The following is a 57,671-nucleotide window of genomic DNA, read 5'->3' as shown; positions in this document are numbered from 1 at the left end:
ATTTTTCTTCATACTTAATAGCTTCTTTTTCAGGTATTCCATTTTCAACCCAGTTCTTAGCAGAAAATATTTTATCACGAGCAATTGCTCTTAGTGGAATATCAGGGAATTCAGGTATGCTTTTAGTGTCTTCTCCATCTTGTACCCAATTTGCAAATTCTTCTGATATAACCTTGTAAAACTTTGGATTACTCCCAAACTCGATAGCATTCTCTACTTCTTTATTTGTCATATACTTCTGATACTTAGAAACACTATCTGTATTTTCGTTAGTAAGCTCTTCTTTCGATTTCAGTGAAAATTCATTACACAAATCTACCATCTTCTCTATTGAACATTTTGAGTTTATTATTGGTGTATCTGGATTATCTAATTGTTCTAAATTATATGAAGTTGAATCTAATAAAACTACAGCTTCGATTTCATTAGGATACATCTTTACATATTGCTGTACGCATAAGCCACCGAATGAATGTCCCAATAAAATAAACTTATCTTTAATTCCAATTCTTTTTAATAGTATATTTAATTCAGATGCTATATTTCTTGTTGTTCTAGATTGTGTAGGAAAATCACTCTTACCATAACCTAGTCTATGGTAAACAATTACGGTAAAACAATCCTTTATTTCTTCAATAAGTGGGTACCAATTATAAAATGAATTACCTATACCTGTCTCTATGACAAGTGTTGAATTCCCATTACCGATAATTTTATATTCAAAATTTATGTTATTCATTCTTCTCTCTCCAGTCTCCAATCTATGTATTAATAACCTCCCTGTAATCTAAGTGAATATGTCATCTAACTATTGCATTCCTGAACCTATGTTCGTTTTATGTGCTAAAGCAGATGAGTTCCGAACATAGGTTCGGGAATACCTGCTTATAGATGTAATTTCATTTTAACAATTTATCCAACGGACTTTTTATTTTATTAATATTTGCTTCAGTTACATGCGTATATATTTCCGTAGTCTTAGAACTTGCATGTCCTAATAATTCTTGGATATATCTAAGGCCAGTTCACCTTCTAATAAATGTGTTGCAAAATTGTATATCTATCCTTCCTGCTTTTTCCTTGTCTTATATGAATTAGCATCGTATCACTATCAATATCGTCTACTTTTAGCCTTATTACTTCGCTACCCCTAAGTCCTGCTGAATAAGTTAAGAATAATATTGATTTATGCTGAATGTTATTGACAGAACCTAATATTGCTATTACTTCATTTTGGCTCAAAATATTTGGCAATTTCTTTTCTTTTTTAGGCCTAGGTAAATCATATAATACCTTTCATTTTTTCAGTATATGCTCATAATAAAATTTTATTGCGCTCAATGCTTGATTTACAAAAGCATGTGAATTTTGCTGTACTTTTTTTAAATAGATTTAAAAATAGCTTAAACTTATTTACTATAATTCTACACAACTTAGTCATATCCTTTTGTTTTTTACAAATACTAACATATTTTTTAGCATTTTAAGCCATTAAATACATAAAAGCCAAGAATATCATATTCTTGGCTTTTGACTTATTGTACATATTATATTAACTAATTATAGTTATAGAATCCTTTACCTGTTTTTCTTCCTAATAATCCACCTCTAACCATTTTTCTTAATAGTGGATGTGGTCTATATTTTGAATCGCCAAATTCATTATATAGAACTTCCATTATAGCTAAGCATACATCATTTCCTATTAGATCTGCTAAAGCTAAAGGTCCTATTGGGTGATTTGCACCTAATTTCATAGCTTCATCTATATCTTCTGCTTTTGCAACGCCATCTGCTAGTATTCCTATTGCTTCATTTATCATTGGCACAAGTATTCTGTTAACTACAAAACCAGGAGCTTCTTCAACCTCTACTGGTGTTTTACCTAATGCCTTTGCAAGCTCTATAACCTTATCTTTTGTCTCTTCTGATGTTGCTATGCCTTTTATAACCTCAACTAGCTTCATCACAGGAACTGGGTTAAAGAAATGCATTCCTATAACCTTGTCAGGTCTATTTGTTGCACTTGCAATCTCAGTTATTGAAAGAGATGAAGTATTAGTAGCAAGTATAGTTTCTGCCCCACATATTTTATCTAACTCAGCAAATATCTTCTTCTTGATCTCCATATTTTCTATAGCAGCTTCTATGACAATATCAGCATCCTCAGCCATGTTTAAATCAGTAGTTCCTGTTATTCTCGCAAGAATCAGCTCTTTTTCCTCTTCAGTCATTTTCCCTTTTTGCACACTTCTATCAAGGTTTTTGTTTATGCCCTTAAGTCCTTTTTCTATGTATTTATCTTCTATATCTCTCATTATTACTTCGTATCCTGATTGAGCTAGAGTTTGTACAATACCTGATCCCATAGTACCTGCTCCTAAAACAAATGCCTTCATAAAACTCATCTCCTTTTTTTAAAATCCGACATTATTTATTTTTAAATTCTGCTGCTCTTTTTTCAATAAAAGCAGTCATGCCTTCTTTTTGATCTTCTGTTGCAAAGCATAAGCCAAATAGATCCTTTTCTATAGCCATTCCGGTTTCAATATCAGTCTCTATCCCTCTATTTATCGCAGTTTTTGCGTATCTCACTGCTATTTGACCCTTTGATACTATCCTGTTAGCCATGTTCATAGCTTCGTTCATAATTTCTTCTTGTGGTACAACTTTATTAACAAGCCCTATTTTCTCTGCCTCAGCTGCATTTATCATATCCGCAGTAAGAATAAGCTCTTTCGCTTTTGCAGAACCTACTAATCTAGGTAACCTTTGAGTTCCCGCAAATCCTGGAGTAATACCAAGCCCAACCTCAGGCTGTCCAAATTTTGCTTTTTCCCCTGCTATTCTTATGTCACAGCTCATAGCAAGTTCACAACCACCTCCAAGGGCAAAGCCATTAACAGCTGCTATGACAGGCTTCTCCATAAGCTCAATCTTTCTAAATGTCTCAATGCCTAGCTTTGCAAATATTCTAGCTTCTTCTGCATTCTTATCCTTCATTTCAACTATATCTGCTCCTGCGACAAACGCTTTCCCCTCTCCAGTTATAACCACTACATAAACTTCTTCATCCTTTTCAATTAAGTCTATTGCAGCATTTAATTCATTTAGTACATCTGTATTAAGTGCGTTGAGAGCTTTAGGTCTGTTAATACTTAATACACAAACCTTACCCTCTTTCTTAAGTAAAAGATTTTCGAATTCCATTATATCCCCTCCTTAATTTTGTGTTTAGAAAATAATAATTAAAGCATATTTATTTCTTTAGAACTGATTTAGCTTCTAATAAAGTATTATGCGATATATATCTTATTATGAAAAAACATTTAGATAGTTAAGTTTACTTGTCCTATATATAATTCTACCACATATTTCAAATATTTATATAATGATTTTTAGCATTTTTAAAATAATTAGTTTATTACATTTGTGTATATTTCAATCTTTATAGATGATTCTTCTGATGCTTATATTTTTTGATATTTTTTTAACAATATTCTTAAGTTTTCTTAACAAAGCAAAAAAAACTTATACTTCAAATGCGTCTACATTAATACGTCAAGTAATCCTAAGCTATTTCTTCAGACTCATGCTCTATATCTACTGTTGTAAGACTTTTAATTTCTTCTAATATCTCATCCCAGCTAAAAACTCTAGTGATTCCATCAATTAATGGAAATCTATTATAATTACAATCAATAAGCAGTACTCTTATTCCTTCATTCGCAAGCTGTACAGCATTCTCATACCTATCTTCAATGAATATATCACAACCTAGTTCTTTTGCCTTATCAACTTTATAATGACTACCTAACATATAAAGCTTATTTTTTGGTAGCTTATTTGCTTCAAACCACTTTTTTGTTGCATCTGTCATTCTATTATCTCTAGCTGTCACATAGAAAATGTTATGATTTCTATTGATTTGCTCAAGCACGTTTTCTACATTATCTCTTAATGGTGCATTTAAATGCATTTCCGGACCATGTGTTCCATAAAACTCACTAAAATCAGACTCAGATACTCCCATAACTTCATTTATCTCATATACTCTTATTTCTTCCACTTTAACATTTTTATTAAAATATCTATTGGCATAATCAAGCCAACAATATGGGTCAGTCATTGTTCCATCAATATCAACACAGATATTAAGTTTTTTCATGTAATCCCTCCATTTATGTCTTATACATTAATGATATCTTATTATGCTTAAACTGTCATTAAACTGATGTTAATTATTTAGAACATTATGGTATAATAATTTGTATGTGTTTCAATCAGAGTAGAGTATACATAAGGAGATGGACAATTGTTAATATTTTACAAAACGAAAAAGTACCTATTTGATATAATGCTGTTGTTTCTAATTATATTTTCAGGAAGTACAAGCTCTATGGCCGAAGATTTTGATGTAGATACCTTAAATCTAAGCAATGATTTAATGGACAATGATATATTTTTCTCCACAGATTATAGTTTTTTAGACTATGGAATAAAGGTTATGGCTGCTAATGAAAAATATTTATGGGCAGCTGGTAATGAAGATATGTCAACTCTATATAGGTCGTCTGACTACGGTGACACATGGGAGAAAGTACATACATTTGAAGCAACAATTCAAGGTATGCACATTACTCCAAGTGGTGTGTTTCTAGTATCCACTAGTAATAACAGATGGAAAAAAGAGTGCAAAGGCAAACTGTGGAGGTCAGAAGACAATGGACAAACCTTTAATCTGTCTCTTGAACTTAATGCTGGTGCTGCAATCAACTGGAATATTGCTAGTGATAGCGAAGGATTTGTTTTTGTTTCTGAGTACGGGTATAAAGACAAACCTAATAATGCAAGACACATATATCGTTCAAAAGATAGCGGCATAACTTGGGACATTGTTTATGCCCCTGAAGAAACAGAAGGATATCATAACCATGTTATAATTATAAATAAAAATGACTCCAATACTATATATCAAAGCATAGGAGATAATGTTAAAGGAGTAATAAAATCCACAGATAGAGGTCAAACATGGGAGAAAATAATGTCAGGTATACATCCAACAAGTGCTTTACAAATAGATAACAACATCTTTTGGGGTCTTGATAATTGGCCTAAATCTGGTATTTTAAAGTATAATCTTGACGATGAAAGTGTAAACTACTCATTTATTGCTCCTAAGCCGTTCAGTGGCTCCATATATGATATGATGTATGCTAATGGTGTAATTTATGCCGGACTATTGTCTTATGAATACAACGACTGGGATGGGTCAATATTTACGAGTAAAAACAAGGGTTTGACTTGGGAGCTATTTGCAAAATGTCCAAAGTATCAAAATACTGGGGTCGGATTCTACAAATTCACTACTTTAGGTGATTATGGGTTTGTTTGGGTTTCACTTCCTATAAAAACCAAAAATAATTTGCACAAGTATCAAGGTACTATAAGATTTAAACTAGTTGAGAGTGTAAATAGTTAAAAATGAAATCCTCTGCAGATAAAACATCTCCAGAGGATATTTTTTATTGCTAAAACTATTTGGCTTTTCTCATTGTCTTTCTACAAATCGTCTGACATACTTCATTCAACTATAACCCCTAATAGTCTTGACAGTAGGATTGCCTGAGCTGGAGATACAATTGCACCACTTAAATCTTCTATTCTTACTCCTATTCCTTCTATTTCATTGCTGCTTAAGTCAATTCCATCTAGCTTAGTTCCAGACATCTCAGACTTCTTTAAATTACAGTGTGAAAAATCAACCTTGGTAAAATTGGCTTTTTGAAAATCTGTATTATCTAGTATGCAGTTAGTAAATTTTATGCTCTTGAAACGGGAAAATCTAAAAAAAGCGTATCTTCCAATACAATTCTCAAATGCTACATTTTGCAGAGTTGATTCATTCAAATTAACACCTAGAATCTTACAGTTTACCATCTTCACTCTATGAATTATAGCACCACTTAAGTCAGTATTAGACAAATCACAATTTTCAAATATAACATCTGTTAAATCAATACCTCTAAATGAAATCTGTTTGAAAATAACATTCTTAAATATAACCTGGCTAAAGCTTACTCGTTCTGCAATTTGATTCTCAATAGTACAATCACAAATTATACCTAAACTGTAAGTATCCTCATCTTGAACAATATGGTTTAAGTCTATAAATCTATTTAGTTCCTTTGGTATCCTCGGTGCTAATATTTTATAGTTTGCTTTTCTGCTTTCCATCACTCTATCCTCCAAACATTTATCAGACATATCTTGGTAATCGTTTCTGTCTATTAGATATTAACTTTGAACTTATCAATTATATCATCTATGCTTACCTTACACTGTTCTCCAGTATACATATTTTTGAGTGTTAGTAGTTCACTATTAATCTCTTCTTCACCGATTATTATCACATATTCGATTCCTAGCTTGTTTGCATATGAGAGCTTTTTAGAGAACTTATTTTCTTCAACATATACTTCAGAATTAATGCCCTTTTTTCTTAACTTTTTTACTACTGATATTGCATAATTGTTACTATCATCCATAGGAATAACTAATATCTTAGTTAATGATGATGCTGAATTTTGTTTGAGCAGACCTACTTCTGTCAACTGATAGAATAATCTTGTTAAACCTATAGACATCCCTACCCCCTGTAGTTTTTGCTTGGTATAATATCCAGCTAAATCGTCATAGCGTCCACCTGAACATATTGATCCAATATTAGGATAATCATCTAGGATTGTCTCATATACAGTTCCAGTGTAATAATCTAAGCCTCGTGCTATCTTTAAATCTATCTTATAGTTGCTTTCTGGTACTCCAAAGCATTCCATATAGTACACAACCTCTGATAGCTCTTTTAGTCCTTTCTGAAACTCTTCATTATCTATATCTAATTTACCTAATGAATCCAATATTTCTTGATTCGTTCCATCTATGCTTATAAAATCTATTATCCTTTCAACAGTTGTATTGTTCAGCCCTTTGCTCTCTAGTTCCTCACGAACTGAATCAACTCCTATTTTTTCTAGTTTATCAATAGTTCTCAATACATCGGCACTATCAGAAATATTAAGTGAATTGAAAAGTCCATTTAATATTTTTCTGTTGTTAATGCGTATTTTAAAAGCATTTAATCCAATTTCTTTAAATATTGAGTACATTGTGCTTGGTATCTCTGCATCATTGATTATACTTAATTCACCATTTGTGATTATATCTATATCACATTGATAAAATTCACGATATCGTCCTTTTTGATTTCTTTCGCCTCTAAACACCTTACCTATTTGGTATCTACGAAAAGGAAATGTCAATTCTGGCATGTGTTGAGCAGCATATCTAGCAAAAGGGACTGTTAAATCAAATCTAAGAGATAAATCACTACTTCCTTTTGTAAATCTATATATTTGTTTATCAGTTTCTTCACTACCTTTAGCTAATAATATTTCAGTTTTTTCTATTATGGGTGTATCCATTGGTATAAATCCACTATTCTCATAATTTTTTCGAATGATATCCAAAATTCTATTAAATGCTATTTGATCAGTCGGTAATAGCTCCATAAAACCTGGTAATATTGATGGTTTAGTAATAATTTTCATTTCAATACCTCCTATAACATTTTTATTATAATACAAAAAAACCACTTAGGTATTGTACCTAAATGGCCGATATATACAAAGCTATTATCACCACAGATACAACTACCTACAAATTTAAGTAGACCTGTATCTACGGTTTTTTCCATGACACAAGCCTCTAGTTATGATAGTGATAATGTGATGATTTCAATATTACTATTAATCCTTTCATAACACTACTCCTTAACGAATGATTTTCTAGATTATAACATATGAAGCTTTTATATTCAAGGCAATTTTACATAATATGTTATTTAAGATAGGAAATCACTGCCGCCACTCCCACAGCATTTATTAAAAAATATATAAATACTATTATTACTGGAATTAAGCTTTGTGCATTTCTTTTAGGCTTTCTATTGTTTACAGCTACAGACTGCCCCGTTTTTTCAGAAAAATATATTTGTGTGTGCTGATTATCGTAGCCTTTTCGGCCTACATTACCAGCTCTTATAAATGCACTTGAATCATTCATAACCATATATGCAGCAACAGATAACGATAAAAATGCCCATATCATAAAAAACAGCTCTAGGTTTCTTACGTTAAACCAAAAATACGTTAGAATTTCTAAACCACCAAATATAATTGCTGTACGATATTTTTTCATAGCTTCCCCCTAGTAATTAATATTTACTCCTCTCGCAGCTTTAATTCCATTATAATCCATATATGGGTTATATTCAACATCTACTGGTATACGTTACTTAGTTCAAGAAAAGCAAAAAGATAAGACTACATCAGTCTTATCTTTTTATTCATATGCACCTATTTTTCTTATTTTGTCATATCTTTTATCTAATAGCTCATCTACATTAAGCTTCATCAGCTCTGACAGCTCTTTATCTATATATTTCTTTATATTATCAGCTACAAAATCAACATCTTTATGAGCTCCACCTAGTGGTTCTTCTATTATTTCATCTATCACATTTAGTGATAGTAAGTCTTGAGCAGTTAGCTTCATTATGTCGGCAGCTTTTTGAGCTAGACTTGCATCCTTCCAGAGTATACTTGATAGTCCTTCTGGTGATATAACAGAGTATATAGAATGCTGAAGCATACATACCTTATCTGCAACTCCAAGAGCTAAAGCTCCGCCGCTGCCTCCTTCACCTATCACAATCGCAACTATAGGTGTTCTTAGCCTACTCATCTCTATTAAGTTTAAAGCTATTGCTTCGCCCTGCCCTCTTTCTTCAGCAGCTAGTCCGCAATATGCTCCTGGAGTATCAATAAATGTGATAACTGGTCTGTTAAATTTCTCTGCTTGCTTCATAAGTCTTAATGCTTTTCTATATCCTTCTGGATGTGGCATACCAAAGTTTCTTTTAATATTTTCTTTTGTATCTTTGCCTTTTTGGTGTCCTATCACAGTTACAGGTATTCCATTCAAGGTTCCTATTCCTGCCACAATTGAACTGTCATCAGCAAAAATTCTATCTCCATGAAGCTCAATAAAGTCTGGTATTATTCTTTCTATATACTCTAATGTTGTCGGTCTTTCTTGAAGCCTTGCAAGCTTTACTTTTTGCCACGGAGAAAGATTTCCATACACTTCTTTCTTCATACTTTCTGCTTTGCTTTTTAATATCTGTATTTCACTTGATAAGTCTACGCTATTCTGTGATGCAAAGCTTTCAAGCTCTTTAATCTTATTTTCAAGCTCTATAATAGGCTTTTCAAAATCCATTACGCTATGCATTTCTTTCACCGCCTAATGTATGAATGTGTAATAGTTGTGACAGTATATTTTTCATGTCTTTTCTATGAACTATTTTATCAGCATATCCCTTTTCCTTTAAAAACTCTGATCTTTGAAACCCCTCTGGTAGCTTCTGCCTTATAGTCTGCTCTATAACTCGAGGACCTGCAAAGCCGATAAGTGCTCCCGGTTCCGCTAAAATGATATCCCCTAGCATTGCAAAGCTAGCAGTCACTCCACCTGTTGTAGGATCAGTTAATACAGAAATATATAGTAACCCTTCTTCAGATAATCTTCCCAAAGCTGCTGATGTTTTTGCCATCTGCATGAGTGATAATATACCTTCATGCATTCTTGCACCACCAGATGCACAGAAAATAATTACTGGAAGTCTCTTATCTATTGCATTTTCCACAGCTCTAGTTATCTTCTCTCCTACAACTGAGCCCATGCTCCCCATCATAAAGTCAGGATTCATTATACAGATAACACATGGTTCTCCGCTGATTTTTCCTTCTCCAGTTATTACAGCTTCATTACATCCTGAATTTTCTTTTGCTTTATTTATTTTATCTGTGTAGTCAGGAAAATCAAGCGGATTAGATGTTTTCAAGTCTTTATCATACTCTACAAAGCTTCCAACATCAGCTATTGCATGCAATCTTTCTTCTGCATTCATTCTGAAGTGATGAACACACGCCGTACATGTATTAAGATTTTCTTTCATATCTTTTTTTAATATTACTTCACCACATTTATCACATTTTATCCATAGTTGGTTATCTACAAACTCTTGTTTTTTTGTTTTTGGCTGTATTTCTATGTCTACTTGTGCATTTTCCTTTTTAACTGTTAGATCATCTATATACTCCATACTCTCTTTTTCATTTCTATACAATGTTATTGTTGCGTATTTTTTCTTGTGAAAGAGATCCTTAAGCATCTCATCTCTCCTCTCATCTATGACTATCTCCCGAATACTTCTCTTTCTATAAAGGATGTATCTATTTGATTTATCAAGAATTTCTCATTATTTAATATTTGTCTTTGAAAATCTATATTTGTTTTTATACCTGTAATAGTCATCTCATCAAGCGCTCTTTTCATTCTGTCTATGGCTTCGTTTCTGTTTTTCCCCCAAACTATAAGCTTTCCTATCATCGAATCATAGGTTGGCGGTATTTTATATCCACTATAGATATGGCTATCTACTCTTACCCCATACCCTCCAGGTACAAAGTAACCTTCTATTACCCCAGGATTGGGTCTGAAATTATTATCAGGATCTTCAGCATTGATTCTACACTCTATTGCATGTCCATTTATTTTTACATTCTGCTGTGTAATCTCAAGTTTTTCTCCATATCCAATTTTTATCTGCTCTTTGATTAAATCTACACCTGTTATCAATTCTGTTACCGGATGTTCAACCTGAATCCTAGTATTCATTTCGATAAAATAGAAGTTATTGTATTTATCTAATAAAAATTCTATTGTCCCAGCGCTTACATAGTTAACAGCTTTTGCTGCCCTAAGTGCCATTTCTCCCATCTTCTGTCTTAGGTCTTTTCCCATTATTGTACAGGGAGCCTCTTCTATTACTTTTTGATTTCTTCTCTGTAATGAACAGTCTCTTTCTCCAAGATGAATTACATTTCCATATTGGTCAGCTAATATTTGAAACTCTATATGTCTTGGCTGTTCAACAAACTTTTCTACATACATAGAATCGTCATTGAACGCTACAGTAGCTTCAGATTTAGCCATGTTAAATTTACTTATGAATTCATTCTGGCTATAGACTATTCTCATTCCTCTACCGCCACCACCGCTAGATGCCTTCACCATAACTGGAAAACCAATTTCTTTTGCTATTATCAAAGCTTCATCTGCATTATTGGTTGACTCCTCTGAACCTGGTACAACAGGAATACCTGCGTCTATCATAGTTTTTCTGGCTTCTGATTTATTCCCCATTTTCTCGATGTGTTCAGTATCTGGACCTATGAACTTTATTCCATGAAGCTTACATATCTCTACAAGCTGTGAATTCTCGGATAGAAATCCATAGCCTGGATGTATAGCTTCAGCTTTAGTTATTAGTGCTGCACTTATGATGCTTTTTATATTAAGGTAGCTATTAGCTGAACTCGCAGGTCCTACACATATAGCTTCATCTGCCATGTGTACATGAGCAGAGTCACTATCTACTTCAGAGTATATAGCTACAGTTTTTATTCCCATCTCCTTGCATGCTCTTATAATTCTAAGTGCTATTTCTCCTCTATTAGCAATAAGTATTTTATTAAACATATACTTACCTCCTAAGCTTCATTAAAGGCTGTCCGTACTCTACGATATCTTCATTTTCTACTAATATTTCTACAACCTTGCCTGAAACCTCACATTCTATTTCATTCATTATTTTCATAGCTTCAATTATACATAAAGGCTGTCCTTTTTCTACTGTATCACCTATATTCACAAAATTTGGTGAATCTGGACTAGGAGATGTATAGAACGTGCCTACAATTGGAGATTTTACAATATATATATCTTCTTCAGCAGAAACCTCTTCTGCTTCTAGTTCAGCTGTTCTGTTTTGTGCTTGAACAGATCTCTCTGCATATTGCTGATTTTCTCTTAAAGCATCTACGCCTCCAATACTATTCGCTTTTTTAGATATGCTTATCTTTATATTTCCCTCTTCTATATCAACTTTCTCTATACTAGTTTTATCTATAGTCAATATTAAGTCCTTTATATCTTTAATATCCAAAGTGAATTCCTCCCAAAATATTGTTATTTGGTTTTAGTACTTGGTACTAATAATTGTTACTATTGTAACACATTATTTGTCGTTTTTGCAAGAAAAAAGAGAGCTTTAACTAGCTCTCGTTTCATTATTCAATGAACCATCCACATAAACTGTCTAATGTGTGCTGACACTTACTTCATTTAAAAAACTTCGACTAGGCTCCCATGTCCTTTCAATCAATACTTCTACGATCTTTTCTTCATAATAATACACTTTTGGTACACGGTACGTAATCATAGACGGTATCTCTTGGGGGACACTTCCTATGTGGTCCGCAAGATTCTCAAGGGTAATCTCACTATTTCCTTGTTTACCAATTAACACTACATGAGTACCAATAGGATATCTTTTAGGTAGACGAATCATGAGTTGATCCATACAGATTTTGCCTATAATAGGGGCTTTCTGTCCATCTACTAGTACATGAAATCCTTGAAAACATCTAAACCACCCGTCTGCATATCCTGTTGGAATTGTTGCTATCCATTCATCTGACTTTGTTTCATAAGCCCCATCGTACCCTACAAAGCTTCCTTTTTTTAGCTTTTTAATGTAAAGAATTTTTGAACTAAAAGAAAGTGCAGACTCTAGTTTTACTGTTGATGTTTTCCTTATATCTTCTGATGGATATATGCCAAACATTGCAACACCTATTCGTACCATATCAAGAAAGCTATCTTTATATTTTAAAGTTGAAGCACTATTCGCACAATGGAAAATACATACATCTAATCCTTTAGATTTTACCCAATTAATTATCTCTAAAAATGCTTCAAATTGCTTTTTATAATAAGAAGAGTCTACTCTATTTGCAGTTGCAAAATGTGTATACATTCCTTCTACGATTACGTCATCTTTTTCTAGCATTGGCAGCATTGCTTCTAATTCTTCTTTTTGTCTTATTCCAATTCTTCCTAGTCCGGTGTCTATTTTCAAATGAATCTTAAGCGGTTTTTTCCCCACTTTATACAATCTCATTTCCTTCAACCAAGAAAGCTGAAAAACAGTGACAGACAAATCATATTCTACTGCAATATTTACATCACTAGGAAGTATAGGGGTAAGTACAAGAATAGGTGCCTTGATTCCATTTCTACGTAGGTGCAAGGCTTCGCTTAATATTGAAACAGCTAGAGCATCGGCACCTGCTTTTAGAGCTATCCTTGCAACTTGTAAGTCTCCATGTCCATAGGCATCTGCTTTCACTGCTGCCATAAACTTTACAGAAGAAGGTAGATATTGACGCATTTGCTTTATATTGTTCTCTATTTTATCTAGATGTATTTCTACCCATGTATCTCGATGAAGTATTGAAGTATCCATTATATTACCTCCTTTGTACGTAAAGTACCTTTGTTACTCAATTCATCTACTATTTCTTCTAATCTAAGTTCTCTGGATCCTTTGACTAAAATAATGCACTGATCCTTTATGATTTTTTTAAGCTTTCGAATTAATTGAGCTTTGGATGTACAAGAAAACACCCTGTTTTCTTGAAATCTTGTTCTTGCTGCTCTAGCTATGTAGCCCGCTAAGGGTCCTAATGTAAATAGATAGTCAATCTCAGTAGCATCTATATTTACTCCTATTTCTTCATGCATCTTAATCTCTCCCGCTCCAAGACCATTCATATCTCCTAGAATAACGATTTTTTGGCTATAATTCTTTATAGAATATAGTGTATCTAGTGCCGCTAAAACACTGGTAGGATTAGACTTGTATGAGTCATTTAGGATTGTATATTTCCCAGTATGGATTAACTCATTTCTCATCCCTGTAGCTTCTACCTTCAATAGTCCCTTTTGTATATTTTCAAAGGATATTCCAAAATGTCTAGCTACTGCAATTGCCGCTGTAGCATTATACATTTGATGCTTTCCAAGCATAGGTAAGAAAAAGCTAGGATAATCGTGCATTTTTAATCTAAATAAAATTCCCTTTTCTTCAACAGATTCTATTACTGGTTGATATGTATTGGAAAAATTATGACCAAAGGTTATTTCTCCGTAATCTATATCAATACTTTTTACTTTTCCGTCTAATAGTGGGTCATCACCGAAATAAACAAATAACCCATTAGATTTTAAACCTTTTAAAATTTCAAGCTTTGCTTTCACAATATTTTCTTTTGTTTTTAATTCTTCTAAGTGAGCCTCACCAATATTTGTAATAACGGCTGCATCAGGAGAAGCAATAGAAGTAAGCAGTTCGATTTCTCCCGTATTAGACATGCCCATTTCTATAACACCCATTTCGGTATTTTCTTCTAGCTCTAAAATTGTTAATGGAACTCCTAAATGATTATTAAGATTACCAAATGTTTTATGAGTTCTATATTGAGTCTGCAATAAACTGGCTAAAATGTCTTTTGTAGAAGTTTTGCCGTTACTTCCAGTGATACCTATTATTTTCACATTCAACTGCTGTCTATATGATTTTGCTAATTGCTGAATAGCTGTTAGAGTATCATCTACTAAGATAATAGGAATCTCGATATTAGGAATAGGCTCATTTTTATTCCATATAGTTGCAACTGCACCTCTTTTAATTGCTTCTTTCACAAACTTATGACCATTAAAACGCTCCCCTACAATAGGAACAAACAATTGACCTGCTTCTATCTGTCTAGAATCTATGCAAACACCTTTGATGCTAATATCAGCATTTTCTTTTTTCAAACCATAGCCTTCAACCATTGTTTCAACTTCTCTTAATGTACGTTGAATCATTTTTCCCACCTCATACTTAGAATAGAATTTTTCTGTTTATATCGTGAGAATCCGAGCCCGATTAGTATTTCAATTAACTCTGCATATGTAGTACCATCTGTTTTTTCCCACAGAGCCGGAAACATGCTGTATTTTGTGAAACCAGGCATAGTATTGATTTCATTCACATAAAACTCGTTTTTGTCATTAACAAAATAATCAACTCTTATAAGCCCTTTGCAGTTTAAGAGTTTGAACGCTTTAATAGCGATTTGTCTCATGGCTTCACTTATCTCATCAGGCAATCGTGCTGGTATAACAGGGACTAATTTTCCATCTAAATACTTAGCAGCATAATCCATAAATTGTCTCTCTTGAATATATTCACCTACAACAGAGCATTTAGGACAATCGTTACCTATAACTGCTATTTGCATTTCTCTTCCAATCATCTCTTCTTCTATAATTAATTTATGATCATATAGAAAAGCTTCTTTAATTGCTATTTTTAATTCGTCTTTATTCTGGCATCGATTGATACCAACACTCGATCCTAGCTTTGCAGGTTTTACAAAACAGGGATAACCAATGACTTCTTCAATTTGATTGAGAGCTTGCTGTTCATTTTCCATCCAATCATGAAGAAAAATAGAAGTATATTTAGCCTGCGGGATATTCCCTAATGAAAATAGATCCTTCATCATCACTTTATCTATTCCCACTGCTGATGATAATACCTCATTACCTACATAAGGAATATTTAATAGTTCAAGCAGTCCTTGAATATTTCCATCTTCTCCGTTTGTGCCATGTAAAACTGGAAAAACAATGCTTTTCTCATCTGTTCTTAAATGCTTAGATAAAAACTTCCCCAAAGAGCATGAGATTGTATCTGAACTATTGCATTGCATCTGTTTTATATCCTTTATTTCATTCTTGAGTATTCCTAAGCTACTCCATACGCCACCTCTTGTAATATATACTGGATGAACATTATATTTCTTTTTGTCTAACGAATTCATCACAGAAAAAGCACTTTGCAGCGATACGTCATGCTCAACCGATTTACCTCCGTAAATTACATAAATATTTGTTCTCATCTTTTCCTCCTAATATGTCCATTATTTATACTGATATTATACTGATAAAATTTTACAAAACACTGTCTACATTTCTTACAAATTTCTTAAAACATTCTTAATCAATTAAGAATTTTAGTGTTTCTAATGAAAAGATAATGGAATATCAAGTTGATATATAAATCTTTTTTTATATGAATCATATATACTTTTTTTCACGTGACAATCTATTCATTTTCTATATATTAGACTGGGTATACTTTAAAACGGTTTTTTAAAAAATTAAAAACTGTCCACAAGTATCTTTTATAATTTAGACTATAGTGCAAAACTCCAATATAGATTCTTATGAATATACTAAAAACATTGAAACTTAGGAAATATTATAGAAAAGAAATACAGGAAATAACATCTGAAGAACAAATTGATGATAAGTGCATTGTGTAATTAATTGTAATTTTTACAAATAAAAAAAGAGAGCTTTGATTAGCTCTCCTTATCTCCGTTTATCATTATTTTAACTTTATTTATCTTAACATCTTTTCCTGATCTTTTAACTGCTTCGTTTACAGCCATCACTATCCCATTACAACAAGGAACTTCCATGTGTGCCACAGTAACTCCTGTAATATCGTTATTTGTTATTATATTAGTTAGCTTTTCGATATAATACTGAACATTATCTAACTTTGGACATCCTATTACTACTGATTTTCCTTTTAGTAAGTCTAAATGATAGTTAGGATATGCAAATGGAACACAGTCAGCAGTAACTAATAGCTCTTTTCCATCAAAATATGCTGCTCTTTCTGGAACAAGCATTAATTGAACAGGCCATTGAGATAATTGGGGTTTGATACTTATTTCAACATCTTCTGAAGAAACTGCAGATGTTTTAGTCTCGTTCGCTAGCCTGTTTATCATCATAGCTCTGCTTCCCGGGCATCCGCCTCCATGATGTACAGGAGCTATAGGTTTATTTTCTATAATATTACTTAAATGCTTTTCTACTGCTTCTTCATCAAATTCATCTGCTTCTCTTTCTATTATTTCAATTGCATCTTGTGGACAATGCCCAAGACAGTTTCCTATTCCATCACATAGGTTATCTGCTATTAGCTTTGCTTTTCCATTTACTATTTTAATAGCACCCTCAGCACATCCTGGTACACATAGACCACAACCATTACACTTTTCTTCATCTATTTTAACTATTTTTCTAATTGCCATTTTATACACCCCTTGTATTTATTTTATAATCTAATTATAAACGATATACCTACTATACTATGTGATAACAAGCACAAAAAGCTGTGATATTCGTCACATAAAAAAACCTATCTGTCAAAGATAGGCTCATAATATTTAAGCTCACATTTTTCATCTATGATTTTCCCGGTATGATAGGATATGTTTGGGAAGAACTCTTTTAACTGGCTAATATTAATTTTATTCTCTAAAAACGCAATAAATGCATTTATCATATCAGTACTTTCCACAACAGCTTTATCATATAAATCATAGAAGCTGTGTGAATAGGTTTCGTCTTTATTACATGGATGGTTCCATATATTGCGAGAACTATTCATATAATCAATTTGACTATCTATCTTTCTAGGATATATAAGTGTTTTATAAGCTATGTCATCCTTACTTACTACATCAGCTACTGTAAGTAATCCTTTTTTTATACCAGAAGGATCATAAGAAAGCTTTAACACAGTAGTAAAGTCTTTGTATGAGTCATTTATATAATTTATTATTTTTTTAGGACTATAAACCTTCCCAATAGTATGTGCTAGATATCTTACTATGCTCTTAGGCAGACTCTTTCCCACATCTATTTCCTGATATACAGGGTATTTAAAACTTTCTGCATTCTCTCTTTCATTTAACAGTATAGTATCAATTATAAGCTCTAATCTTTTATGATATCCTGCAAATCTCCGTGTTTCAGTCTTGTTCGCGTCATGCGCTCCTGCATGATAGTGAATATATGGATGAGCATTTCTATCAAGACTAAAATGACAAATGAATCCAGATATATATGAGAATATTATTCTAAAATTATCCTTATCAATCTCTTCTTCATTAAGATATGAAATGCTCTCAATCAAAAAATCACCTGTTTTTTGAGTATGCATCATTCGACCATATTTTAATCCTCTTTTATCCTTTATACAAGGCCAGAAATCATTATATAAAAACATGTCTGGCCCCTGACATCCTAAATTAAAAATCTTTGGTTTTGAAGCAATTATTGATTTCCAACTACTATTTTCTAGACACTTTACTGTATCCTGCCCACATAATATATGGGTTAATATATCTGGCATACTATTTCCTCCTATAGCGTCATATCGTAACTATATATTTCATAGTATGCATTTTATTGAACTTATTTACTACACTATTACACATTAATAATACATACCTTATTCAAGCTTTAATCCATGAACATCAAATTCTTTATTAGCTAAATCAGATACATGCTTTGCAGGTTCTATTCTGAGTGTATCCTCAGTTAATTCAGCTTCTTTATACAAAAATATATTTATACCATCTACCTCATACATATCATATTTATCTCGAGCCTCCGGCTCATTAAGCCTTACAAATATTTCTGGCCTAGGACTTCAGCAGCTCCCTACTGCAGCTGTATAAATCGTCATCGATTTCCTTCCCATCATTCTGAGTCGTTCTTTTACTTTATCATCTAAAATAATATTCATCGTCACAGTCTCCTCCAAATCAATTTCATAATATTTATATTTCTAATATACCCACATACGGTATATTAAACTCTTATTCTATAATATTTTTGAGTATTTTATCAATAATATGCATGCTGATTATTTTAAAATAGAGTTTATTGTTTTAAAGATTAGCTATTATTGGTATATTATTTATAAGGAAGAGTATAGTATAGCTTAAAGGGAGGGTATAATTTGAATAATCTTGATTTCATTTACAAAAGACACAGTGTGCGTAAGTTTAAAGATGTAGAAATACCAATGGAAGATATACAAGAGGTAATTAAAGCTGCTACATATGCACCATCAGGTAAAAATCTTCAGAATTGGCATTTTGTTATACTTAGAAACAAAGAAAAAATAGAAGAAATGGTCGGAATTGTAGAAAATAAAAATGCTGAGCTATCATCATATACTTCTGATAAAGAAAAAAGTAACGCGTTTAAAAAGTATGTTAAATATCATACAGTATTTAGAAATGCACCAATTGTTATCTTGGTATATGCTGGTCCGTATCCTGCAACTGGAATTGAATTTCTTCAGGAAAAAGGAGTTTCAGATAGTATTATTCATGATTTTTTACGACCTTCTCCTGGTATACAAAATATTGGAGCAGCTATGGAAAACCTTCAGCTTGCAGCTGCCAGCATGGGCTATGGAACATGTTGGATGACAGGACCAAACTATGCTGCTAAAGAAATAGAAGAGTTTATTGGCTTTAAAAAACCAGGATATTTTCTTGCAGCAATGACTCCTTTTGGTGTTCCACAAGATATAGAATACGTTCATCCACCACGGAAGCCTGTAGAAGAGGTAATGACAGTAATAGATTAAAAGTCAGCAGTGTTCATCTGCTGATTTTTTCTATAACGAATAGGAAAGCTCTACTTTTACATTATTAATAACAAAAACTTTCCGTAGATGAGTTTCAAAAAAGGCAACATTATAATGCTTCTTTAGAAGCCTTTTTTATAAATATATTCAATCTATACATATTTTTATAGTTTTATATCAAACTATAACTAAATCTATCATTTTTTTAAGGAAAGTTCCTCAGTTATATATTCAAAACTAAATAGACATAAGAGATTTTCTATTTCTTAAGTATTAATATAAGGAGGTTTTTGTCGTGATTATTGCCAGAGCACAAGAAATAATTGACTCGCCTGAAAATATTGAAGTTCTTCATAATGGAAACCAGGTATGGATTGAAAATGTCAATACATCAAATGGTACTGCTCAAGTAAGAGTACTAGATAACAGTGAAAACATAGTAGTTCCTGTAAACGAATTAGATGAGACTGGAAGAGAATTAAAATAGACAAAAGAGCAAACATGCTCTTTTATCTATTTTTTAATCTATTTTAATATTCAAGCATAGTTTTATTACACTAAGTTCTTACTAGTTAACTCCTTCTTCAGCTTTTCGTATCCCGGTTTTCCTAATAGTGCAAACATGTTTCTTTTATAGCTTTCTACTCCTGGCTGGTCAAAGGGATTTACTCCTAGCAAATATCCGCTTATTCCACATGCTTTTTCGAAGAAATATATTAGCTTTCCAAAATAGTATTCATTCATTTCAGGTATATTAATCACTAAGTTAGGTACATTACCTTCTATATGCGCAAGCATAGTGCCTTCAAATGCCTTTTTATTTACATAATCCAAAGTCTTTTCCGAAAGATAATTTAGTCCGTCTATATTTTCTGAATCTCTTTTTATTATTATATCTTCCTTTGGATTTAAGACATTGATTACTGTCTCAAATAACTCTCTTCTTCCGTCCTGTATATATTGTCCCATAGAATGAAGATCCGTAGAAAAATTCACTGAGGCAGGAAATATTCCTTTTCCGTCCTTTCCTTCACTTTCTCCATATAATTGCTTCCACCATTCAGAAACGTAATTCATCGAAGGCTCATAGTTAGCAAGTATTTCAATATTTTTACCTTTTCTATATAGTACATTTCTTATAGCTGCATATTGATAACAATAGTTTTTATCTATATTTTCAGAACTATATTCCTCTGTTCCTGCTTTCGCACCATCCATTATCTTGTCTATATCTATCCCAGCTACTGCCATAGGAAGCAGGCCTACTGAAGTAAATATGGAAAATCTACCTCCAACATCGTCAGGTATTGTAAATGTTTCATAGCCTTCTTTATCTGCTAACTCTTTTAATGCTCCTTTTGCTTTATCTGTAGTTGCATATATTCTATTTCTAGCTTCATCTTTTCCATATTTGTTTTCTACATATTCCTTAAATATTCTAAAAGCAATAGCAGGCTCTGTTGTAGTTCCAGATTTTGATATAACATTTACGCTTAAATCTTTTCCATCAATTACGTCTAGTAAATGCTTTAAATATGTACTACTTAGATTATTTCCAACAAAAAATATCTCGGGTGTACTTCTTTTACTTCGTGAAAGTAAGTTATAGAATGAATGTCCTAACGCCTCAATTGCCGCTCTTGCTCCAAGATATGATCCACCTATTCCTATTACTATTAAGACTTGTGAATTGTCTTTGATTTTATCAGCAGCTTCCTTTATTCTTTCAAATTCATTCTTATCATAATTTACTGGATAATCCACCCAGCCTAAAAAATCCTTTCCTGCACCTGTTTTTTTATAGATCATGTTATGCGCGGAAATAACTTCTTCTCTTATATTGTCAATCTCTTTAATATCTATCATTGCATTTGAATAATCAAAGCTTATGTTGGTCATTTTATCCCCCCTGTATTTAAAACATTTATTCTAACTATATATATTCTACTTTATTACCACCGGTTATTTCAATTAAATAAAAAAGCAATACCTATTAAGTAAAGATATTGCTTTTTTACTAAAGCTCAGTTTAGGTGAAGTTTTGACTTCATCTAAACTCAAAGCCGTGTTATCCAGAAGCTATGCAATTGATGAAGAAGCTAAGTGACTTATAACAAATCGAAGATTTGTATAATCTACTCATCTTTATTTTTACTTAAAAAGTGAGAGTATTAGGATTGTAAGTTATCGGATAATATGTTTAAACTAATATCCAGTGCTTTTACAGAATGAGTTAATGCCCCTACAGAAATAATATCTACTCCTGTCTCAGCAACTTCTAGAATTCTACCTAAACTCATATTTCCTGAAGCCTCTATAATAGCTTTTTTATTATTTATCACAACTGCTTGTTTCATAGCTGCAGTATCCATATTATCTAACATTATTACGTCTGCATTTGCATCTAGAGCCTCTTTAAGCTGGTCAAGTGTTTCAACCTCTACTTCAATCTTCACTGTATGAGGTATTTTGCTCTTCACTATGTTTATAGCCTCAGTAATTCCACCAGCAGCCTTTATATGATTATCTTTTATTAGTATCGCATCTGATAGATTAAATCTATGATTAATTCCTCCACCCATTCTAACTGAATATTTATCAAGTATCCTAAGTCCTGGTACAGTTTTTCTAGTATCAACTATTTTAGCATTGTATTTCTTTATTCTCTCGGAGTACATAGCAGTTGTTGTTGCAATACCAGACATCCTTTGCAGTAAATTTAATGCAGTTCTTTCTCCTGATAAAATAGCTCTAGTTTTCCCAGTTATCCTAGCAATAATATCTCCTTTCTTTGTAACAAAGCCATCATCTATATATTTTTCAAAAATAATAGCATCATCAAGCAGTTCGAAAACCATTCTTGCAACATCAATTCCTGCAATTACGCCATCTTCTTTTGCTTTAATCTCTGCCACACTTAAGCTATCTTCATCTATCAGGCTATCTGTAGTTATATCTCCATTATTCATGTCTTCTAATAAAGCATTCTTAATTATATTTTCTAGATATAGCTTTTTCATTTAAACTCTCTCCCTCATCCAATATAAAATGACATCCTATGCTTTCCTTCCTTAATAGACATGCTTCAATTATTAACTTAGAAACTGTAGCCATATTTAAAACTTCATAATACTCCTTGCACTGAACTCTATTAAGCTTCAATCCTTCAAGTATCGTGTCTATTGCTTTTCTAGCAAGCTTAAGTCCCGAATCACATCTTACAATCCCTACATATTTTTCCATAGTTTCTTTTATGCTTTGTCTGTATTGCTCTATAATTTTATCAGCTATATTAAGTGAGACGTCAGTTATTTTGATATCCTCTAAAATAGTTAAACTTGATTCATCTTTTTTACTATTTATATCATCAGCAATTTTGCCTCCAAACACAGCACATTCTAAAAGAGAATTGCTAGCAAGTCTGTTTGCTCCATGCACACCTGTATTTGTACATTCACCACAAGCGTATAAGTTAGTAACATTTGTTTGACCACGTAGATTAACTTTTATTCCTCCAATAGAGTAATGTTCTACTGGAGTCACAGGGATATAATCCTTGGATATATCAATGCCATGCTCTAAACATTTATTGAATATAGTTGGAAACCTTTGTTTTAAAAAGGCTTTTTCTTTATGTGTTATATCAAGATGTACATAATCTGAGTCTGTTTCCTGCATTTCTTTATATATGCTTTGTGATACTATATCTCTTGGTGCAAGCTCAATATCCGAATGGTATTTCTGCATAAACCTTTCATTGTATTTATTTCTCAAAACAGCACCTTCTCCTCTAACTGCTTCGGATATGAGGAACTTCCTATCATTCCCATTAGAATAAAACGCTGTAGGATGAAATTGTATGAATTCCATATTAGCAACCTTACAGCCTGCCCTATAAGCCATAGCAATACCATCTCCAGTAGCTATACATGAATTTGTTGTGTTTTTATATACTTCACCAATACCTCCAGTTGATATGACTGTATTTTTAGATAAAACACTTATTACCTGATTATCCTTTAACACTTCAACCCCTATACATCTTTCATTATTTTTAATCAGGTCAATTGCCATAGTATTTTCCCATAGTACAATATTATCTCTTCTTCTCAACTCACATACTAGAGCTTCCATTATTTCTTTGCCTGTCGCATCTCCACCTGCATGAAGTATCCTTCTTCTGCTATGCCCACCCTCCATAGTTGTTTTTATGCTTCCATTTTCGTCTTTATCAAAGTTAACTCCTAGTTTAATCATTTCTGCAACTGCTAATGCCCCATTATTTACTAACACATCAACAGCCTTTACATCGTTCACTCGTGAACCTGCTTTTAGAGTATCTCTTACATGAAGGATAAAGCTATCGTCTTTTTTAGTACAGGCAGCTATTCCCCCTTGTGCTAAAGAACTATTATTTTCACTTATAAGCTCTTTAGATATGATTATGATTCGGAAATTTGAATCTAGTTCTAGAGCAGTATATACCCCTGCTAACCCTGCTCCAATTATTACCACATCAGCATAAAACTTTTCCATTAAACATCACCCCTAGCTGAACTTTAACATATCATCAAGCGACTTCAATGCTTTTCCTCTTATATTTTCATCTACAGTTATCTGATGTTTTTCATATTGTAAAGCAGATAGAACATCTTCTAGGCTTGTTTTTTTCATATTATAGCAAACAAGTGATGGAGAAATCATATAAAAGTTTTTATCTGGATTATCTTGTCTAAGTTTATGCAATACGCCCATTTCAGTTCCTATCCAAAAACTTTTGGATTTAGATTTATTAGCATATTCAATTATCTGAGATGTGCTGCCTACAAAATCTGCAAGACTTACTATCTCACTACTGCACTCTGGATGAACTAAAACCTCAGCATCTGGATGTGCTTTTTTGGCCTTAACCGCATCTTCAGTTCTTGTTCTCTGATGAGTTATGCAAAATCCTGGCCATAAATCAATGATTTTATCCTTTACCCTATCTCTTATATACCCTCCAAGATTTTTATCTGGAACAAATAGAATTCTATCCGTATCAATGCTTTGAACTATTTTTAGCGCATTTGATGATGTACAGCAAATATCGCTTTCAGCCTTAACCTCTGCTGATGAATTAACATAACACACTATTTTTGTATCAGGGTGTTTGATTTTATAGTTTCTTAAATCTTCTGCAGTTATCATGTCCGCCATAGGACATCCTGCATCTTTTACAGGAAGTAATACTATTTTGTCTGGTGAAAGTATTTTTGCACTTTCTGCCATAAAATGAACGCCGCAAAATACTATCATCTCACAGTATGTTTTTGCAGCTGCTCTACTTAATGCTAAAGAGTCACCAACTATATCTGCAATATCCTGAACTTCGGGAATCTGATAATTATGAGCAAGAACTATAGCATTTTTCTCTTTTTTAAGTGTATTTATTTCATCTATAATTTTATTTTTATCCATATCATTACCCCTTTGCATCAATGTGTTTACATCTGTCTTGTCACTTACATGTATACAGTATAGCACTTTATTATGTCCTAATCAATGTACGTTAAAATAGTATCAAAAAAGTAAAAAATACCAGCAATATATCTGCCGGTATCATAATGCTGATATTATATCAAATTAAGCTTCTTATCCAGTTCAAGCTCTTATATGCATTTTTTAAAAACTCGCTAGGCTTTTCTTCATGACTTCTTGAAACCGTCTCAAGCGTCATAAATCCTGTATAACTGACTTTAGGGAAATTATCACATACCTTTTTCCAATCAATATTTCCTTCGCCAGGCAGCCAATGTCTATCTTTAATCCCATCATTATCCGACAAATGAGTTGATACTAGCAGATGACCCCATTTTTTTAAAATCTCAACCTTATTCTTGCTGTACATCCAATCATGAGATGAATCATAGCAAAAACCAAGGTTTGGAGATTGTATTTCATTAAAAACAAAGTCAATATAATCAACACGATTTATGTTTTCAATAGCTAAGGTTACTCCTAATTCTTCTGCTCTTCTAACCATTTTATTTATACTTTCTATCCCGTACTTATTAGGTAAAGGTAATTTTTCTCCATCTGTTATGTGCATAACCATAACAGGTATATTATGCTTATAGCAATCTGATAACCAATCCAAGTGTTTGAATAAAGCTTCTTTGCGAGATGAATAGCTATCACTCCAGATATTATTGCATCCTTCATATGGTACATGAATATTCTCAAGCACTAATCCACTATCTCTGACTATTTTAGGCATGTCTTCTTTTTTAATTTTTTCTGTTCCAACTTCGTCTTCCCACCAAATTGTAGTAGCATCAAATTTTGCTTCCTTTATTAGTTTAAGTCTTTCAGGTAATGGAAGCACAAATCCAAACCACGAAAATATTCCCAATAAATATTTTTTTTCTTTTTCAATATCATGCATCATATTTTCACCCTACCCCATTATATAAAAAAAAGGACTGGTGTTCCAGTCCTTAAGATGCTCTTTTACCTCCCAAATCCGGACGTGTAGGTTGAGGCGGGCTAAAGTCAGACATAATATATTCATAAATCAATTTCTCTACAGATATTCCTTGATGTCTTAGCCCCTCATTCCCAAACAGTACATTAAATTCTAAAATGTAGTACCTATCTCCGACTACTACTACATCAAATCCAGCATGATTTATACCTAGTGTTTTAGCGATCTTATCAACTAGAATAATAGCTTCATTAGGAATATTTTCAAAGCTATAGCTTCCCCCTTTTGCAATATTATTATGAAAGCTTCCTTCTTGCGCTATTCTCCAATAGGCTGAAACCACTTTGTTTCCGACATATACCACTCTTAAGTCTCTATCAATAGGAAGTTTTTCTTGTATATATAAAGTATCATTGTTCTCTATATAGCTTCTTAATTCCTTTCGATTCTGAATAAGAAATACTCCTTGTCCCATTGAATTTTTTGATTCTTTAGCAACACATGGATATCCAAACTCTTCTTCAACTATATCTATAGTCGAGTCACCTGAACTCATTATCCTTGTGTATGGTACATTCTGAGGAAAAGAGGCCATTAATCCTCTAGTCATTTCTATTTTGTTATGACCAAGATGATATGTGTTGACATTTGGAAATATTCTTTTATTAAGACTATATACTAATAAATTTACTTGCCAGTACTCAGGAAACAGTATATAATCTGCATCTTTAATCTTGTCTATTTCTCTAAAAATATTTTCTGGCTTTATATATGTTGCTCCCGGTATTCCTATAGTTCTATACGCATTAAATGATACTATATTCACTATTTCACCTTCCCAAAAAAAGAATCAATGATAAAATATATTACATTTTTATACAGAAAGTGTCAAGAGTTTTTTTTATACTAAAAAAACCAGGCTTAAGCCTGGTTGTAATGCGTTATATTACCTTTATTTTGAGTAGCGCAAAGTCGTCATCAAGTTCTTGCTGATTAAATCTATCGACATTATTTTCAATCTCAGTAATTAAATTCTCTTCATCAGAATTCTTAACTATATCAACCAATCTGTTTAATCCAAAAAACTCTCCTTCTTCATTTCTGGCTTCTATGACTCCATCAGTATAGAATAGAATTGAATCACCCTTCCCTAATATAACACATTGTTCTTCATACTCAATGTTATTGAAAAGGTATGTTATAGGGTATCCTTTAGCTTCTAAAAGCTCAACCTTATTCTCTCGAAAATGTAATGGTATACAATTATGACCTCCATTGGTATATCTAAAGCTATTATCTCGATTATCAAAAACTCCATAGAATATTGTAAAATACTTATCGTCATCTAAATTTAAGTCAAGAAATCTTTTATGAAGCTCGCTTATAGCTTTACTAGGACTTAAGTATTCATATTTTATGGCTTTAATAGTTTGTCTTATAAACATAGTCATTATTGCTGCAGTTATACCATGTCCTACAACATCGCTTATATATATACCTGTATGGTTATCATCAATTCTATATATATCAAATATATCACCGCTTAGCATCTCTGATGGCTTATAGGAATAATCCACTCTGAAAGGCCCGAAATCACCTTTTTGTGGCAGTACTTTCTTTTGTATTGTTCTAGCAAAGAAAAGATCCTTGCTCATCTTTTCGTTCCTTTTTAAGATTTCTTTTTCTAGTTTTCTTTCTCTAGTCACATCTCTAAATACTTCAACGGCAGCATAAATGTTATCATTTAAATCTCTTACAGGGGAACTTTTCACCGAAAAAATTCTATCACCAATAATCTCTTCCTTTTCTGCTATCTGTCCTGTGCTTATAGTAGTTTCAGTAATACATCTTTTACATGCACAACTTTTGCCTAGGGCAGAGTAACACCTTGTGCCAACAATATCCTTTCCTAAAGCTTCTTCCATAGATTTATTGGCGTAGATTATTATACCATTGTTATCTATAACTCTAACCCAATCTACCATACCATCTAGGATGTCAAAAGTAAGCCTTCTATGACTTTTTATTTTTTCATGCAATAAAGTACTTCTACTCTCTTGTAGCATATTTTCCCCCTCTTTAAATTCTATTGTATTAAACGATACAAAATTGAATTTAAAATGCTTTACTGTATTATATCATAGAATATTTGTTTGTGTATTACATATTTTATATTTAGGACAAAAGTTGTAATTTCTTCCTACAATTTGTTGTTTTTGTGAATTTCATACTTTTGTCTAGCTAAAATTTTAGATATATTTTTATCTTCCAAAATATTATCTAAATTATGTAGCCCTAATCCTGTTAATATTTTTGTCACATTTACATTATCAAATGGGGTCATTATTAGTGAATCTTCACCCACATCATTAGCAATTTTAGTACCCTTTTCAACATCAATGTTTGTTCTTGGTCCCCCTACGCATCCACCCTTGCATCCCATACCTTCTATGAAGTTTGCATTAACCTTTTGGCTCGTAAGCTCATCTAATATATGCTTACATTCTGTCACACCATCTACTCTCTTTGGATTAAATTTTATAAGTCTTCTAGGTGCTATTCTATTAACTGCTGTTTTCACCGAGAAGCTTACTCCTCCAGTTCTTGCATATACTCTTCCTCCATAAGATGCTTGATCCTTATCATCACCTGGAAGATCTTCTAGCCTTATTTCCAGAGCATTAAAGACCTCTCTTAATTCTCTATATGTGAGAACAAAATCAATATCTTCCTTAAATTTATCTTCCTTTGCCTCAGCCTTTTTTGCTATACAAGGTCCTATAAATACAACTTTAGAACCAGGATATAATATTTTTAGTATTCTTCCAGCAGCAACCATTGGAGATATTGATGGAACCATACTATCCATTAGCTTGTGGTAATGCTTTTCAACCATGTTTACCCATACAGGACAACAGCAGCTAGTGATAAAAAAGTCATTTTCGCTTTTGACTAAATGGTTAAATTCATATGCTTCTTTAATAGTCAATATATCTGCAAATAATGCTACTTCTACCATATCCTCAAAACCAATTAGTTTAAGTGCAGTTCTTAATTGGCCCAAACTAATATTATCACCAAACTGTCCAGCTATAGAAGGGGCAGCTGCAGCGAATACTTTTTCTTCTTTATTTTTTAGAATATCTATTAGTGGTACAAATTCTATTTTGTCTGCTATGGCACCGAATGAACAGCTTGAAACGCATTGCCCGCAACTTAAGCATTTATTGTTTTCAATAACTGGTCCTTCACTTCTTCTATATATGTGAGCTTCATACAGACAGGATTCATAGCATTCATTATCCTCTATATTTTCATCACAGTATTGGCACGCACCATTTATTTTAGCTATAATTGGACCATCCACTGATTTTAAATTCTTTGTCAAATCTACCTCATCAGAGAACTCTACGTCTCCTCTTGTATTTAATCCCATTGCTAGCCTTATATGATCTCTAATAAATGGTCTATCTTCATCATTAAACCCATATTTGGCTTTTATGCGGTCTTCTAGTTTGTTTAAATCTATACTTTGCAAAGCATTCCAGCTTTGCTTGACAATTTCTTTAAATATATCCATTCTTTTATCTTGAAAGTCAGTAAATGCACTGTTCATTTATACACCCCTATAAGATATATTGACATAGCAAAAGTATGTTTATCATACTATTATAATGGTTTAAAAAATATTTTTTATTCAGATAGCTAGTGTTAGTATCCATTAAAGAATAAAGTATAAAGACTTAATTCCTATTGCTTAGCTTGATAAAAATATTATATAATTCCAATATAGAAGGAGGTGGAAAAATGGATAACTTAAATCAAACTTCATATGCTACTCCAGATAAAACTATACTTGAAACGCTTAGTAAATGGGCTGGTTTTGTTGGTATTATGACAATAATCTCAGGGGCACTAACATGCCTTTCAGCAATATTTACTTTAGGTATTTCACTTATTCCTGGAATCATAACTATTATCTTAGGAGTAAAACTTAGAAACACAAAAACTTCAGTAGATAAGTACTTAACGGGAGATGCAATGGAAGTGAATGGCATTTTCGAAAGTATGGGATCTTACCTAAAAATTCAAGGTATTCTAATAATCGTTAGCTTAGCTCTTGTTGTTTTAGGTATAGTACTTGGTAGTGTATTTATGGCTACATTTATGAATCAAATGGGTGGTTTCTATTAAATAAAATAGCAGGATATCCTGCTATTTTATTTTTTGCTAAATTCAACTTCTTCGAACCCTTCTTCTGTATATCTGGCTAAAGTATATATGAGGTCTGATAATCTATTTACATATTTTATTAGGTGTGAATTAACTTCAACATCCTTGGACAATGATATTATTCTTCTCTCTGCCCTCCTGCAAATTGTTCTAGCTACATGAAGAAAACCAGACGATTTTCCAGCTCCAGGTATTACAAAGTGATCAGGCTTTTTAAAAGCTGTCATGTATTTGTCTATCTTATTCTCTAGTAAAATAACATCTTCTTCAGTAATTGATATCGGCCTCTTATTTAGATCGCTTGTTGCAAGTTCAGCTCCAACATCAAATAACTTCCTCTGAATTGTATTAATTAGTTCATATACTTCCTTATCTTCAATATAATTTTTTGAAAGTCCTAAGAAAGAATTAAGTTCATCGACTGTTCCGTAGCTTTCAACTCTTAAGTCGTCTTTATCAACTCTTTTACTGTCAAATAAGCTAGTTTGACCTTTATCACCGGTTTTAGTATATATATTCACTTTTACTACCCCCTTGCTAAATCTTTACTAAAAATATACCCTATTTTTATAGGATAAAAATCTTTTTATTAAAACACATCTTATTTGAATAAAATATTAAAAATTCTCAAGATTCATTTCGCTAATGCATTTTCAAAAACATAATTAACGATATAGTTTTGCATAATTTTTTAATGAAAACAATTGCATATATGTTATAAAAAATAAATATAATATTTATTTGGATGTGATATTCATGAGAAAAATCAAAAAATTTGCTTTAATAACCTGTATCATATTTTTAACTGCTTTTATTTTTAGTAAAACTCCTTTATATTATTCTTTTAGAAGCTATGCCGTTATGTATCCATATAGTTATCTGCACAAGGTAAACAGCATACTTTATAAAAAAGACATTAATTTTTATATACCAGGTGGAAATAGTACTTCAAAGCCTGACTGGTATCCTTTTGTCATGACCTTTAATGATGATGAAGGCTTTTCTAACTTTACTAATCGAGATTTATCGTTTACTGTTTTATATAGTTTTGGTCACCTTGAAACATTAAAAGGCTGTTCAGCATACTATAACCCTAATTCTGAATATTACAGCAGCTTTTACGGGGGATATATAATTCACGATAATGAAAATCCAGACAATATGTATGGATTCAAAAGCAATGGAAAAATAGATACAGATATGCTAACCCTAGTACCTAAATATGATCAAACTGTACTAGTCTTACCTTCTATTGGATGTGCTAAAAACAAAATTGTTTTTGATACTCATATTGATAATATTGAAGAAAACATAAAATATATAGGGTTGGATGGTTGGACTAAGGTTGACTCGACAATTACGACCAATAGTCCTATGCATAAATATAATAATAAGTATAGTGGTTATATACAGTATGGGAAGCCAAATAAAGCATACTATCCTAAAGATGATTTTCCTGCTGTCACACTTAAAGGTAGAATCTATGCAAAATACATTGACAAATATAACTCTACCTTTGTGTTGTATGTTATGGCTCCAAGCAGTAAAATTGTAGAAGAATGCGACAGAGAATTTTTGTCAAAGTCTATTATAAAATAATGACTATTATTTTATATGTGATATAATATGTATGATTATATTTGTATTAAGGGAGGACTTTTATATGGTAGACTCGTTAGAACATAAGATAACGAGGTATCTAAATATTTATAACGATCTAAACAAAAAACTAAACTGGCATGCTCAAAGCCAAATACTGATGATGATACCTTTGGTATACATCTTAAATGATGTGGATTTTGATTTAGATGAGTTTATAGAAATGAGTGATTACATTAAGGACGAGTCAGGATTTTTTTCTCCTCTTCACTCGCACCAAAGGTTTCCAACAGCTGCAATTTTAATATGTAAGTTTAAAGATCCTAAATCAAGCTTTGGCAAACTAATGAAATATCAAGAAAGGCTTATAGATAAAGGATTTAAAGACTGTCCATATCTTGCAATCTCAGCTTTAGCACTCATGACTACTGATACTCACTCTGAATCTGAAGATTTAGAGTGTAGATTGGATAAGGCTATGGAGCTTTATAAAGGGATGAAAAGTAATCATTTCTTTCTTACATCTCACAGTGACTATCCAACAGCTATTCTACTTTCTCAGCATAGAGAACCTGTAGGTGAGCTAATGGAAGAAATAGAGTATTACTATGATAAGCTATCTGAGAGATGCTTTAAGAAAGGAAATGAATTACAGCTTTTATCTCATATATTAATGATGGCTAAAATGGAAAATAGGGATTTTATAATAGATAGATGCTGTGAGCTCTACAATAGCGTAACATCTCAAGGCTTAAAGGTAAAAAGACTTCACTATTCACAAATAGGACTTATGTCCGTAATAGATGCCGATTTAAGTGAAGAAATACAGCATATCAAAGAAGCTACAGAGATACTTTCTCAGCAAAAAGGTTTTAGATGGAACAAGCACCTTAATCTAATGATTTCAATAATCATTGTAATATCTGAAGTATTAGAAAATATGCACCATGATATCACTATTATAGAAACAGGTATAAGTACGTGTATGGAGACTTTAATAGAAGCCCAAAATGCTGCCTTAATCGCGGCTATAGCTTCTACATCTGCTGTTACAACTGCAAGTGGCGGTAATTAAGAACTGAAGACTTTTCTTCAGTTCTTTCTATTTTTTGTGATATATATCACATTTTACTTTGATATCAATCACAGTTTGTTTATTTATAATCATATATCATATACATATAACAAATAAGTCAATATGCACATTTTAATATTTACTTAATATAAAGGAGGAAAAATGATGAGTATGTTCTGTTATCAATGTCAAGAAACAGCTAAGGGCACTGGCTGTACAATGAGAGGAGTTTGTGGTAAAACTTCAGATGTAGCAAATCTTCAAGATTTACTAATTTACTCACTTAAAGGAATTTCATTCTACAATCTTAAAGCTAGAGAGTTAAATCTTAAAACTGAAAAAGCAGATAAATTTATTGTTGAAAGCTTATTCATGACTATCACAAATGCTAACTTTGACCGTGAGAGATTTACACAAAAGATTAAAGCTGCTTTATCATTACGTGATGAAATAAAAACGGCTGTAATAAATGCTGGAGGTAGTGTTGAGGATATAACACACGATTCTGCTTTATGGTATACAGATTCAATTGAAGTATTTGACGAAAAAGCAAAATATATTGGTATATTAGCTACAGAAAATGAAGATGTACGATCTCTAAGAGAACTTTTAACATATGGATTAAAGGGTATGGCAGCCTACGCTGAACATGCAATTAACCTTGGATATGAAAATCAAGACATTTATGCTTTCATGCAAAAAGGATTAGTTGCAACTACAGATAATAGCTTATCTGCAGACGAGTTGGTAGCTCTTGTTATGGAATGTGGAAAATATGGTGTTGAAGTAATGGCCCTTTTAGATAAAGCAAATACTTCAACATATGGACATCCAGAAATAACTAAGGTCAATATCGGAGTTAGAAATAATCCAGCTATACTAGTAAGTGGTCATGACCTAAAAGACTTCGAAGAATTATTAAAGCAAACTGAAGGTACTGGAGTAGATGTATATACTCACGGTGAAATGCTCCCAGCACACTATTACCCAGCATTCAAAAAATATGATCATTTTGTAGGTAACTATGGAAATGCATGGTGGAAGCAAGATAAGGAATTTGATAGCTTTAATGGTGTAGTATTTCTGACAACAAACTGTTTAGTTCCACCAAAAGATTCTTACAAAGATAGAGTATATACTACAGGTGCTGTAGGATTCGAAGGTCTAAAGCATATAACTGCAGGCCCAGACGGCAAAAAAGATTTCTCAGAGCTCATCGAGCATGCTAAAAAATGTTCACCTCCAGTAGAGATAGAAAAAGGCGAAATAATAGGTGGATTCGGACACAGTACTGTATTAGGATTAGCAGATAAGGTTGTGGATGCTGTTAAATCAGGAGCAATCAAAAGATTCTTCGTTATGGCAGGCTGTGATGGTAGAATGAAATCAAGAGATTACTATACTGAATTTGCTCAAGCATTGCCAAAAGATACTGTTATATTAACAGCAGGTTGTGCTAAATACAAATATAATAAGCTAGACTTAGGAGATATTGGTGGAATTCCAAGAGTACTAGATGCAGGACAATGTAATGACTCTTATTCATTAGCAGTAATAGCTCTAAAATTAAAAGAAGTATTTGAATTAAATGATATCAACGAACTTCCTATTTCATATAACATCGCATGGTATGAGCAAAAAGCAGTAATTGTATTATTAGCTTTACTATATCTAGGTGTAAAAAATATTCACTTAGGACCAACTCTACCAGCATTCCTTTCACCAAATGTAGCTAAAGTTCTTGTAGATACTTTTGGAATCGGCGGAATTACAAACGTAGAAGATGATATGAAAATGTTTATGGGCGCATAATAAATAATATAAAATTAAAGCTAGGTGATCTCACCTAGCTTTTACTTATGTCCTTCCTCTGGAACAATGCAAATGAACTCGAACACTTCATTTCCAATGTTTGAAAATTGATGTAGTTTGTCTGCAGGTACATATGCAAAAGAACCTGCCTCTACCTCAATATCTTTACCATCTAAATGAAGTCTACCTTTTCCGCTAACTATGTAGTTAATATGAGGCCATGGATGAACATGCTTTGGTGTATGACCATCTACTTCTAACTCAAATAGACGCATTACATGGCCTTCCCAACCTTCTTTGGGTGAGATAAGTACTTTCATAGTTGCATCTTTAATTTGTGGACCCTCAAGCTTAACTCCCTTAACATCATTTTTATGGGAAACTATCATACAAGACCCCTCCTATTTATAGACTTATTTAAATTATACACTATTATAACATTTTAAAACAGCTTATCCCAAGTACTATTTTTTCGGTGGTCTAGGTCCATAATATTGATAGTAATCAACTCTAATGTTTCCGCTGAAAAGTTTCCTTTTCTTGTCAGCCTTTTTACCATATAGTTTTTCGAAATCCTGATATGAGGTGATTACATAAGTTGACCAAGTATCAAGACTTCTAAATACCTTTCCCATATTCTTATATATTTCTTCTACCTGCTTCTTCTCTCCAAGTCTCTCACCATAAGGAGGATTACATATTATGACCCCATAGTCACTTCTCATGTTTACCCGCTTAAAATCTCTAACAGAAAATCTTATACAGTCATCTACTCCAGCCTTATATGCATTTTCTCTTGCTATTTCTATAGATTCTTCACTTATATCAGATGCGAATATATTGAGTTTTATATCTTGTCTTATAGACTTTAATGCTTCTACTCTTGCAGCCTTCCATAACTCTTTATTTACTATAGGCCATTCTTCTGATACAAAGCTTCGTTGCAAACCAGGTGCTATGTTCTTACCAATCATAGCCGCTTCAATGGGTATAGTACCAGATCCACAAAAAGGATCTAATAGCGTTCTTTCAGGATTCCAATAGCTTAAGTTTATTAAAGCTGATGCCATAGTTTCCTTTATAGGTGCTTGCACTGATTCTTCCCTATAGCCTCTTTTATGTAGTCCCTCTCCACTTGTATCTATAGTTAATGTAGCAATATCCTTTAATAACGAAACCTGTATAGTAAATTTTGCACCTGTTTCCTTAAACCACTCTGTATTATATTTTTGCTTAAGTTTTTCAACTACAGCCTTTTTTACGATTGCCTGAGAATCAGATATACTAAATAGTTTTGAGTTAACTGACTTACCGGTCACAGTAAATTGTCCATCCTCTGTTATCCATTCATCCCAAGGCAATGCTTTTGTTTTTTCAAAAAGCTCCTCAAAGGTTAGCGCTTTAAACTCTCCAACCTTAAGTAATACTCTATCAGCTGTTCTAAGCCAAATATTAGCTCTAGGTATTGCGCTTTCATCACATGAAAATATTACTTTTCCGTTTTCAACCATTATATCAGTATATCCTAAATTCTGTACTTCTCTTTTCACAACTGCTTCTAACCCAAAAGTAGATGTTGCTATTAGTTGTATTTTAGACATGTTTTATCTCTCTCCTAGTATCAATGTTTACATATATTCTAACAAAAAGTGAACACTTTTACTAAAATTTATTTTTCCTTTTTGTGTTATTTAATTTTGTTTGGGTATATAGATATTAAGAAAATATAATTGGAGGGAATAGAAATATGAAATCATTAGCACAATTCTTACAGTCTGGAGATTGGAAAGGTGAAAAACATGTTCCTGCAATTCATACACCTGACAAGGTGAAAGCAGGAGAAGAAGTAGAAATTAAGGTTTTAGTTGGAGAAGAGATAAAGCATCCAAATACACTTGAGCATCATATATCATGGATAAAGGTATTTTTCCATCCTCAAGATGCAAAATTCCCAGTTGAAATAGGAACCTATAACTTTACTGCTCATGGTGAAGCAGAATTATTAAATGAACCTATTGCAGTGACAAAAATTAAAGTAAACAAACCAGGAACTATATATGCTTTAAGCTATTGTAACATTCATGGACTATGGGAAGGAAACAAGAACATAGACGTTGAATAGCATATTTCACAAAATGAGAATTCTTGAACAAGAATTCTCATTTTATTTATTAAAACTATTCTACTATCGATTCTAAAGCTATTTCTATCATCTGATTAAAGGTTTCTTGACGCTCCTGAGCAGTAGTTTTTTCATGAGTGATTATATTATCACTAACCGTTAGTATTGCTAATGCATTGACATTGTATTTTGCAGCTACTGTATATAACTCTGCTGTCTCCATTTCTACAACTAATGCTCTATATTTTGCCCACATCTTCCATGAATCTGCATCATCTTCATAGAATAAATCACTAGTTAGTATATTACCTACCTTTACATCTATTCCTCTGCTTTTAGAAGTATTATATGCTTTATGTAATAATTCAAAGCTTGCTGTTGGAGCATAACTTAATCCATTGAATCTCATTCTATTTGCACCTGAGTTTGTTGATGCACTCATGGCTAATACTACATCTCTTATTTTTATATCCTCTTGTATCGAGCCACAAGTTCCAATTCTTATCAGATTTTTCGTATCGTATTCTGTAATCAGTTCATTAATATAGATAGATATAGAAGGTATCCCCATTCCTGTACCTTGTACAGATACTTTTTTATCTTTATAGTCCCCTGTAAATCCATACATTCCTCTTACTTCATTATAACAATTAACATTTTTTAAAAAATTCTCTGCTATATACTTTGCTCTAAGTGGATCACCAGGTAACAGTACCTTATCTGCTATTTCTCCTTTTTTTGCACCTATATGTATACTCATCTTAGTCCTCCTTCAATTTCTTTGTATCAAAAGTATATCATTAGTATATTTTTGAAATCAATAAAACACAATAATCTTTTAGCATATTATAGGAAATACTATATTTAAATTATTACTTATAGGAGGTTAAACTATGCAAAGTTTAGGTCAACTTTTACAAACAGGTGATTGGAAAGGTGAAAAACATGTCCCTATAATCCATCTTCCCAAAAAAATAAAGTCTGGAGAAGAGTTCGAAATAAAAATATCTGTTGGCGATGAGATAAAGCATCCAAACACTCTCGAGCACCATATCAAATGGCTAAAAGTATTCTCCTTCAGCGAAAATAGTAAATTTCCTGTTGAAATAGCATCCTTTGACTTTTCTTCCCATGGAGAAAATGGAGTATTCACTGAGCCTGTAGGCTTAACAAATGTGATTTTAGATAAGCCTGGTTTCATATATGCTCTTGTATACTGTAACATACATGGATTATGGGAAAACAAACAGGAAATAAGTTTTAATTAGAAAATTTGAAGCCTATTTAGCCATAAAAACACTTGACAAGTGATGATTACATATAATAATATGTATGTCAAATCATACAAATAGTAAAGACTATGAAGGAATTAGTAGTGCTTTATGGTTACAATATAGAGAGTAAGCTGGTTGGTGAAAAGCTTACAGTACTTAAAGCTACGAATTACACTCTGGAGTTTCGATGTAAAACATTGCGTATATCACACGTTACGTGAATTAAAGGCATCTGTTAGATGCGAATTAAGGTGGTACCACGGGTCTTCTCGTCCTTACAAGGATGATAGGCCCTTTTTTTATTTAAAAGCGCGTTTATTATTGAACTAAATAAATGAAAAGTAATATAAATATTAGGAGGTATTATTATGACAAATGTATTTGATGTATTACAAGAAAGAGGATATATTGCGCAAATGACTCATGAAGAAGAAATCAGAGAGCTTTTAGGTAAAGAACCTGTTACGTTCTATATAGGCTTCGACCCTACTGCAGATAGCTTACATGTAGGGCATTTTATTGCTATGATGTTTATGTCTCATATGCAAAGAGGTGGTCATAGACCTATCGCTTTAGTTGGTGGAGGAACTGCAATGATTGGTGATCCATCAGGAAGAACTGATATGAGACAAATGCTCACAACAGAAGATATAGAACATAATGTAAGCTGTATTAAAAAACAGTTAGAAAAATTAATTGATTTTAGTGACGATAAAGCATTATTAGTAAACAATGCGGATTGGCTGTTGGATTTAAACTATGTAGACTTTTTAAGAGAAGTAGGAAGTCATTTCTCAGTAAACAGAATGTTAACTGCAGAATGCTTTAAGCAAAGATTAGAAAAAGGACTATCTTTCTTAGAATTTAACTACATGTTAATGCAAGGATATGACTTTTTCGTGCTAAATGAAAAATACGGATGTACAATGCAATTAGGCGGAAATGACCAGTGGTCTAACATGATTGCAGGAATGGAACTAGTAAGAAGAAAAGCAGGAAAGCAATCATATGCTATGACATGTACTCTTCTTACAAATAGTGAAGGCAATAAAATGGGTAAAACTGCTAAAGGAGCATTATGGTTAGATCCTGAGAAAACTTCACCTTATGAGTTCTATCAATACTGGAGAAACGTTGATGATGCTGATGTTGATAAATGCTTAAGATTACTGACATTCATACCAATGGATGAGGTTAGAAGGCTTTCTGCTCTTGAAGGAGCTGAAATCAATGAAGCTAAAAAAGTATTAGCTTTTGAAGTAACTAAGCTTATCCATGGTGAAGAAGAAGCTAAAAAAGCAGAAGAGGCTTCACAAGCACTCTTTGGTAATGGTGGTGATCTAGACTCTATGCCTACAACTGAATTAGCAAAAGCTAAATTTGCAGAAGGAATAGGCATCTTAAATCTTTTAACTGAAGTTGGGCTTACAAAGTCAAACGGAGAAGCTAGAAGACTTATCACCCAAGGTGGAGTGCATGTTCAAAATAACCGTGTTGAAGACCCAAGTGCAGTTATCACTTTGAATGATTTTGATAATAATCAGCTAATCATAAAAAAAGGTAAAAAAGTTTATCATCTAGTGAAGTTAGTATAGATAAGGTTAACTAGATATTTTGAAAAAAGTAGCATATAATTATTTTAAGAAAAACATATAGATAATCAACATCGAAAATTGAAATTGATTATCTATATAAAAAAGCAAGGGTGGAAGTAATAGCTTCATTCCCTTGCTTTATCTGATAGCTTACAATTTCAATAATCCCTCCTCTACAGGTGGGAGTAAGAAATTGCATAGCTCCTAGATAACACGCCTTAGCATTCAGATAGCAGATGGAGTTATAAACTCCACCTGAATTTTAGTCTTAGTTAATCCTTGACTCTTTTTCTTGATGATTTGTACTTCTTGACAAGACTATAACCACCTATTATCACTATAAATGTACATATGATACAAAACACTATAGTTATATATGAATTATTTCTTTCCATTTTATATTGTGATGTGCTAAAACCACTTCCATAAGCATTGCCTCCTGAACCATTTGCTTGCTTATATTTCAGAAAATCTATAACTTGTTTTGAACTTTTAGGATTATTAGAGCTATTATTAGCACTTCTTGAATTATCGTTTTCCTCTACTTCAAAACAAAACTCATCATTATTAATTGTAGTTATAATATACGAATCAAAACCTGCTTTTACCAATACGGAAGGATTAGTATTTTCTTTTAGCTTTTTAAACTCTTCCGCTGCACTTAAGGTAGTATGTAAATCACTACAATCACCACCAAAACATGTTACACGATATTCACCATCTTCATAGCCAATAGTCAACAATATTTTGGGTGTATAATTAGAATAAGTAGTAAATTCCCATACATTAGGTTCATTAGTCAATGTTAGTAAATCTTCATTTTTTGATTTCATTAGTTTTTCTAAATCTACATAATAAACTTTCATTGCTTCTCCTAAAGTTAAGTTATTGACTTCTTCTATATTGTCAAACCCCCAAGCTTCTGGATTACTTGATATTCTTGTTTTAGCAAACTCAATTCCCTTTTCTGCAGCATCTAAAACTTCTTCGGGAACATTGTATTGAGATTGTCCATATGTATTGAAACAAAAGAATAAAACTAATAATATACTCAAAAAAACACTTGATTTCTTCACTTCTCCACCTCCTAATATTCGATGAATTTATAAATACCATCTTTCCAGATATGATCACTATTATAACTTCCCATAAATGATGTATAAATTTTCCAATAATATTTACCATTTTGAGGATCCATGTAAATGGTTAGGATGACCATTTACTGCCTTTGCTCATTTTTAGCTTGTTATTTTTTTATTGATTTTACCATAATTATAACATTTGCTAATAATATTGTTAATTATGTATATATATCTCTTTTTCACTATATAATATAATCCTGTTAATTTTAAACCCTTTATTTTTCTTAATAAGATATTTTTAATAAATTAAAAGTTAAAGAATCAAAATACTTCTTTAACTTTTTTGTAATATTATTATAAGCTATTGACTTTATCCTTAAAAATAGTTAGAATTCTAATAGTAAGAATTCTAACTATTTTTTTATAAGTAGGTGAATCTTTTTGAAAGAACAAAATCTAAAGCAAATAAACAATCTTTTTTTTGAATTCTTTCCCTTATTTCATCAAAAGCTTGGTCCTGTTTTTCATAAGCATAATGAAGATAACAAGTGTAATAAAAACCAGAATAAAGCAATAATGCTAATTGGCCGCCATAACAAGATAACACCATCTAAACTAGGTAAATATCTAGATTTGCGCAAAGGAAGCCTGACAACATTGATAGATTCCTTAGAGAAAATGAATCTAGTAGAAAGGGAAATTGATCCTAGTGACAGAAGAAAAACTTTATTGCATTTAACATCACAGGGTAAGGAATACTTGAAGTTAAGGAATCTAGAATTCGAACAAAACTTAATAAATCTTTTTGATAAATTATCTGAAAAAGAGATTGAAGATTTTGCTTATAGTTTAAAGCAAGTAGTAAATACTATGAAGAAGATATAGGAGGGAAATATGGATCGTTCAAAATTATTAGGTGAAGAAAGAGTCGGTAAACTACTACTTAAATTCTCTATACCTGCTATAGTAGGTATGATAGTAAACGCACTCTATAACATTGTAGATAGAATATTTATAGGCAACTTTGTTGATTCTTTAGGGATAGCAGGAATAACTGTTTCTTTCCCTATTATGATCATTTTAATGGCTTTTTCAATGCTTGTTGGTATAGGAGCAACATCCTTAATATCTATACGTTTAGGTGAAGGTAATAAGGATGAAGCAGAAGTCATATTGGCTAATGGTATGGTATTGCTTATTATCATTTCATTAGTTATTTCTGTATTAGGCTTGATCTTCTTAAATCCACTACTTAAGGTTTTTGGTGCAAGTCCTAATGTATTACCTTATTCAAGACAATACTTAAGTATTATTCTATTTGGTGCTGTTTTTCAAGCAGTAGGGTTTGGTATGAACAACTTTATTCGCGCTGAAGGTAATCCTAAGATTGCTATGACTACAATGTTAATAGGTGCAATACTTAATACAATATTAGACCCAATATTTATTATTGTATTTAAAATGGGAATTAAAGGGGCAGCTACTGCTACAATAATATCACAGGCAGTATCAGCTGTTTGGGTCTTACATTATTTCTTTGGTGGCAAAAGCTCTCTTAAGATTCATAAGAAGAACATTAAGTTACAGCCTCAGATAGTAGGTAAGATATTAGCAATTGGTTCTGCACCATTTGCGATGCAAGTTGCTGCTAGTGGTATAACTGCATTAATAAATAACAGTCTTCTTACATATGGAGGAGACTTAGCAATATCCGCTTATGGAATAATCAATAGCGTTACTATGATGATCCTTATGCCTTTATTTGGTATAAATCAAGGAGCTCAGCCAATCATTGGATATAACTACGGAGCTAAAAAGTATGATAGAGTGAAGAAAGCTCTAAAGCTTGCTATATTGGCTGCTACAACAATAGTACTAATTGGTTTTGTATTTACAAGAATATTCCCAGAACAGCTTGTTAGCTTGTTCAATAGAAAAGACAAAGAACTGATAGAACTAGGGGCTAATGGTATGCGAATTTTCTTAGTTATGCTTCCTATCATTGGTTTTCAAATAGTAAGCTCTAACTATTTCCAAGCTGTTGGAAAGCCGAAGCATGCAATGTTTCTAAGTTTATCAAGACAGGTATTAGTTTTAATTCCTGCCATATTAATTCTTCCAAGGTTCTTTGGATTAAATGGTGTATGGATGGCTGGCCCAACAGCGGATGTGATTTCATCAATAATAACAGGACTATTTCTTCTATATGAACTAAGACACCTAGAAATGAAACATAGGGAAACACAAGCTTAGTATAAAGTAAATGGATTTATAATTGATCAATTGTGTTTAAAGCCAGAATTCAATAAGAATTCTGGCTTTTGTTTTTTTATATTCTCTATTATTCATCAATAATTAATGTAAGACCGCAAGATGGACATTTCTTGTATGTGGGAGAAATCTTTTCATGACATGCCGGACATTCCTCTGTAAGGTCCTCTGGTAATACAATTTCTTCTTCATATGTATCTTGACTCTCTGTAGGTGTTTTTGAATATTGCATGCTCAATAATTTCCGTATTTCCTTTATATCCTTAGCAAGTTTTGAGTTATCTATAGCACCTTTAATTACCCAATATATGATATATAATGCAACTATGTAAAATAATATAACAAATAATAATTCCCCCATAACTACCTCCTTAAATATAAATTACCGAATCAATAATTCATCTTTTCTATTATTTATTCTATTCTCTACAAGTAAAATCTTTCTTTTATTTTGCATTACTTTTTAATATATCCACAAAATTCTTTATAAACCTTGCTGTTAATCCCCATATGATATGTTCATTGTATAAATAAAAAAATACAGGATTTTTAGCGCTTCTCCATTTATAATCTTTTCCGTCTGGTATTAAATGATATGGAAATTTATCATCTTCACTTACTTCTAAACTAACATGATAAAGTAATGGATCGTTATCCACAAAAAACTTTACTGGAACTGTGAATATGTGGGCAACTTCTTGTTTATTGAAGTTTATACTGTCCAAATCTATGTTTTCTAACATACCTACATATCCATATATCATCATATTGTATGGAGAAAATAAGTAATCTAGCTCGCCTATCGTTCTAACCTTATCAAGCTCTATATTTAATTCCTCATGTGTTTCTCGTATTGCTGCATCTCTAGGAACTTCCTGTTCTTCTACTGCACCTCCTGGAAATGATATCTCACCAGGCTGAGTATCTAGGGTATTAGCTCTTACCTCGAATAATATATGCCATTCACCATCTATAAGTACAAGTGGAAGAAGCACAGAATATGATTGCTTTATCCCCATAGGCTTGCCTTCTCTATCTTTAAATGTACTAAGTATATAGTCTATATTCAAAATATCACCTCATTGCATATAAGCTACTGTATTTGCATCCATAATACATTATATTAATTCCTATTATACACTAAATAATCCCAATATTTTTACATCAAGTGAATTTTACCATAAAAAATCGCCGTATCATAACGATACGGCGATTCCTACTTATACTATAATAAATCTTGACCTTCATTCCAATCAATTGGGCATAATCCGCCAGTTTTTAGTGCTTTAAGTACACGTAATGTCTCGTCTACACTTCTTCCTACATTAAGATCATGAACAACTGAGTATCTTACTACTCCTTCTGGATCTATAATGAACAATCCTCTTAGAGCAATTCCTTGATCTTCAACTAAAATGCCATAATCTTTAGCAACACTTTTTGTCATGTCAGAAGCTAATGGGAAATTTAATTTTCCTAAATCACCATTAATCCATGCTTTATGTGAGTGTTCACTATCTACACTTGCAGCAAATATCTCTGCACCTTCTGCTTTAAATTCTTCATATCTCTTACTATATGCAGTAATTTCTGTAGGACACACAAATGTAAAGTCTAATGGATAAAAGAACATTACTAACCATTTTCCTTTGAAATCATCTAAGCTTACTTTGCCAAAATCTTCTCCATTACCTAAAGCTGTATTCATAGTAAAATTCGGGGCCTTGTTTCCAACTAATCTTTCCATCTTAATTTCCTCCTTACATCAACGTATATATTTGAAAAAATTATTTTCTGTTATATATATTCCCTAAAATATATTTTTTAAACATGTTATAAAAAAAGCCACACTATTAAAGTGTGGTTTCAAACGTTCCTTTTATTTTAATTTCTTTATTTTGTATCATTACTTTGCCCATAGCTAACACAGTATCTATATTAAGACTACCTTTATCAAGCAATACTAAATCTGCATCATTTCCTGTCTTTATGTGTCCTTTTCCTTTTAGCTTATATATATTGGCAGGGTTTGATGTAATAACTCTTATGGCATCTTGTATTGGAACACTTTCATCTAGTATTGCTTTCCTAACCGTATTATACAAGGATGTTACTTTACCTAATCCTAAACCTACATAGTTACCCTTTTTATCAAAAACAGGAAGACTGCCTTGACCATCAGAAGTAAAAGTTATATTCCTAATACTTACACCTTCATCAAGCATAATTTTCAAAGCATTGCTACTCTTCAAATCCCTTTCTTCTACAAGGTTTTTGCTTGTACTTGTAGTAAAATCTACTAGTCCACCTTTTTGTGCATATTTTATAGCTTCTTCAAACAGCTTTGGATTTCTTCCTATATGAGTTGGAATAAACTGTGTTATAGGTATTTCTGTATTCTCAGCTATTTCCTCTAAGAAACTAAGTCCTCTGCTACCATCTCCCATATGTATATTTACAACTCCTGCCTTTCCAGATAATATACCTCCCACCCTTGCCTCAGCTGCAATTTTAGTGATATCTTCCACTGTAGGCTGTGATGATCTATGATCAGATAAAGCTATTTCTCCTACTCCTATTATTTTGTCTATAAGTATTATATCGTCCTGAATCCTGCCTGTAACAGTCTTCACAGGTATTTGATATGACCCAGTAAGCGTATAACATGTGATTCCTTCCTCTTCTAGAGCTCTTGCCTTCGCAAGAAGATTTGACATCGTTCTAGTAGTACCATCTGTTCCAAGCACTCCTATAACAGTGGTTACTCCACCAGTAGTTATGTCTGTAAGCTGTATCTCAGGAGTTCTTGTCTTAAAACCTCCTTCTCCACCACCACCTGTTATATGTACATGTGCATCAATAAAACCCGGAACGGCTATTTTATCTGTAGCATCAATAATTTCAATATCAGCAAAATTTTCCGGAATATCGATACGCTCAGATATGTGGCAAATCTTATCCGCTGCAATTAAGATGTCTCTTTTACCTAAATATTTCGGTGAATAAACCTCTGCATTCTTTATCATCTTTAACATAAGATTACCCCTCTCATTGAGAAAAACAGCACCATAAATGCTGTTTTTATAGATATATTACTATTGGACAATGGTCAGACCCTGATACATCATTTCTTATTTCTGCTTCTTTAACTTCATTAATAAGGTTATCTGAAACAAAGTGATAGTCTATTCTCCATCCAATATTCCTATCTCTTGCCTTAAATTTATAGCTCCACCAAGAATACTTTTCTTCATCAGGGTAGAAATATCTAAATGTATCTATGTATCCGTATGAAATAAACTTATCAAGCCACGCCCTTTCTATAGGTAAGAATCCTGATCTATCTTCATTTTCCTTAGGGTTTTTTAAGTCAATTCCCTTATGAGCTGTATTATAATCGCCAGAAATAATAAGCTTCTTTCCTTGTTTTTTTAGTTCTTCACAATAATCTAATATAGCATCATAGAATTCCATTTTATATTTAAGTCTATCCTCGTCCTTTTGACCATTTGGAAAATAAATGTTCAATAATGTAAACTCAGGATACTCCGTAACTAATATTCTTCCCTCGGAATCAAATCTTTCTACTCCTATTCCATGGGATACAGATAAAGGTTTTTGCTTTGTATATGTCGCTACTCCACTATAGCCCTTTCTCTCCCCAGAGCTAAAATATGAATAATAACCAGGTATGTTTACTAGTTCATCATCTAGCTGCTCTATATGCGCCTTAGTTTCTTGTAAGCAAAGTATATCAGGCTTCTCCTTCAATACCCATTCTATAAAACCTTTTTTCTGTACCGCTCTTATACCATTTACATTCCAAGAAAATATCTTCACTGAATCACTCCTAGCCTTTATTGATTTCTTCTACTCTATTTATTATCTTTTCTCCTATTATCTCATTTTTCCTTTTAATAAGCTTAAAATATTTCTTTATATCTCCATCAAATGGCACAATTTCTCCAAATACTAATGTTTCAAGTGCTTCTCTGGTCTTATTTACTACATAGTTCTTATCTTCTTCAAATCCATATTTTATATAGTGTGCTATAGTCATACTTAAAGCCTCAACTAATTTACCTTTATCAAATTTTTTATCAGTATATTTAGGAAGCTCTTCCCACTCATTAGGTAAAATATAAACGCCCTCATTTGTTGCTGATGCTAAAGCTCTTCTTGTGAAGCCTATAAGGCATTTTTTTCCCTCACAGGATCCACAAACCGATTCTCCTAAACATATATTATCTACAGCTTCTTTAAGCTGATGTGTCTGTTCATAAAGAGTAGCAGCAACTTCTTTAAGTGGAGACCTTTTTTCTGCTTTTCTTGCTGCTAATATTGGCCTTAATAATATATATACTATAGTTAATAAAACTGCAAAAAATAATATTATATTAGTGCTCGTCAAATATTGGTCTGGCAATGTTTGAAAAAGCTTTAATGTACCAAAGAAAAGAAATACTGCTGAAGATGTTATCTTTATTGCAGATTCAGGTACCTTCTCACCAATCTTACTACCAACAAAAATGCCTATTCCACTTGTAGCTATCATTCCTAACACAGTACCAAAAAGTATAAATAACGGATATTTTGCATCTGTAGCTAGTGTCATAGCAGTAAGTTGGGTTTTGTCCCCGAGTTCTCCAATAAAAAAAGCCAGTGCAACAGTTATTACAGGGCCAAATTTATTTTTATTTCTATTATTCTCTTCTTCATCATCACTTTTTAGTGCCCATAATCCAAAACCTATAAATAAAATACCAGCAACTATTTGTACTGTATTCATCGGTATTACATTTGATAAATACGATCCTAATGCAATTGCTATACCATGGTTAAGTGCAGAGCCTATTAATACGCCAAGCAATACCTTTTGAACCTTAAATTGTGTTGCAAATGCCATTGCTAAAATCTGAGTCTTGTCTCCCATTTCAGCAACAAAAATAAAGAAAAAAGCTCTTATGAGTTCGCCTAACATCTTATTGCCTCCCTTTAAATATGATTTTATCTATTATTCTCAAAAAATATATACATCTACGTATCGTATGCTATCCATTTATGTACATTTTTATTTAGCTTCGAAATGTATATATCTCTGATATAGATATCCTAAACAATGAAAAAGCGAAACCTTTAGCTTGATAAAACTATATTTTAAAACATAGTCTTATCAAGCTAAAAGTCTCGCTCCTCTTAAGTGAGTGAATAGAACCAGGCATGTCTGCCAGTATGTTGACCCTATTCATGGACTTGTGTCCATAGCTACTCCCTTTTAACTTACTTCACACATATTATACATTATACAAGCTAAAATAACAATGAAAATTTACTTTTCTAAATATTTATAAGCATCTATTCTTTATCAAAAACTAGAGACTTGATTACTGCGAAGTATTCTCTTATATAGCTCTTTAATACCGTTACTTCTGGAGTTTTAGCACCCACTCCATAGGCTTTAAATCCTAATCGTTCTGCTAATAGCTTCGATCTAAAAACATGAAAATCAGATGTTATTATTAATGCACTTATGTTATCTCTATCATCAGTTTCTCTTATTATATCTCTAGCATTTTTAATATTCTCAAATGTGCTAGTTGACTTCTCCTCTTTTATTATTGCTTTATTATCTATTCCTCTATCCACAAGAAACATTTCCATTGCTGATGCTTCTGTTATATCTTCATTATGTCCCCGACCTCCACATACTATTGTTATAGTATCTGGATTGTTTTCTAAGTATTCCACCGTCTTATTTAGTCTTTCTTCCAGCGCTGGTGATGGTATGCTACCATAAAGCCTTGCCCCAAGGACTAGTACATAATCAACGTCTACCCCTACACATTCTTGAGCTCTGCCTTGATATATTAATATTCCTTCAATAATAATAAATGAACAAATAAAAAGTATCATCATTGTTATAATAATTTTCTTAAAATAACAAACTAATTTATACATGTTAAAAACTCCTTTATTTGTGCTAAATATAATAATATCATATAATAGGAAGGAATATTAACATAACTAACAGAAGAGAGAGGGTATTTATGTATAAAATAGGATTTATCGGTGCTGGAAATATGGGCTATGCTATGCTACAGGGATTGTTGAAACAAATACCTAAAAATGATATTATTTTCAACACACTTTCAGAAGAAAGAAAACGTAAAATTTCTGAAGAATTTAATCTTCAAAGTGGTAAAAACAATATAGATATAGCTTCAAAAGCAAAATATATTATACTAGCTGTAAAGCCTCAAACTTACAAAATAGTGATGGAGGAAATAGCTCCTTCATTAACATCTGAAAAGGTTATAATCAGTATTGCCCCTGGTATCAGAATAGATACTATGAAAGAGTCTTTAGGAGATAAAATTAGGATTGTACGTTCTATGCCTAATACTCCAGCTTTAGTAGGTGAAGGAATGAGTATTATTACTTTTTCTGATGATGTTTTTACAGAAGAAGAAGTAACAGATATAAAAAATATATTTAGTTCCTTTGGAGAAATAGAAATATTAGATGAAAAGCTTATGGATGCTGTCGTACCTATATCTGGTAGTTCACCAGCATATGTTTATATGATGATTGAGGCAATGGCAGATGGCGGAGTACTATTAGGACTTCCTAGAAAGCTCTCCTATAAACTTGCAGCTCAGTCAGTACTAGGATCAGCTAAAATGGTATTAGAAACTAACACTCATCCTGGAGAGCTCAAGGATGCAGTATGTTCTCCCGGTGGTACTACTATAGAAGCTGTTGCAAGCCTTGAAAAAAGAAATTTTAGAAATGCAATTATTGAGGCTATGCTATCTGCATATGAGAAAACAAAAAAAATTAAGTAGTTTATAATATTAAGAAACATAATGGACAATCTTGTCCATCATGTTTCTTAATAAACTATTGGCTAACATTTAATTTAACTAATACTTTGGTTATTAAAAATAATCTATTTATAATGATCTAATAGCCTTATCTTTTATTTTGGGAATACCAAATATTATAGCTAATATTGCTGATATACCCATTAGATAAGGATAGTACAAATATTTCATGATAGAAAGTGGAGATACATTCGCTAACCCAGCAGCTATTAACAACTGTGCGCCATATGGAATTATTCCTTGGAAAAAGCAAGAAAATGTATCAAGAATGCTTGCAGACCTTCTTGGATCTATACCAAATCTATCACTTATATCTTTGGCAATAGGACCCACCAGTACTATGGCAATAGTATTATTAGCAGTACATATATCTACTACGCCTACTAGTGCAACTATACCAAACTCTGCTCCTTTTTTACTCTTTATTCTTCTTGTAATCGAGTGCATCAGAAAATCAATTCCCCCGTTATATCTTATGATTTCAAACATTCCACCTACTAATAGCACAACTATTATAAGCTCTGACATACCTGCTATCCCTGTGTTTATTGAGCCAACCATTCCCCAGATGTCAAATGCGCCCGTTGCTATGCCAACTATTCCCGCTAAAACAGTACCTCCAGTTAGAACTGTTATTACATTTACTCCTAGTAGAGCAGATATCAATACCACAAAGTAAGGCATAACCTTTAGCAAATTATACGTATAACTATTACCTAAACTTATATTATTCCCTCTATTTATTAATATAAAAATAATTGCAGTAATAAGTGCAGCAGGCAATACTATCAAAATATTCATCTTAAACTTATCCTTCATCTCACAGCCTTGAGTTTTGGCAGCCGCAATAGTTGTATCTGATATCATCGACAGATTGTCTCCAAACATTGCACCACTTATAACAGCACCTATAGCCAATCCTAAAGTAATATTAATTTTTTCAGCAATTCCAATAGCTACTGGAACAAGTGCAACAATAGTTCCTGTTGAAGTTCCTATTGATAAAGAAATAAAGCACCCTATAATAAATAGCCCCGCGATTAATATATAGCTTGGTAGTACAGATAACCCTAAATTTACTGTTGAATCTACTGCACCCATATCCTTAGCTACTTGTCCAAATGCTCCTGCTAAGATAAATATCAGTATCATTAATATGATATTTGTATTTCCCGCACCCTCGCAAAATACCTGAAGCTTCTTATTTATGCTCTCCTTTGGATTCATGGCTATGGCTACGATGGTAGATAATAAAAACGCTACTGTTATTGGCATTTTATAAAAATCTTTAACAACTATAGAAGTTATTAAATAAGCCACTAAAAAAACCATCATAGGAATTAATGCCCAAGCATTCCCCTTATTAATATTATCTTTAGTTATCATTATTCGCCCTCCATCTAATTAGTTGAGTTGGTTATTAAGTTTAGGCTATTTTACTAAATATTCAATTTTCGGTCAATGGTAATATTTGATACACTAAAAATAAAGAAACCGGGGAGATTAACTATGCCCCGGTTAATTACTATTATACTATATTTTAAATACTGAGATTGAATCTTTTAACTCTTGTGCTATTTGAGCTAACGCTTCACATGCATTTCCCACGCCTTCCATTGAAGCAGTTTGCTCTTCTGTTGAAGCAGACGCCTCTTCTGTACTTGCTGCATTCTCTTCAGCTATTGCCGATAAGTTTTGTATAATGTCTAGTATCTCTATCTTTTTGGCTTCCATGTCTTTACTTGAAACATTTAGCTTTTCAACAGCGTCCATTTCTTCATAGACTGCATTAAGAATTTCCTTATATTTATTCTCAGTATAATCTACACTTTCTACTTGCTGTTTCATAAATGCCAAAACTTCCTCTATAGTTTTCACAGAATTAATTGAATTAGCCTGTAATTCATTAACTGCCTCATCTATTACTTTAGTTGAAGTAGTAGATTGTTCGGCAAGCTTTCTAATTTCTTCAGCAACAACAGCAAATCCTCTACCATGCTCTCCAGCTCTTGCTGCTTCAATTGCAGCATTTAGAGCTAATAAATTTGTCTGTTCAGAAATTGATGCAATAACTTCACTTGCTTTGCCTATATTATCAGCACTTAAGTTTGTTTTTGTAATATCGTTGTAAACAGCTTTTATTGCTTTTTCACTATCCGCTGCTTTGCTAGTAAGCTCATTTATAATTTCTAAGCCCTCATCAACTAACTTGATGACTTGATTAGCTCCTTCATTTAGTATATCCATATGTTCATTATTGGTTTCTATTAAGCTTCCTAATTCATTGACCTTATACGACCCACTTTCTGTATCCTGAGCCTGATCACTAGCACCTCTTGCTATCTCCTCAATCGTTTTAGCTACTTCTTCAGATGCAGCAACCATTTGTTGAGCTGTTGCGCTAAGTTCTTCAGAGGATGCAGCAACTTGATCTGAATTATCTGCAATATTTCCTATTAGCTCTCTAAAGTTACTATTTAAACTATCAATTGCTTTTGCAAGCTGACCTGTTTCATCTTTTTTAGATAGTAGCGCTTTTGGAATGTCCTTTGTAAAATCGCCCGAAGCAATTTGTTTTGTGTGTTCTGTTGCCAAGGATATTGGTTTGGCTATCTGGCTTCCAATTAAGAACACAAGTGTAATTGCTATAACTAATATTATAATAGAAAGCATTAAGGCGGTTGAAGCTAATGTCGATAGCTCTGCTAGTATCTCTTGCTTAGGAACAGTTACCCCTAATGACCAGTCTGTACCATTAATAGGTGCAAACCCCATAAGCTGCTTATTACCTTCTCTATAATATTCACCCGTACTTGTCTCACCATTAATCATTTTATTAACTAATTCAGAAAGTCCTTTATAATTAGTGTCTTCAGAGTCAATATTAAGAAGACTATATTTTTCAAGAACTAAGTTTTTATCTTGATGTGCAACTAATGTTCCTTCTTTATTAACGATAAAGGCATTTCCAGTTTCTTCAATTACAATATCACTTACTGTCTTGCTAAGATCACTACCATCCCTTATAGCGATAATTGCCCCTGTAACTCTCCCGTTATGCTTTATTGGGACTGAGTAAGCAATTATAATAGAACCGTCTTCTTTGCTTACTATAGGATCTGATACAGAGCTTTCACCTTTTAAAGCTTTTTGAAAATATTCTCTATCCTTTAGTTCATATGTTTTCCCATTTGTTGCAACTGCATGTCCGTTTAAGTCAACTAAATCCATTATAAGATGTCCACTTCTCTTTAATTCATCATTAAGAACAAGCAGCTTGTCTTCTGGTGTATTCTCCGGATCACCAATTCTCTTCGTTGAAGCTAATACTTCTAACTGTCCCAACTGCTCGCGTATTCTGGCCTCGATTGTTTTTGATACTTGGTTAGCTATGATTTCTAAATCTGACTCAGTAGTACTAGTTACAACTTTGGCTGCCTTATCATATGATATGTAACCTAAAACTGAACATATAACTAGAATAATAATAGAAAAATATGTAACAATCTTCAGTTTAATGCTTTTCATTATATTCCCCCTTTATGTATATTGTGTATTAGTTAACATTTTTCAACATAATTTTATATCTTTCTACAACATTTGTCAAAATAAATTACCTTATTTATATAAATAAGGTAATTTAGTACTATATAATCATATCTTTTATAAAATTTTCAAACCTGTCTGGTGAAAGAGGAGGACTATAATAATATCCTTGTACCTGTTCACAATTTATTTTTTTTATAAAATCAATTTGTTCTTCTGTTTCAACACCCTCTGCTATAACTTCAATCTCAAGCTCATGGGACAAGTTAACTATTATCCTTGCAATTGCTCCATTATCGCTATCAGGGTAATCCTTTATAAATTCCCTATCAATTTTAATTTTATCAAATTTAAGCCTTCGTAAATATCCTAATGAAGAATATCCTGTACCGAAATCATCTATGGCTATGGTTATATCCATGTTTTTCAGTTCATTTAGTTTATTACTTATATCTTCTGTATTTTCAACCACTATTCCTTCTGTAATCTCTAAACTCAGATATCTTCCTTCAAGCCCACTTAAATCCAATGCTTGCTTAACATCATTTATTATATCATGGTTTTTAAACTGACTTGGTGATAAGTTTACTGCAATAGGAATCTTAGGTAATCCATTTTGCTGCCATAGCTTATTTTGCTTACAAACCTCTTCTAACACCCATTTCCCTATGGAAATAATGAGTCCTGTCTTTTCTGCAATAGGTATAAACTTATCTGGAGATATGAAACCTAGCTCCTCATTTATCCATCTAATCAAAGCTTCTGCACCAATAATTCTTCCTGTATCTACATCTATCTGAGGCTGATAGTTTATCTTTATCTCATTCTTCTCTATAGCTTCTCTTAGATCGTTTTCTAGCTTCATTTCATAGATATATTTTTTTCTTAATTCTTCACTATAAAATTGATATTTAAAGTTATCTTGTTTAGCAGCATAATCTCTTGCCATATTGGTATTTTCAATAATTCTATCTTGCATTTCGGAATCACTTGACAGTATTGAAACTCCAATAGCACCTTTTATAAATATATTTTCGCCTTCATATACATAGCTTCCTTTAAGAATATCAGTAAGGATATTTAAAAAATTATGTATTCTTTCTTCACTATCAAACTCTGTGCATAATATCATTAACTCTTCTTTTGATAGTTTGAAAAGGGTACAACCGCCATCTAAAATATTTTCAATTCTCTTAACAATTTCTAATATAATAGCTTCTCCAGCCCCATACCCAAAGCTTGTGCTGATACTGCTGTAATTTGAAATAATAATAGATATTAAAAAAGTAGCATTCTTTACACCGTCATTAAGTGAAATATGTTTTTTAACCATCTTGTGCAAAGATTTTTGATTTGGAAGTCCAGTTAACATATCATAGTTTTTAAGCTTATCAATATACTCATCTTTTTTCTTTATATCCGTAATATCTTGAAATACTCCAATGTATTTTACTTCTTCGCCTTTTTCGTAACCAAGTGCAGTTATAGTAAGAAATTTAGGATATATTTCTCCATTTTTCCTTTTATCCCACACTTCACCTTGCCATCTCCCAAGAGTTTTTATCGAATTCCACATGTTCTCATAAAAAGTTTTATCATGAATACCTGATTTAAAGCTTCCAGGGGTTTTATTAATTGCTTCATGTGCTTTATACCCAGTTACTTCTTCGAAGGATTTATTAGCATAAATAATTTTTGAATCCTTATCAGTGATTATTATTGCTTCTTTGGCATTTTGGAATATAACTCCTGCAAGTTTAAGCTTATGCATGTCTTTTTTCCTTACGTACACGGAAAAAGACAATGTAAATATAAGAAGTGTACAAATAAGCAAATAAATATTATTTATTTGTACTATGTTAATAGCTGTTTTATCAATATACATCTTGTTCATAATCTTGAATACCAGTAAAATAATAGCTACAAAGCACACGTATATCACAAGAAAAATTTTCAGAAGCTCCATTGGGCTCCTTCTCTCTAAGGGCTTTAATTCTTTCATTCTGTTATTTCTCCTTTAAGTGACGTATCATAATTTCTGTCTAGCTAATTTTCTAAAGTTCAGTTGAAATAAATGAATCTCCATCTAAATCTTTTACAGTAAATATATCGTTTTCAAGTATTGCATATGAGTTTGGGTTATTATTTTTAGGAAGCGATATTGATCCAGGATTTAATATTATTTTCCCATCTTCTTTTTCAGCTAATGGTATATGTGTGTGTCCATGTATCAACACATCATTTTTATCAATATTTAATAGATTATTTTTATTATAAATATGTCCATGAGTTAAAAATAATCTTCTGTTGTTATAAAGTATAACAGAGTAATCTGACATCATTGGGTACGATATCAGCATCTGATCTACTTCACTATCACAGTTGCCTCTTACAGCTATTATTTTGTTCTTATAGCTATTAAGCACTTCAGCTACAGCCTTAGGGTCATACTCTTTTGGAAGAGAATTCCTTGGCCCATGATATAGTGCATCACCTAGTATAATAATATAGTCGCATTTTTCCCTTTCATATGCTTCTATTGCTTTCCTTAAGTAATATGATGAACCATGAATATCAGACATAAAAAATAGTTTCATTTTCTAATCTCTCCAATCAAAATTAATTTTCAACTATATACAATGTTTATTATATATAACCATCATAAGTAAGATAGTAGACAAACACTAAGCTTATTTACACTTTATTTTTTTACCCTACCAACTTATTATTACACATCTATATATTATCACTTTTTCATCTACTTTTTTAAATCTTTCTTTTACATACTAATGATTAAAAATAGATTACATTTTAGTCGAATTATGTCGTAATTTGTCTTTTAGTGTTATAATTTATATTAGTGATTAAAAATCATTACTATAAGCCAAACTTTGCCTTTATGCCGATTAGAACGGAGGAATCCCAATGCAAAGAACTAATAGAAGAAAAGTAACAAAGAAAAGAGCAAGTAGAAACTGTTTCATTTTAGTTATATCTATCATATTGATAGCTTCTTCTTTAAGAATATATAGTGTATTACACAAAAAAACTGTTGTTGCAGAAGATAAGCTACCATCAAACAAAACTAATGTGAATGATATTAGCACTCATGATAAAACAGAAGTTGTTGATAATAGCGAGAATAGTACCTTTCCCTCTCTGGAAGAAACTGCTTATAAAGATAAATACAATAATATAATAATAAAAAACACAGACGATATATTAGTTTTAGTTAATAAAAGCAGAAACCTACCATCAGATTACGAACCAAAGGATCTAGTTGTTCCAGATGTTGAATTTTCTTTTAAAGAAAACCTTCAAAAAAAATATATGAGCAAAGACGCAGCAAAATCATTAGAAGAATTATTTAATGATGCAAAAAAACACGAAATAAATCTTTATGCAGTATCTGGTTACCGTTCTTATCAAAGACAATCACAGATATTTGAGAATAAAGCTGAAAAATATGGCCGTGAAACTGCAAATAAAACAAGTGCTGTACCTGGTCAAAGCGAACATCAAACTGGATTAGCAATGGACGTATCTTGTTCAAGCGTTAATTATCAATTAACAGAACGATTTGGACAAACTCCTGAAGGTATGTGGCTAAAAGAAAATGCACATAGATTTGGTTTTATAGTTCGCTATCCAAAAGATAAAATTGATATCACAGGCTACAGCTATGAACCTTGGCATATAAGGTATGTTGGTAAAGAAGCAGCAAAGATAATAATGGAAAACAATATAACTTTTGAAGAGTATTTTACTGATTCAAACAGTAAATAGCTAGAAAACATCTAAAATCACCTATCATAGATTGATAGGTGATTTTAATCACTGTGCCTTTACTTATTATGCTAGCGTTATTTTGTAGCAGCTTTAAGCTCTCTTATAAAGCTCTTCATTTCTTCAGGATTGTCTTGTTTCTTAAGGATTGCACTTCCTACAAACGCTGCATCTCCACCTGCATCTCTAACTCGTTCGATATCTTCTGGAGTTGAAACCCCTACTCCACAATATATTGGATTGTTGATTCCTTTTTCTCTTAAATAGTCTATACAATCCTTAAGTGTTTCATAGCCTTCTTTTATTTTTCCATCTGCTTTAGACTGCATGTATACGAAGCCATTTGAATTAAGAGCGCTTTCAACCTCTTCTTCTGGAAG

At 32.3% G+C, this 57,671-nt stretch carries 57 protein-coding genes and 1 other annotated feature (2 of these 58 only partly in view); of the genes, 14 read left to right on the top strand and 43 right to left on the bottom strand.

The window, feature by feature from the left end; translation table 11 throughout:
* The 5 genes from HNR33_RS08465 to HNR33_RS08445 form a co-directional block, all read right to left on the bottom strand.
* On the bottom strand, positions 1-739 hold the 5' portion of the coding sequence (locus HNR33_RS08465) for an alpha/beta fold hydrolase (protein ID WP_429082292.1). Its footprint begins 191 nt before the window's first position; the window shows 739 of its 930 coding nt (coding positions 1-739); it begins with the start codon at positions 737-739; its stop codon lies beyond the left edge, outside the window.
* Between the two features lie 293 nt (positions 740-1,032).
* A complete protein-coding gene (locus HNR33_RS08460) occupies positions 1,033-1,254 on the bottom strand; it encodes a phage lytic cycle repressor MrpR family protein (protein ID WP_429082289.1) in 222 nt (73 codons plus the stop codon).
* A gap of 302 nt (positions 1,255-1,556) precedes the next feature.
* The gene (locus HNR33_RS08455) at positions 1,557-2,399 is read right to left on the bottom strand and encodes a 3-hydroxybutyryl-CoA dehydrogenase (RefSeq protein WP_429082286.1); all 843 of its coding nucleotides are present in this window, start codon (positions 2,397-2,399) and stop codon (positions 1,557-1,559) included.
* Positions 2,400-2,430: 31 nt separating this feature from the next.
* Entirely contained in the window at positions 2,431-3,210 is a 780-nt protein-coding gene (locus tag HNR33_RS08450) for a short-chain-enoyl-CoA hydratase (protein WP_429082283.1), read from the bottom strand.
* Positions 3,211-3,571: 361 nt separating this feature from the next.
* The gene (locus HNR33_RS08445) at positions 3,572-4,168 is read right to left on the bottom strand and encodes a 5' nucleotidase, NT5C type (RefSeq protein ID WP_429082280.1); all 597 of its coding nucleotides are present in this window, start codon (positions 4,166-4,168) and stop codon (positions 3,572-3,574) included.
* Between the two features lie 147 nt (positions 4,169-4,315).
* On the opposite strand from HNR33_RS08445, the gene HNR33_RS08440 reads away from it, so the two are divergent.
* Complete coding sequence (locus HNR33_RS08440; protein WP_429082277.1) at positions 4,316-5,482, top strand: WD40/YVTN/BNR-like repeat-containing protein; 1,167 nt, start codon at positions 4,316-4,318, stop codon at positions 5,480-5,482.
* A gap of 101 nt (positions 5,483-5,583) precedes the next feature.
* On the opposite strand, the gene HNR33_RS08435 is transcribed toward HNR33_RS08440, so the two are convergent.
* The 13 genes from HNR33_RS08435 to HNR33_RS08375 all read right to left on the bottom strand — a co-directional run bounded on the left by HNR33_RS08435 (position 5,584) and on the right by HNR33_RS08375 (position 18,535).
* Entirely contained in the window at positions 5,584-6,237 is a 654-nt protein-coding gene (locus tag HNR33_RS08435) for a pentapeptide repeat-containing protein (protein ID WP_429082274.1), read from the bottom strand.
* Positions 6,238-6,290: 53 nt separating this feature from the next.
* Positions 6,291-7,610 (bottom strand): histidine--tRNA ligase, encoded by a 1,320-nt coding sequence (hisS, locus tag HNR33_RS08430; RefSeq protein ID WP_429082271.1) that lies wholly within the window; start codon positions 7,608-7,610, stop codon positions 6,291-6,293.
* Between the two features lie 289 nt (positions 7,611-7,899).
* Positions 7,900-8,259, bottom strand: a complete 360-nt coding sequence (locus tag HNR33_RS08425) for a hypothetical protein (protein WP_429082268.1) — start codon at positions 8,257-8,259, stop codon at positions 7,900-7,902.
* 144 nt (positions 8,260-8,403) lie between these two features.
* Complete coding sequence (locus HNR33_RS08420) at positions 8,404-9,354, bottom strand: acetyl-CoA carboxylase carboxyltransferase subunit alpha (RefSeq protein ID WP_429082266.1); 951 nt, start codon at positions 9,352-9,354, stop codon at positions 8,404-8,406.
* Positions 9,347-10,297 carry an acetyl-CoA carboxylase, carboxyltransferase subunit beta gene (gene accD, locus HNR33_RS08415; protein WP_429082264.1) on the bottom strand — a complete coding sequence of 317 codons (951 nt, stop codon included), beginning with the start codon at positions 10,295-10,297 and terminating at the stop codon, positions 9,347-9,349. The genes HNR33_RS08420 and accD overlap by 8 nt, the downstream gene beginning before the upstream one ends.
* A 23-nt stretch (positions 10,298-10,320) precedes the next feature.
* On the bottom strand, positions 10,321-11,667 hold the full coding sequence (locus HNR33_RS08410) for an acetyl-CoA carboxylase biotin carboxylase subunit (protein ID WP_429082262.1): 1,347 nt from the start codon (positions 11,665-11,667) through the stop codon (positions 10,321-10,323).
* A gap of 4 nt (positions 11,668-11,671) precedes the next feature.
* Positions 11,672-12,133, bottom strand: a complete 462-nt coding sequence (gene accB, locus HNR33_RS08405) for an acetyl-CoA carboxylase biotin carboxyl carrier protein (protein ID WP_429082259.1) — start codon at positions 12,131-12,133, stop codon at positions 11,672-11,674.
* Between the two features lie 153 nt (positions 12,134-12,286).
* Positions 12,287-13,495 (bottom strand): alanine racemase, encoded by a 1,209-nt coding sequence (gene alr, locus HNR33_RS08400; protein ID WP_429082257.1) that lies wholly within the window; start codon positions 13,493-13,495, stop codon positions 12,287-12,289.
* Positions 13,495-14,901, bottom strand: a complete 1,407-nt coding sequence (locus HNR33_RS08395) for a UDP-N-acetylmuramoyl-tripeptide--D-alanyl-D-alanine ligase (RefSeq protein WP_429082254.1) — start codon at positions 14,899-14,901, stop codon at positions 13,495-13,497. Before HNR33_RS08395 ends, alr begins: the two co-directional genes overlap by 1 nt.
* Entirely contained in the window at positions 14,898-15,980 is a 1,083-nt protein-coding gene (locus HNR33_RS08390) for a D-alanine--D-alanine ligase (protein WP_429082251.1), read from the bottom strand. Before HNR33_RS08390 ends, HNR33_RS08395 begins: the two co-directional genes overlap by 4 nt.
* A gap of 465 nt (positions 15,981-16,445) precedes the next feature.
* Complete coding sequence (locus HNR33_RS08385; RefSeq protein WP_429082249.1) at positions 16,446-17,189, bottom strand: ATP-binding protein; 744 nt, start codon at positions 17,187-17,189, stop codon at positions 16,446-16,448.
* Positions 17,190-17,296: 107 nt separating this feature from the next.
* Positions 17,297-18,295: a zinc dependent phospholipase C family protein gene (locus tag HNR33_RS08380; RefSeq protein WP_429082246.1), complete on the bottom strand. Its 999-nt coding sequence runs from the start codon at positions 18,293-18,295 to the stop codon at positions 17,297-17,299.
* Between the two features lie 99 nt (positions 18,296-18,394).
* A complete protein-coding gene (locus tag HNR33_RS08375; protein ID WP_429082245.1) occupies positions 18,395-18,535 on the bottom strand; it encodes a hypothetical protein in 141 nt (46 codons plus the stop codon).
* A 372-nt stretch (positions 18,536-18,907) separates the two neighbouring features.
* On the opposite strand from HNR33_RS08375, the gene HNR33_RS08370 reads away from it, so the two are divergent.
* Together HNR33_RS08370 and HNR33_RS08365 are read left to right on the top strand one after the other, a co-directional pair.
* A complete protein-coding gene (locus HNR33_RS08370; RefSeq protein WP_429082243.1) occupies positions 18,908-19,546 on the top strand; it encodes a nitroreductase family protein in 639 nt (212 codons plus the stop codon).
* A gap of 295 nt (positions 19,547-19,841) precedes the next feature.
* Complete coding sequence (locus tag HNR33_RS08365) at positions 19,842-20,033, top strand: H-type small acid-soluble spore protein (protein WP_429082241.1); 192 nt, start codon at positions 19,842-19,844, stop codon at positions 20,031-20,033.
* 65 nt (positions 20,034-20,098) lie between these two features.
* Here the strand turns inward: HNR33_RS08365 and HNR33_RS08360 are convergent, their stop codons facing one another.
* The 8 genes from HNR33_RS08360 to HNR33_RS08325 all read right to left on the bottom strand — a co-directional run bounded on the left by HNR33_RS08360 (position 20,099) and on the right by HNR33_RS08325 (position 29,628).
* Positions 20,099-21,436, bottom strand: coding sequence for a glucose-6-phosphate isomerase (locus HNR33_RS08360; RefSeq protein ID WP_429082304.1), 1,338 nt, complete (start codon positions 21,434-21,436; stop codon positions 20,099-20,101).
* A 281-nt stretch (positions 21,437-21,717) separates the two neighbouring features.
* Positions 21,718-22,566, bottom strand: a complete 849-nt coding sequence (gene nadC, locus HNR33_RS08355) for a carboxylating nicotinate-nucleotide diphosphorylase (RefSeq protein WP_429082238.1) — start codon at positions 22,564-22,566, stop codon at positions 21,718-21,720.
* Positions 22,535-24,082 carry an L-aspartate oxidase gene (gene nadB / locus HNR33_RS08350; protein ID WP_429082235.1) on the bottom strand — a complete coding sequence of 516 codons (1,548 nt, stop codon included), beginning with the start codon at positions 24,080-24,082 and terminating at the stop codon, positions 22,535-22,537. The genes nadC and nadB overlap by 32 nt, the downstream gene beginning before the upstream one ends.
* A gap of 12 nt (positions 24,083-24,094) precedes the next feature.
* Entirely contained in the window at positions 24,095-25,006 is a 912-nt protein-coding gene (nadA, locus tag HNR33_RS08345; RefSeq protein WP_488167839.1) for a quinolinate synthase NadA, read from the bottom strand.
* Positions 25,007-25,166: 160 nt separating this feature from the next.
* The gene (locus HNR33_RS08340) at positions 25,167-25,973 is read right to left on the bottom strand and encodes a sugar phosphate isomerase/epimerase family protein (protein WP_429082234.1); all 807 of its coding nucleotides are present in this window, start codon (positions 25,971-25,973) and stop codon (positions 25,167-25,169) included.
* Positions 25,974-26,025: 52 nt separating this feature from the next.
* Positions 26,026-26,838, bottom strand: coding sequence for an ATP-grasp domain-containing protein (locus tag HNR33_RS08335; RefSeq protein WP_429082231.1), 813 nt, complete (start codon positions 26,836-26,838; stop codon positions 26,026-26,028).
* 115 nt (positions 26,839-26,953) lie between these two features.
* Entirely contained in the window at positions 26,954-28,078 is a 1,125-nt protein-coding gene (locus HNR33_RS08330; protein WP_429082229.1) for a PP2C family protein-serine/threonine phosphatase, read from the bottom strand.
* 134 nt (positions 28,079-28,212) lie between these two features.
* Complete coding sequence (locus HNR33_RS08325; RefSeq protein WP_429082227.1) at positions 28,213-29,628, bottom strand: [Fe-Fe] hydrogenase large subunit C-terminal domain-containing protein; 1,416 nt, start codon at positions 29,626-29,628, stop codon at positions 28,213-28,215.
* 191 nt (positions 29,629-29,819) lie between these two features.
* Between HNR33_RS08325 and HNR33_RS08320 the strand changes: the two genes are divergently transcribed.
* Positions 29,820-30,206 carry a DUF5362 family protein gene (locus HNR33_RS08320; RefSeq protein ID WP_429082224.1) on the top strand — a complete coding sequence of 129 codons (387 nt, stop codon included), beginning with the start codon at positions 29,820-29,822 and terminating at the stop codon, positions 30,204-30,206.
* Positions 30,207-30,232: 26 nt separating this feature from the next.
* On the opposite strand, the gene HNR33_RS08315 is transcribed toward HNR33_RS08320, so the two are convergent.
* On the bottom strand, positions 30,233-30,766 hold the full coding sequence (locus tag HNR33_RS08315; protein ID WP_429082222.1) for a cob(I)yrinic acid a,c-diamide adenosyltransferase: 534 nt from the start codon (positions 30,764-30,766) through the stop codon (positions 30,233-30,235).
* A 235-nt stretch (positions 30,767-31,001) separates the two neighbouring features.
* Between HNR33_RS08315 and HNR33_RS08310 the strand changes: the two genes are divergently transcribed.
* The 3 genes from HNR33_RS08310 to hcp all read left to right on the top strand — a co-directional run bounded on the left by HNR33_RS08310 (position 31,002) and on the right by hcp (position 34,731).
* A complete protein-coding gene (locus HNR33_RS08310) occupies positions 31,002-31,844 on the top strand; it encodes a hypothetical protein (protein WP_429082221.1) in 843 nt (280 codons plus the stop codon).
* Positions 31,845-31,908: 64 nt separating this feature from the next.
* Positions 31,909-32,919 carry a DUF4003 family protein gene (locus HNR33_RS08305; protein ID WP_429082219.1) on the top strand — a complete coding sequence of 337 codons (1,011 nt, stop codon included), beginning with the start codon at positions 31,909-31,911 and terminating at the stop codon, positions 32,917-32,919.
* 165 nt (positions 32,920-33,084) lie between these two features.
* Complete coding sequence (gene hcp / locus HNR33_RS08300; RefSeq protein WP_429082216.1) at positions 33,085-34,731, top strand: hydroxylamine reductase; 1,647 nt, start codon at positions 33,085-33,087, stop codon at positions 34,729-34,731.
* Between the two features lie 41 nt (positions 34,732-34,772).
* On the opposite strand, the gene HNR33_RS08295 is transcribed toward hcp, so the two are convergent.
* Positions 34,773-35,120 (bottom strand): cupin domain-containing protein, encoded by a 348-nt coding sequence (locus tag HNR33_RS08295; RefSeq protein ID WP_429082214.1) that lies wholly within the window; start codon positions 35,118-35,120, stop codon positions 34,773-34,775.
* Positions 35,121-35,195: 75 nt separating this feature from the next.
* Positions 35,196-36,332, bottom strand: a complete 1,137-nt coding sequence (locus HNR33_RS08290; protein WP_429082212.1) for a THUMP domain-containing class I SAM-dependent RNA methyltransferase — start codon at positions 36,330-36,332, stop codon at positions 35,196-35,198.
* Positions 36,333-36,478: 146 nt separating this feature from the next.
* Here HNR33_RS08290 and HNR33_RS08285 point away from each other — a divergent pair, with 146 nt between their 5' ends.
* Positions 36,479-36,853 (top strand): class II SORL domain-containing protein, encoded by a 375-nt coding sequence (locus HNR33_RS08285; RefSeq protein WP_429082211.1) that lies wholly within the window; start codon positions 36,479-36,481, stop codon positions 36,851-36,853.
* A gap of 55 nt (positions 36,854-36,908) precedes the next feature.
* Here the strand turns inward: HNR33_RS08285 and deoD are convergent, their stop codons facing one another.
* Complete coding sequence (gene deoD, locus HNR33_RS08280) at positions 36,909-37,613, bottom strand: purine-nucleoside phosphorylase (RefSeq protein ID WP_429082208.1); 705 nt, start codon at positions 37,611-37,613, stop codon at positions 36,909-36,911.
* Positions 37,614-37,746: 133 nt separating this feature from the next.
* Here deoD and HNR33_RS08275 point away from each other — a divergent pair, with 133 nt between their 5' ends.
* Both HNR33_RS08275 and tyrS read left to right on the top strand, forming a co-directional pair.
* Positions 37,747-38,121, top strand: coding sequence for a class II SORL domain-containing protein (locus HNR33_RS08275; RefSeq protein WP_429082206.1), 375 nt, complete (start codon positions 37,747-37,749; stop codon positions 38,119-38,121).
* Between the two features lie 83 nt (positions 38,122-38,204).
* Positions 38,205-38,407, top strand: a binding site (T-box leader).
* Between the two features lie 88 nt (positions 38,408-38,495).
* Positions 38,496-39,722 (top strand): tyrosine--tRNA ligase, encoded by a 1,227-nt coding sequence (gene tyrS / locus HNR33_RS08270; RefSeq protein ID WP_429082204.1) that lies wholly within the window; start codon positions 38,496-38,498, stop codon positions 39,720-39,722.
* A gap of 272 nt (positions 39,723-39,994) precedes the next feature.
* On the opposite strand, the gene HNR33_RS08265 is transcribed toward tyrS, so the two are convergent.
* Positions 39,995-40,798: a hypothetical protein gene (locus HNR33_RS08265; protein WP_429082201.1), complete on the bottom strand. Its 804-nt coding sequence runs from the start codon at positions 40,796-40,798 to the stop codon at positions 39,995-39,997.
* Between the two features lie 447 nt (positions 40,799-41,245).
* On the opposite strand from HNR33_RS08265, the gene HNR33_RS08260 reads away from it, so the two are divergent.
* Positions 41,246-41,689: a MarR family winged helix-turn-helix transcriptional regulator gene (locus tag HNR33_RS08260; protein WP_429082200.1), complete on the top strand. Its 444-nt coding sequence runs from the start codon at positions 41,246-41,248 to the stop codon at positions 41,687-41,689.
* A 9-nt stretch (positions 41,690-41,698) separates the two neighbouring features.
* Positions 41,699-43,057, top strand: coding sequence for an MATE family efflux transporter (locus tag HNR33_RS08255; RefSeq protein ID WP_429082198.1), 1,359 nt, complete (start codon positions 41,699-41,701; stop codon positions 43,055-43,057).
* Between the two features lie 88 nt (positions 43,058-43,145).
* Here the strand turns inward: HNR33_RS08255 and HNR33_RS08250 are convergent, their stop codons facing one another.
* From HNR33_RS08250 to HNR33_RS08220, 7 genes are all read right to left on the bottom strand, one after another.
* Positions 43,146-43,436 (bottom strand): hypothetical protein, encoded by a 291-nt coding sequence (locus HNR33_RS08250; RefSeq protein ID WP_429082196.1) that lies wholly within the window; start codon positions 43,434-43,436, stop codon positions 43,146-43,148.
* A gap of 85 nt (positions 43,437-43,521) precedes the next feature.
* A complete protein-coding gene (locus HNR33_RS08245) occupies positions 43,522-44,145 on the bottom strand; it encodes an NUDIX hydrolase (protein ID WP_429082194.1) in 624 nt (207 codons plus the stop codon).
* A 155-nt stretch (positions 44,146-44,300) separates the two neighbouring features.
* Positions 44,301-44,822 carry a peroxiredoxin gene (locus HNR33_RS08240; RefSeq protein ID WP_429082192.1) on the bottom strand — a complete coding sequence of 174 codons (522 nt, stop codon included), beginning with the start codon at positions 44,820-44,822 and terminating at the stop codon, positions 44,301-44,303.
* A gap of 106 nt (positions 44,823-44,928) precedes the next feature.
* The gene (gene iadA, locus HNR33_RS08235; protein WP_429082190.1) at positions 44,929-46,110 is read right to left on the bottom strand and encodes a beta-aspartyl-peptidase; all 1,182 of its coding nucleotides are present in this window, start codon (positions 46,108-46,110) and stop codon (positions 44,929-44,931) included.
* 46 nt (positions 46,111-46,156) lie between these two features.
* The gene (locus tag HNR33_RS08230) at positions 46,157-46,915 is read right to left on the bottom strand and encodes an exodeoxyribonuclease III (RefSeq protein WP_429082187.1); all 759 of its coding nucleotides are present in this window, start codon (positions 46,913-46,915) and stop codon (positions 46,157-46,159) included.
* A gap of 10 nt (positions 46,916-46,925) precedes the next feature.
* Positions 46,926-48,056, bottom strand: coding sequence for a TMEM165/GDT1 family protein (locus HNR33_RS08225; RefSeq protein ID WP_429082186.1), 1,131 nt, complete (start codon positions 48,054-48,056; stop codon positions 46,926-46,928).
* A gap of 374 nt (positions 48,057-48,430) precedes the next feature.
* The gene (locus HNR33_RS08220; protein ID WP_429082184.1) at positions 48,431-49,033 is read right to left on the bottom strand and encodes a YdcF family protein; all 603 of its coding nucleotides are present in this window, start codon (positions 49,031-49,033) and stop codon (positions 48,431-48,433) included.
* Between the two features lie 89 nt (positions 49,034-49,122).
* Between HNR33_RS08220 and proC the strand changes: the two genes are divergently transcribed.
* Complete coding sequence (gene proC, locus HNR33_RS08215; protein ID WP_429082181.1) at positions 49,123-49,920, top strand: pyrroline-5-carboxylate reductase; 798 nt, start codon at positions 49,123-49,125, stop codon at positions 49,918-49,920.
* A 108-nt stretch (positions 49,921-50,028) separates the two neighbouring features.
* Here proC and HNR33_RS08210 read toward each other — a convergent pair whose 3' ends face one another.
* The 4 genes from HNR33_RS08210 to yfcE form a co-directional block, all read right to left on the bottom strand.
* Positions 50,029-51,345 (bottom strand): Na+/H+ antiporter NhaC family protein, encoded by a 1,317-nt coding sequence (locus HNR33_RS08210; RefSeq protein WP_429082178.1) that lies wholly within the window; start codon positions 51,343-51,345, stop codon positions 50,029-50,031.
* A 147-nt stretch (positions 51,346-51,492) separates the two neighbouring features.
* A complete protein-coding gene (locus HNR33_RS08205; RefSeq protein ID WP_429082176.1) occupies positions 51,493-53,487 on the bottom strand; it encodes a methyl-accepting chemotaxis protein in 1,995 nt (664 codons plus the stop codon).
* Between the two features lie 118 nt (positions 53,488-53,605).
* Positions 53,606-55,507 (bottom strand): sensor domain-containing protein, encoded by a 1,902-nt coding sequence (locus tag HNR33_RS08200; RefSeq protein WP_429082174.1) that lies wholly within the window; start codon positions 55,505-55,507, stop codon positions 53,606-53,608.
* A 52-nt stretch (positions 55,508-55,559) separates the two neighbouring features.
* The gene (gene yfcE / locus HNR33_RS08195) at positions 55,560-56,102 is read right to left on the bottom strand and encodes a phosphodiesterase (protein ID WP_429082172.1); all 543 of its coding nucleotides are present in this window, start codon (positions 56,100-56,102) and stop codon (positions 55,560-55,562) included.
* A 328-nt stretch (positions 56,103-56,430) separates the two neighbouring features.
* Between yfcE and HNR33_RS08190 the strand changes: the two genes are divergently transcribed.
* Positions 56,431-57,291: a M15 family metallopeptidase gene (locus HNR33_RS08190; RefSeq protein WP_429082170.1), complete on the top strand. Its 861-nt coding sequence runs from the start codon at positions 56,431-56,433 to the stop codon at positions 57,289-57,291.
* A 77-nt stretch (positions 57,292-57,368) separates the two neighbouring features.
* Here HNR33_RS08190 and HNR33_RS08185 read toward each other — a convergent pair whose 3' ends face one another.
* Positions 57,369-57,671, bottom strand: the 3' portion of a protein-coding gene (locus HNR33_RS08185) for a tryptophan synthase subunit alpha (RefSeq protein WP_429082168.1). 420 nt of this gene lie beyond the right edge of the window; 303 of the gene's 723 nt are visible here — the last part of the coding sequence; its start codon lies off the right edge, out of view — the gene reads right to left on this strand; its stop codon occupies positions 57,369-57,371.

This window comes from Brassicibacter mesophilus (assembly GCF_050433385.1).
Classification (GTDB): Bacteria; Bacillota; Clostridia; order Tissierellales; family Proteiniboraceae; genus Brassicibacter; species Brassicibacter mesophilus.
The sequence above is the reverse complement of the archived record's forward strand: the minus strand, read 5'-3'. Positions and strand labels throughout refer to the sequence as shown.

Excerpts from the sequence above, each read along its gene's own strand:
- hisS (WP_429082271.1), bottom strand. The coding sequence starts at position 7,610 with ATGAAAATTATTACTAAACCATCAATATTACCAGGTTTTATGGAGCTA.
- HNR33_RS08250 (WP_429082196.1), bottom strand. The coding sequence starts at position 43,436 with ATGGGGGAATTATTATTTGTTATATTATTTTACATAGTTGCATTATAT.
- nadC (WP_429082238.1), bottom strand. The coding sequence starts at position 22,566 with ATGAAAAAGCTATATCTAGAAAATATAATTAAGAATGCTTTATTAGAA.
- nadB (WP_429082235.1), bottom strand. The coding sequence starts at position 24,082 with ATGGAAAAGTTTTATGCTGATGTGGTAATAATTGGAGCAGGGTTAGCA.
- HNR33_RS08385 (WP_429082249.1), bottom strand. The coding sequence starts at position 17,189 with ATGGCAATTAGAAAAATAGTTAAAATAGATGAAGAAAAGTGTAATGGT.
- HNR33_RS08310 (WP_429082221.1), top strand. The coding sequence starts at position 31,002 with ATGAGAAAAATCAAAAAATTTGCTTTAATAACCTGTATCATATTTTTA.
- HNR33_RS08340 (WP_429082234.1), bottom strand. The coding sequence starts at position 25,973 with ATGCATGATATTGAAAAAGAAAAAAAATATTTATTGGGAATATTTTCG.
- HNR33_RS08305 (WP_429082219.1), top strand. The coding sequence starts at position 31,909 with ATGGTAGACTCGTTAGAACATAAGATAACGAGGTATCTAAATATTTAT.
- HNR33_RS08285 (WP_429082211.1), top strand. The coding sequence starts at position 36,479 with ATGAAATCATTAGCACAATTCTTACAGTCTGGAGATTGGAAAGGTGAA.
- HNR33_RS08200 (WP_429082174.1), bottom strand. The coding sequence starts at position 55,507 with ATGAAAGAATTAAAGCCCTTAGAGAGAAGGAGCCCAATGGAGCTTCTG.
- HNR33_RS08240 (WP_429082192.1), bottom strand. The coding sequence starts at position 44,822 with ATGGAAAGATTAGTTGGAAACAAGGCCCCGAATTTTACTATGAATACA.
- deoD (WP_429082208.1), bottom strand. The coding sequence starts at position 37,613 with ATGAGTATACATATAGGTGCAAAAAAAGGAGAAATAGCAGATAAGGTA.
- HNR33_RS08190 (WP_429082170.1), top strand. The coding sequence starts at position 56,431 with ATGCAAAGAACTAATAGAAGAAAAGTAACAAAGAAAAGAGCAAGTAGA.
- HNR33_RS08325 (WP_429082227.1), bottom strand. The coding sequence starts at position 29,628 with ATGAACAGTGCATTTACTGACTTTCAAGATAAAAGAATGGATATATTT.
- hcp (WP_429082216.1), top strand. The coding sequence starts at position 33,085 with ATGAGTATGTTCTGTTATCAATGTCAAGAAACAGCTAAGGGCACTGGC.
- HNR33_RS08390 (WP_429082251.1), bottom strand. The coding sequence starts at position 15,980 with ATGAGAACAAATATTTATGTAATTTACGGAGGTAAATCGGTTGAGCAT.
- HNR33_RS08380 (WP_429082246.1), bottom strand. The coding sequence starts at position 18,295 with ATGCCAGATATATTAACCCATATATTATGTGGGCAGGATACAGTAAAG.
- accD (WP_429082264.1), bottom strand. The coding sequence starts at position 10,297 with ATGCTTAAGGATCTCTTTCACAAGAAAAAATACGCAACAATAACATTG.
- alr (WP_429082257.1), bottom strand. The coding sequence starts at position 13,495 with ATGGATACTTCAATACTTCATCGAGATACATGGGTAGAAATACATCTA.
- HNR33_RS08435 (WP_429082274.1), bottom strand. The coding sequence starts at position 6,237 with ATGGAAAGCAGAAAAGCAAACTATAAAATATTAGCACCGAGGATACCA.
- HNR33_RS08455 (WP_429082286.1), bottom strand. The coding sequence starts at position 2,399 with ATGAAGGCATTTGTTTTAGGAGCAGGTACTATGGGATCAGGTATTGTA.
- HNR33_RS08225 (WP_429082186.1), bottom strand. The coding sequence starts at position 48,056 with ATGTTAGGCGAACTCATAAGAGCTTTTTTCTTTATTTTTGTTGCTGAA.
- HNR33_RS08425 (WP_429082268.1), bottom strand. The coding sequence starts at position 8,259 with ATGAAAAAATATCGTACAGCAATTATATTTGGTGGTTTAGAAATTCTA.
- HNR33_RS08450 (WP_429082283.1), bottom strand. The coding sequence starts at position 3,210 with ATGGAATTCGAAAATCTTTTACTTAAGAAAGAGGGTAAGGTTTGTGTA.
- HNR33_RS08395 (WP_429082254.1), bottom strand. The coding sequence starts at position 14,901 with ATGATTCAACGTACATTAAGAGAAGTTGAAACAATGGTTGAAGGCTAT.
- HNR33_RS08330 (WP_429082229.1), bottom strand. The coding sequence starts at position 28,078 with ATGCTACAAGAGAGTAGAAGTACTTTATTGCATGAAAAAATAAAAAGT.
- HNR33_RS08275 (WP_429082206.1), top strand. The coding sequence starts at position 37,747 with ATGCAAAGTTTAGGTCAACTTTTACAAACAGGTGATTGGAAAGGTGAA.
- HNR33_RS08220 (WP_429082184.1), bottom strand. The coding sequence starts at position 49,033 with ATGTATAAATTAGTTTGTTATTTTAAGAAAATTATTATAACAATGATG.
- HNR33_RS08205 (WP_429082176.1), bottom strand. The coding sequence starts at position 53,487 with ATGAAAAGCATTAAACTGAAGATTGTTACATATTTTTCTATTATTATT.
- proC (WP_429082181.1), top strand. The coding sequence starts at position 49,123 with ATGTATAAAATAGGATTTATCGGTGCTGGAAATATGGGCTATGCTATG.
- HNR33_RS08320 (WP_429082224.1), top strand. The coding sequence starts at position 29,820 with ATGGATAACTTAAATCAAACTTCATATGCTACTCCAGATAAAACTATA.
- HNR33_RS08255 (WP_429082198.1), top strand. The coding sequence starts at position 41,699 with ATGGATCGTTCAAAATTATTAGGTGAAGAAAGAGTCGGTAAACTACTA.
- HNR33_RS08210 (WP_429082178.1), bottom strand. The coding sequence starts at position 51,345 with ATGATAACTAAAGATAATATTAATAAGGGGAATGCTTGGGCATTAATT.
- tyrS (WP_429082204.1), top strand. The coding sequence starts at position 38,496 with ATGACAAATGTATTTGATGTATTACAAGAAAGAGGATATATTGCGCAA.
- iadA (WP_429082190.1), bottom strand. The coding sequence starts at position 46,110 with ATGTTAAAGATGATAAAGAATGCAGAGGTTTATTCACCGAAATATTTA.
- HNR33_RS08375 (WP_429082245.1), bottom strand. The coding sequence starts at position 18,535 with ATGTATGAGGTAGATGGTATAAATATATTTTTGTATAAAGAAGCTGAA.
- HNR33_RS08290 (WP_429082212.1), bottom strand. The coding sequence starts at position 36,332 with ATGTCTAAAATACAACTAATAGCAACATCTACTTTTGGGTTAGAAGCA.
- HNR33_RS08445 (WP_429082280.1), bottom strand. The coding sequence starts at position 4,168 with ATGAAAAAACTTAATATCTGTGTTGATATTGATGGAACAATGACTGAC.
- HNR33_RS08295 (WP_429082214.1), bottom strand. The coding sequence starts at position 35,120 with ATGATAGTTTCCCATAAAAATGATGTTAAGGGAGTTAAGCTTGAGGGT.
- HNR33_RS08420 (WP_429082266.1), bottom strand. The coding sequence starts at position 9,354 with ATGCATAGCGTAATGGATTTTGAAAAGCCTATTATAGAGCTTGAAAAT.
- yfcE (WP_429082172.1), bottom strand. The coding sequence starts at position 56,102 with ATGAAACTATTTTTTATGTCTGATATTCATGGTTCATCATATTACTTA.
- HNR33_RS08410 (WP_429082262.1), bottom strand. The coding sequence starts at position 11,667 with ATGTTTAATAAAATACTTATTGCTAATAGAGGAGAAATAGCACTTAGA.
- nadA (WP_488167839.1), bottom strand. The coding sequence starts at position 25,006 with ATGGATAAAAATAAAATTATAGATGAAATAAATACACTTAAAAAAGAG.